The sequence below is a fragment of the Streptomyces yongxingensis genome, from assembly GCF_055597465.1.
Genome location: NZ_CM145717.1, coordinates 4,087,894 through 4,145,564, shown reverse-complemented (window position 1 = coordinate 4,145,564; position 57,671 = coordinate 4,087,894). Strand labels below are relative to the sequence as shown.

Genomic DNA, 57,671 nt, shown 5'->3' with positions numbered 1-57,671 from the left:
AGCCGCTGCCGAGCCGGTCGCGCCGCAAGCGGAGCCCGCGGCCCCGGCGCCCCGGGCCGCCGACACCGCGGCCGCGTCCTCGACGGCGCGGGAGTCCGGGCCCGGTCCGGTGCCCGTGCCCGGTGAGCCCGGGCCCGGCCCGGAGCCCGCGTTCGGGCCGCGGTCCGCGCTCGACCCGGACCCCGCGGCCGCCGACGCCGCCGCCGAACCGGAGCCGAGCGCCCCCTGGGCCGTTCCCGGTGAGCGGTGGGGGCGGACCACGGACACCGGCCGCGACTACCCCGTGGAGCCCACGCCGCCGCGCGGCCATCCGGCCCCGGAAAGCGCCGGTGCGCTGCCCGCCCTGCCCAAGCGCGTCCCCAAGGTGGCGCAGGCCGACGGGCGGGACGGCACACGGTCCGGCGCTGACGACCAGGCACCGGCACCCCAGCCCGAGGAGCCGGAGGTCCCGGCCGTCGAGCAGACGATGGAGCTGACGCTCCGACGCCTGCGCGAGAGCCATGGGGATCCCGAGGACCGCGGTGGCCGCTCGAACCGTACGGATCCCGCCGACCGCGAGAGCCGCGAGGACGGTGAGGGTCGCGACGTACGAGAGGACCCCGCGGACCGCCCGGACGCGGACGGCCGCGACGACCGCGCGGACCCCGACGACCACGCGGACCGCGAGTGGTACATCGGCGGCCACGGCATACGCCCGGTCGGCGCGGACGCCTGGGGCCCGGCCAACGGCGGCCCGGCGTGGCCCGGCGGCCCGGCGGCCGGCGGCGGCCCGGAAGGCAACGCCCCGGCGTCGTACGACGGCCCGGAAGGCAGCGTCCCGCCGTCGCTCGGCGGCGGGACGGCGGAGGGTGGTGAGCGGGCAGGCGGCGGTGAGCCGTCCGCCGATCCGTACGCCATCGGCCCCGACCAGCACGCCCGCCCGGACGACGAGGTGGCGCGCACCGACAAGGGGCTTCCCAAGCGCCGACCGCGGAACGTGGCGCTCCGGGAGCCCGACGCACGGGAGCGGACCGGCTCGGTGAACGCGGAGGAACTGCGGCGCCGGCTCGGTGGCTTCCAGCGCGGGGCCCGCGAGGGCCACCGGGACGCCGCCGCCGAGATCGCCGCCCACGGCGAGCCCGCGCGGCGGCACGGGGGACCAGCAGGGCAAACGGGGGCGCAGAACGAGGGTGGCACGGTTGAGGAGGCACGCGGGTGAATGCGCCCAGTAGTACCTACGGGTTGAGTCGCGAGGCCCGTAATCTGCACTGGTTGCTGGCGAACCTGGTCGAGGAGGTGCCGGGCGTCCGCTCGGTCGTGGTCGTCTCGACCGACGGGCTGATGCTGCTCTCCTCCGACACACGGCACCACGCCGCGGCCGCGTCGGCCGATCCGTCGGCGCAGGACGGCCCCAAGGGCTCCAGCGCGGATCTCGCGACGATCGTCTCGGGGCTCGGCAGCCTCACGCTCGGCGCGGCGAAGCTGATGGAAGCCGGCGGCGTCAAGCAGACGATGGTGGCGATGGACGAGGGCAGTCTGTTCGTCATGTCCATCAGCGACGGTTCGCTGCTGGGGGTGCACGCCACCCCCGACTGTGACATGACCGTCGTCGCCTACCACATGGCGCTGTTCGTGGGCCGGGCCGGGCATGTGCTCACCCCCGAACTCCGCAATGAACTACGCAGGTCGCTGGAGCACGCGCAGTGACGGCCGCCGGGTCCGGCCGACCCGCCCGTAAACCCGCTCGCGTACGTCCGTACTCACTCACCGGTGGCCGCACCCGCTCCGGCCATGTGCTGCTGGTGGAGACCTTCGTTGCGGCGCTGGAGTCTCCGGACGGACGGCTCGACCCGGCCCCCAGCGGGTTGAACGCCCGGATGCTGCCGGAGATCCGGGCGATCATCGAACTGTGCGGCAGGATGCGCTCCGTCGCGGAGGTCTCCGCGATGCTCAAGATCCCACTCGGTGTGGTGCGCGTCCTGCTCAGTGACCTGGCCGACCAGGGAAAGATCCGCGTCTACGGCACCGGGCGGGGCCCCGGCCAGCCGGACCGCGCGTTGCTCGAAAGGGTGCTCAGTGGACTTCGCAGGCTCTGAGACGATCACGGCGACCCCGCCGGCGACGTCGGAGATACCCGGGGCCGGGATACCCGGGGCCGAGGAGGTGCTCCAGAGGTGGCAGACGGACCGCTCCCGCGCGCCGATCGCCACCAAGATCGTGATAGCGGGAGGCTTCGGCGTCGGCAAGACGACCTTCGTCGGCGCGGTTTCGGAGATCACTCCGCTGCAGACCGAAGCGCTGATGACACAGGCCAGCGAGAGTGTGGACGACCTCGAGGCGACGCCCGAGAAGCTGACCACCACCGTCGCGATGGACTTCGGCCGGATCACGCTGGAGAACGATCTGGTCCTGTACCTCTTCGGCACCCCCGGCCAGCAGCGCTTCTGGTTCATGTGGGACGACCTGATGCGCGGGGCCATCGGCGCGGTGGTGATGGTCGACACCCGGCGCCTGGACGAGAGCTTCCCGGCGCTGGACTACTTCGAGAGCCTCGGACTGCCGTATGTGGTGGCGGTCAACCACTTCGAGGGGACTCCGCTCTACCAGGCCGAGGACGTACGGGACGCGCTCTCCGTGGCGTCCTCCGTCCCCGTGGTGATGATGGACGCCCGGCGCCGGATCGCGGTCGTGGACGCGCTGCTGGCGCTGGTGAGGCACGCCGTTGACGTGTCACCCGAGTGACGTAACCTCTGCTCCGCCCGTGGGATGGAATGCTCCGTTCCTCTTTTCGGCCCGAGCCTGAGGGAGAGTCGACAGCCATGCGGAAGATACTCATCGTGGGTGCCGGTCAGTCCGGCCTCCAACTCGCTCTCGGCCTCCAGTCCCAGGGCTACGAGCTCACGCTGATGTCCAACCGGACGGCCGATGAGATCCGCGGCGGGCGGGTGATGTCCACCCAGTGCATGTTCCGCACCGCGCTGGGCCACGAGCGCGATCTGGCGCTCAACTTCTGGGAGGAGCGGGCGCCGCGGGTCGAGGGCCTCGGGATCTCGGTCGCCGGGCCGCCGACGCCCGGGGGCCATCCACGGGTCATCGACTGGATCGGCCGGCTCGACGGCCACGCCCAGTCCGTCGACCAGCGGATCAAGATGGCCGGCTGGATGGAGACGTTCGAGCAGCGCGGCGGCCAGGTGGTCATCCACGGCGCCGCCGTCTCCGACCTGGACGTCCTCGTCAGGAAGTACGACCTGGTGCTGGTGGCCGCGGGCAAGGGCGAACTGGTCTCGCTCTTCGGCCGGGACGCCGCCCGCTCCCCGTACGACACCCCGCGGCGCGCCCTCGCGGTCGCCTATGTGCACGGCCTCGGCCCGCGCCCCGAGCACCCCGACGTCGAGGCGGTGCGCTGCAATCTCGTGCCCGGCGTCGGCGAACTCTTCGTGATGCCCGCGCTCACCACCACCGGCCGCGCCGACATCCTCTTCTGGGAGGCCGTCCCGGGCGGTCCGGCCGACGCGTTCCAGGGCATCACCGATCCCTCGGAGCACCTGGAGCGCGTCCTGGAGCTGATGGAACACTTCACGCCCTGGGAGTACGCGCGCGCCACCAAGGTCGAGCTGACGGACGCGGGCTCCACGCTGTCCGGGCGGTACGCGCCGACCGTACGCCACCCGGTCGGGCGGCTGCCGGGCGGCGGGCTGGTCCTGGGCGTCGCCGATGTCGTGGTGGCCAACGACCCGATCACCGGCCAGGGCTCCAACTCCGCGGCCAAGTGCGCGGCGGCCTATCTGGAGAGCATCCTCGAGCGCGGCGACCGGCCGTTCGACGAGGAGTGGATGCGGGCGACCTTCGACCGCTACTGGGAGAGCGCGCGGCACGTCACCAAGTGGACCAACGCGATGCTCGCCCCGCCGCCGGAGCACATCGTGGACCTCCTCGGCGCGGGGTCCGCCTTCCCCGCGGTCGCCCACCGCATCGCCAACGGCTTCGACGACCCCTCCGACTTCGAGAACTTCTTCTACGAGCCGGAGAAGGCGGCCGCCTATCTGGAGGAGGTCAGGGAAGAGGCCGAGGCCGCTGAAGCTGAGGCCGAGACCTCCGGAGCCGACGCCGAAGTCGACGATGTGGCCGGGGCCGGCGAAGAGGTCGAGGCGGTCGACGAGGCCGAGGCCGTCCGGTCCTTCCGCTGACACCGGCCGTCGCCGGAGCCGTCACCGCTTCCTGGCCACCGTGACCGGACCCGGGCGCACCACGCCGTGCAGCGGATTGGAGGCGAGCGGGGAGAGCTTCACCCGCTGGCCGGGGCGCGGCGCCTGGACCACCTGGCCGTTGCCCGCGTACATCGCCACATGGCTCGCCCCCTTGTAGTAGATCACCAGATCGCCGGGGCGCAACTGGCTGAGCGGCACCCGTGGCAGTTGGCGCCACTGCTCCTGGCTGGTGCGCGGGATGGTCCGCCCGGCATACGCCCAGGCGGAGGAGGTCAGCCCCGAGCAGTCGAAGGAGTTCGGCCCCTCGGCGCCCCAGACGTACGGCTTGCCGATCTGGCTCAGGGCGTAGGCGAGCGCCCGCCGTCCGGCCTCCGCGGACGCCATTCCGGGGCGGCGGCCGGGGGACTGGTCCGGGCGGGGCGCGGTGACGGTGGCCATGGGGGAGGGGGCGCCCGCCGCCGGGGTGTCCCGGCCGCTTCCGGGGGCCGGGGCGGCGCCGGTGCCCGTGCCGCCGTTCGTGGTGGCGGGTGGACCCGCGGCGCCGTTCGCGGAGCCGAGCGCCCCGGAGGCGAGCAGTTTGCGCTGGGCCTTCGCGGTCTCCTGGCGTTCGCGCTGGGCCACCTGGGCGATCTGGCGGGTGCTGAGCGCGGCCAGCAGCTTCTCGATGGAGCGGAGCTTCTTCTTCACCTTGTCCCGCTGTTTCTTCCGCTTCGCCGCCAGGGAGAGCTGTTTGTCCAGCGCGGTCCGCGCCCGGGTGGCGATGGTGTCGGCGCGCCGCTCGCCCTTGGTCAGCCGCTGGATCAGGGCGGCCTCGCGGCCGGCCGCCCGGTCCAGCTCCCTCGCCTCGTCGGCGGCGTTCTCCGGATGCGGGGTGAGCAGGGTCAGCAGAAAACTGTAGGAGGAGAGCGCGCTGTGCCCCTGGTACTGGCGGCGGGCCAGCCGTCCCGCGTCGTCGTGGCTGTCGGCGAGCTCCGTACGGGCGTGGACGAGCCGGGCCGTGAGCTCCCTGGCCCTGGTGCGCTGCTTGTGCAGCTTCTCCTCGGTCGCGTTGTACGCCTCCGTCGCCTCCTCGGCCTTCCGGTACAGCGTCTTGAGCTGCGTCAGCAGCTCGGACACGGACCGGTCGGCGGGGCGGGCGGGGGCGGCCGACGCCTTGGCCGCCGGAACGGCGGGCACCAGCGCGGCGGCCGCGGTGATCGCCGCCGCGCAGACCGAGCCCACGATCCGTCCTGACACGTGATCACCTCCGGCTCCGAGACGCCTCTGTTCGGCGTCCAGCTCAGCAGGGATCGTGGCATGACGTTCGTATCTTCAGGAGAATTGTGGGCGAGTCGGGCGAATACGGTCACCCGTCCGGCGGGCCGTCCGCTCGGCCCGTCGGTCAGTTCGGCTTGGACCACGGCCACTTCGGCCCGCCACCCGGTTTCCCCTCCGGGTCGTACTCATAGGCCCAGCCCCGGACCAGGCCCAGCCGCTTGGAGGTGGCGGCGGGAACCCTGCGGTAGACATACACCGTCGGCGGTCCGCCCGCCTCGTCCTCGACCGGCACCTCGTAGGTCTTCGGCGGCTGGCCCGTGAGGCCGACCAGCACCGGCAGCACCCGGCCGTCCAGCGGCCCGCCCACGAAGGGCGTCTCCTCGCTTCTCACGGCACGACCGTACGTCTCACGACGACCGTGCGTCTCACCGCGGCCGTTGGTCTCGCCACGACCGTACGTCTCACCGGCCGCGCTCGTCACAGCAGATGCGAGGCATCGCCCATGGCGGGTACCACGCGGCGCGCCAGCCGCCCGACCGGTCCCTCGGCGGGCTCCATCCTGACCGCTGCCTTCATCACCCGGGCCGTCTGCGGATCGGTGGCCGCGGTGGCGGTCAGCATCGCCACGAACTGGTCCACCAGCCAGTCGCGCAGCTCCTCCAGCGACGGCCGCTTCTCCTCGTCCAGCCAGATCAACGAGGCCGCCTCGACGGCCGTGATCCAGGTGCGCACCATCATCCGCAGCCGCGCACCGGGCTCTTTGACCGCCAGATGGAGCAGGATCTCCTCGGCCGCCGCCCGCCGCACCTCGTCCACGATCGCGTTCGTCCGCGAGGTCTCGGCCACGCTGCCGCTCTGCAACAGTGCGCTGAACCCCGCGTCGTGCTCGTCCACGAAGGCCAGATAGCGGTCCAGTACCCGGCCCAGCCGGGCGCTGAGCGGACCGCTCCTGGGCTCCTCGAAGCACCGTTCCAGCTCATCGGCGGCGCTGCGCAGCGCCGCCTCGTACAACTGCTGCTTACCGCCCGGGAAGTAGCGGTAGACCAGCGGACGGGAGGCCCCGGCGGCCGAGGCCACATCGTCCAGCGACACGTCCTCGGGCGCGCGGTGGGCGAAGAGGCCGAGCGCGGCGGTGAGGAGTTCGGCGCGCCGCGCCTCGACGCTCAGCCTGCGGTAGCTGCCCCGGCGCGCGGCCGGCGGGCTCGCGGCGGCACTCGCCTCCGCCGGGGGTGTCGCCTCCGGGGGTGCCGGAGCGGTGCCGCTGCCTGTCGTCATGCCTGGCAGCGTAACCGTCCATCGTTACGAAGCGGATGCCCCCTTCGGCCCGACCCGAAGGGGCCCCCGGGCCCGGCCCGAACGCGCCCTTGGGTCCGGCGGCCCAATGCCCCTTGGCCCGGCGGCCGATGCCACGCAGCGTCGATATGCGGCTCCGCCGCGTGGCAGGGCTTCGGCCCCTGGGTCCGGGGTCTGGGGCGGAGCCCCAGTTTCGGGAAGGGGCGGGGAGGGGAACAGCCCGCCGCAGGCGCCACACCCCGCCCGACACCCCCTACGCCAGCAGCCCCGAGCTCTTCCACAGTCGGCGCCCAACGCCCCGCATCACCCCGACGTCGTCGAGGAATTCGGTGAGCTTGCGGGCGCCGTTGCGCATCACCTCGCGCCGATGGGCGCTGGCCCGCACTTGAGCGACGGCCGCGCGGCGGTCGAGTCCCACGTCGGTGTAGACCTTGGGGTTGATGAACGCCTGCGAGAAGATCCGGGAGAACTCCCCCGAACCGATCCGGGTCAGCTCCGCCTCCCAGCGCGGCGCCCGCAGCATCTGGCGGCGCAGCTCCTCGCGCGCGTACCGCACATGGCGGGCCTCCTCGACCACATGGATCCGGGTCACCCCGCGAATCAGCGGCTGAACGCGCTCGTCGGGGAAGGTCAGCCGCTGCATCCAGTCCAGGATCTCCTCGCCGAGGAGGGTCGCGGTGAACGAACCGGGCGTGGTGGAGAACGTCTTGAAGAACCGGCCCAGGTTGTGGTGGAGCGGGGCGACCGGATACGCCGGGGTGCCGCCCTTGGTGATCAGCCGCGCGAACATCTTGGAGTGGCGGCACTCATCGGCGATCTCGGTGAGCGCGTACCGCACATGGGCGCTGGTCGCGGGCTTGTCGTAGATGTGCCGAGTGAGCAGCTGGATCAGGATGATCTCGAACCATATGCCCAGGGAGGCGAGGGCCGCCGCCTCGTGCTGGGACAGCAGCAGCCGCTGCTCCTCCGACATCCGGTGCCACATGGGCGTGTCGTAGAGCGACACCAGCTCCGGCGGCCAGAACCATTTGCCGGACTCGAACGGCGCGTCCCAGTCCAGTTCGGTGTCGGGGTCGAAGGAGTGCTTGGCGGAGGACTGGAGCAGCCGCTCCGCGACCCGTTCGCGGTCCTTGATCAGCCCGAGCGCGTCCCGGAGCGCGGGTGGTTCGGTCGTGGTGGACATCGTCGAGGGCACCTCACTGATGGCTCGGACAGACGCCGGTGGGAACGGTTACCGGCGGATACCTCTTATGAGACTCCGTGTCAGCAAGCCCGTCAATCCCTTGAGGAGGTCTTATTGACCGCTCTGTAACGCGCGTGTGAGCCTGCCGAGTACGCATCCGTTCACGGGGGAGCGAGGCGAAGGAGGCGTCGGTGGCGACGCAAGAGCTCTACGCGATGGATCCCGGAGACCCCCTGTGGCAGGTGCCCGCCGGCGGCGCCGCCCGCTTCAGCTGGGAGTACGACGACCACCGGGCCCGGCTGCTCGCCCTCTACCAGAAGGGCAAGGACAAGCAGTGGGACGCGGTCAAGCGGATCGACTGGGGCCTGGACGTGGACCCGTACGATCCGCTGGGCACCCCCGATGAGTCGCTCGCCCTCTACGGCACCCGCCACTGGGACCGGATGACCGACCGGGACAAGGGCGAGCTGCGCCATCACGTCGCCGCCTGGCAGTTCAGCCAGTTCCTCCACGGCGAACAGGGCGCGATGGTGTGCGCGGCCCGGATCGTGGAGTCCGCGCCCGACCTCGACGCCAAGTTCTACTCCGCCACGCAGACCATGGACGAGGCGCGCCACGCCGAGCTCTACGGCCGCTTCCTGCACGACAAGCTCGGCACGGTTTACCCCATCAACACCGATCTGCGGACCCTCCTCGGCGACACCCTCCGCGACTCCCGCTGGGACATGGCCTACCTGGGCATGCAGGTGCTCATCGAGGGCCTGGCGCTCGCCGCGTTCGGCCTCATCCGCGACACCACCGACAAGCCGCTGCCCCGGCAGATCCTCGCCTACGTCATGCAGGACGAGGCCCGCCACGTGGCCTTCGGCCGGATGGCGCTGCGCGACTACTACCGTCAGTTGAGCGACGCGGAGCTGCGCGAGCGCGAGGAATTCGTCATCGAGGGCTGCTACTTGATGCGCGACCGGCTGCGCGGGGTGGAGGCCCTGGAGAACTTCGGCATCCCGAAGGCCGAGGCCGAGGAGTACTGCGAGCAGTCGCAGTTCCTGCACATGTTCCGCAAGCTGCTCTTCAGCCGGATCGTGCCGTGTGTGAAGGACATCGGGCTGTGGGGCGAGCGGCTCCAGCGGGCGTATGTCGACATGGGCGTGCTGGAGCTGGGTGACAGCAACCTCGACCTGCTGATGAACCAGGACGAGGAGCTGGCCGAGCGGCTGGACCAGCAGCGCTTCGCGGCGGAGGAGGCGGCACGCACGGGCGAGGTCGAGGAGGCGATCGCGGAGGGGGCGGCGGCCGAGGCGTGAGGACGCGGGGGCACGGAGGACACAGGGGACGCAGGGGTCATGGAGGGTATAGAGGGCGCAGGGGGCACAGAGAACACAGAGGGCACAGGCAAATCACAGGTGACACCCCCTCAACCTCGCCTCCACGCACCGATCTTGGTAGATTCATGATCACCACCAGCGGAGAAGGCCGAGGTCATTGGGGTGACCTCGGTCCGGTGGCGTTCATATGCGTTCATATGAAGGAACGGCCGAAGGGTGCTCTCCACGGCGGTGGGGGGCACGCCTTTGTTCCGGCGTTCCGGAGGATGATGGTGGGGTGCGGATTCGAACGAGCACCAGTGAAGAACTCCCCGTCCTCCAGGACATAGAGCGCGCCGCCGGACTCTGCTTCCGGGACATCGGGATGGACGAAGTCGCCGATGACGAGCCCCTGAGTCTGGAAGAGCTGAGCCGCTACCAGCGGGCCGGACGGGCCTGGGTCGCGGTGGACGACGCCGACCGGGCGATGGCGTACCTGATCACCGACCCCGTCGACGGAAACATCCACATCGAGCAGATCTCGGTCCACCCCGACAGCGCCCGCCGTGGCGTGGGACGGGCCCTGATCGACCACATCGCGGCGCGCGCCGCGGGCGACGGCGTCCCGGCGCTCACCCTGACCACCTTCGTCGACGTGGCCTGGAACGCCCCGTACTACGCCGCGCGGTGCGGCTTCCGGACCCTGACCGAGGCCGAGCTGACCCCCGGCCTGCGCGAGATCCGGCTCAGCGAGGCCGGTCATGGGCTGGACCGCTGGCCACGGGTGTGCATGCGCAGGGATGTGGGCTAGCAGGTGTCCGACGGACCGTGACGCCTGCGGCGGGTTGCTCCCCTCCCCGCCCCCTTCCCGCGGCATCGCCATGCGGCTCCGCCGCGTGGCGGGGCTCCGCCCCGGACCCCGGGGTCCAGGGCGGAGCCCCTGGTAACGGGAAGGGGCGGGGAGGGGAAAGCATCGGCATGCGGCGGCGCCGCACGGTCCGCCGGGCACCCCGTAGCCGAGGCTCGCCGACATGGCGCGGGCCGGGGCGCCCGGCACGGGGAGGACTCCGGCGCCCGGCACGGGGAGGGCCCCGGCGCCCGGCCGGGGGGGGCGGACACCAGCGCCCGGCGCGGGGCGGACACCAGCGCCCGGCCGGGGGCGGACATCGAGGCGGCGCGGGCCGCCGTCTACGTGCACAGCTCCTCCACCGCCCGCCCGAACGCCCGTATCCGCGCGGTCTCGTCCGCCCGCCGCCACACCAGGCCCAGCACCGAGTCCGGCACCCCCTCAACCGGTACGAAGGTGATGTCCCGGCGGCGGTGGTACTCCGCGGTCGGGGCGCACAGCAGCATCCCGCCCCGGCCCGCCGCGACCGCCGCCAGCCCCTCCTGGAGCGTGTGCACCAGCGGCCCGCGCGGAATGGGCCGCCCGTCGGGGGTGGCGGCGGGCGCCATCGCGTCGTGCCAGTAGCGCGGCGCGGGGGCGGACGGGCCGATCAGCGGGCAGTCGGCCAGCGCCTCGGCGTCCACCCGGCCGCGGCCCGCGAACGGATGGCGGGCGGAGACCACCACGGTCTGCGGCTGCTTGGAGAAGACCGGGCCGAGGACGAGGTCGGGCTCGGCCACCGGCAGGCAGACGATCGCGGCGTCCACCTCACCGGCCCGCACCGCGCCGAACGGATCGGCCAGCGGGATCTCCACGGTCGTCGGTTCACAGCCGGGGTGGCGGTCCCGGAAGGCCGCGATGGCCGCCGTCACCCGTTCATCGGCGGCCCCCTGGAACCCGATCCGCAGCACGCCCTCCACCCCGCGCGCCGCCCCGCGGGCGCTCTCGAAGGCCCCGTACAGCGCCTCGTAGGCGGGCCGGAGCTCCGCCAGGAACCGCTCGCCGAGCGGGGTCAGCCGCGCCCGGCGGCTGGTGCGCTCCAGCAGCCGGGCGCCGATCCGGCGCTCCAGGTTCCGCAGCAGCTGGCTCACCCGGCTCTGCGAGACGTACAACCGCTCCGCCGCGCGGCCGAAGTGGAGCTCCTCGCTCAGCACGAGGAAGCACTCCAGCTCGCGGATCTCCAACCCGGCCATGGCCTCCCACCGACACCGATTGATGAGCCTCGCTCATGGAAGGCTGAAAACTTCGGCGTTGTTCCCGCAGGGGTACGGCTGTTCGCTAAAGGCATGTCCAATAGCACGGAACTCACCGCTCCGGCAGGCACATCCGGGTCACCTCCGGTGGTGCGCTCGCCGCTCAGAGCCTGGCTCAGGGCCTGGCTCGCCGTCGTCGCCGTCGCGGTCGGCACCTTCGCGGTGGTCACCACCGAGATGCTGCCGGTCGGCCTGCTCACCTCGATCGGCTCCGCGCTCCGGGTCTCGGACGGTACGGCGGGGCTGGCCATGACCGTGCCCGGTCTGGTCGCCGCGCTCGCCGCCCCGCTGCTCACCGTCACCGTCGGCCGCTACGACCGGCGGCTGGTGCTGTGCGGACTGATGGTGCTGCTGGCCGCCGCCAATCTGCTGTCCGCGCTCGCGCCCGGCTTCGCCGTCCTGCTGTTCGCCCGGGTGCTGGTCGGGGTGAGCATCGGCGGGGTGTGGTCGATCGCGGGCGGGCTCGCGGTGCGGCTGGTGCCCGAGCGCTCCGCGGGCCACGCCACCACGCTGATCTTCAGCGGTATCGCGGTGGCCTCGGTGCTCGGGGTGCCGATCGGAACGCTCATCGGGGATCTGGTCCACTGGCGGGTCGCGTTCGCCGTGTTCGCCGCCCTGTCGCTGGCCGTGGCCGCCGCCATGGCCGTCACCCTGCCGCCGCTGCCCGCCACCGGTACCGTCCGGCTGCGCGAGGTGCCGGGGCTGTTCCGCAACGTCCGGCTGCGGACCGGCCTCATCACCACCCTGCTGCTGGTCACCGGCCACTTCGGCGCGTACACGTACGTCCGCCCGGTGCTCGAGGAGGTCGCCGGGGTCGGGACGGGCCTGATCAGCACCCTGCTGCTGGCGTACGGCGTGGCGGGCATCGCCGGGAACTTCCTGGCCGGCGCCACCGCCCATCGCGATCCGCACCGCACCCTCGTGGTCATCTTCACCCTGCTGGCGGCGGCCGAGCTGCTGGTCCCGGTCGCCGGTGCCACGACGGCGGGGGCGGCCGTACTGCTGCTGGTGTGGGGGCTGGCGTACGGCGGGGTGTCGGTGACCTGCCAGACCTGGGTGCTGCACGCGGCGCCGGACGCACGGGAGGCGGCGTCGGCACTGTACGTCGGGGTCTTCAACGTGGCGATATCGCTGGGCGCGCTGCTCGGCGGCCGGACGGCGGACGGGATCGCGGTCCCCAGCGTGATGTGGTTCGGGGGCGCGCTGGTGGTCCTCGCCTTGGCGAACGTGGTGCTGTTCGGCAGACGGAGGTGAGAGGGGCCGCGGGGAGTACGGAGGTCACGAGGGCCACGTCAGGCCATGTGGACCCGGCGATCAGGTGAGACCCTGAAACCAGGGGACTCGTCTGCGGGAGTGGGTCCGATGGCAGTGAGCATGCACGTGGTCTGGAGCAAGTGCGAGCCGGGACGCGTCATCTACGAGACGCATTCGATCGAGACGGTCACCGACGGCTCGGGCGTCCACGCGACCGTCGACAGCCACACGTACGAGATCTCCCTCCGCAGCCGTGCCCAGGCGGAGTCCATCGCGGACGAGGAGGGCTACGAGCTGTACCGGAAGGGCGAGGCGTGGGAGAGCCTCCCCGAGGAAGAGGGTCTCTCCGAGGAGGGCCTCCCCGGGAAGGACGAATGAGTAAGGAGCAGCGCCCAGGGCGCTGCTCCTTACGTCATGCTCTGCCGGGGCCCTCGCTCAGGGCCCGGACTCACTCCTCGCCGTCGCCGTGCCCCAGCAGGAAGTCCACATCCCGCCGCTCGGTGCCCGCCGCGCCGCCGACCGTGATCTGTCGGGTCGCCGGGGCGTAGCCGCTGGCCACCACCGTGTAGTGGTCGCCGGTGAGGGCCTCGAAGCCGAAGGACCCGTCCACACCGGTGATGACCTGGCCGACCACGTCCCCGGAGGCGTCCAGCAGCGAGACCCGCGCGTCCCCGAGCGGCCGGCCGCCCCGGTTCCGTACGGTGCCCCGGACCCGGGCCGCGGGCGGCAGCTCGGCCTCCACGCGCACCGGCTCACCGGCGGTGAGCTCCACCTGGGTGGCGTACGGCCGGTGCCCGGCGGCGGCCACGGTCAGCGTGTACGCCCCCGGGGCCAGCTCCGGCAGCGCGAACTCGCCCTTCTCGTCGGCGGTCACCGACCCCGCGACCTCGCCCTCGGGCCCGGTGGCCGTGGCGGTCGCACCGGCCAGCGGCTCCCCGCCGACGGCCCGTACGGACCCGGTCAGCCCGCCCCCGCCGGACAGCCGCAGATCGCAGACGACCGGCAGATCCGAGACCAGCAGCGTGGCGGCCTGCGGCTGATGCCCGGCGGCCGAGCCGATGAGGACGACGCTCGCCGTGTCGGGGGCGGGCAGGTGGTACCGGCCGTCGCGGCCGGTGACCGTACGGCCGAGCTGGCGGCCGCCCGTGTCGATGAGGGTGATGGCGGCGTCGGCGAGCGGGGTGTCGCCGGGGCCGAGAACACGGCCGTGGATCACGCTGCCGGTGAGGGCGGGGAGGTCGTCGACGACCTCGGCGTCTTCGGCGCGTGCGGCGACCGGCTCCGCGACAGCGACGGCAACCGGAACACCGATCGGGGCGGAGTCAGCCACACGACCGGAACCACCAACCGGCGCGGAGTCGGCCACAGGGGCGGAATCAGCCCCCGGAGCCGAAGTGGCAGCGGGAGCCGAAGTGGCCATGGGACCCGAGCCCGCCACCCGCCCGGCCCGCCGCCGCGCGGGCAGGAAGAGGGCGATCAGCAGACCGACGACCGAGGCGGCGCACGCCACCATGAACGAGATCTTGAACCCGTCCTTGCTCGGCAGCGCCACCCCACCGAAGTCGATGGTCTGGTGCGCCAGGATCACGCCCACCACCGCGCTGGAGGTGGACATGCCGATCGACCGCATGAGGGTGTTGAGCCCGTTCGCCGCACCCGTCTCGGCGGCGGGGACGGCGCTGACGATCAGGGTGGGCATCGCCGAGTACGCGATGCCGATACCGACGCCGAGCGCGGTGGACAGCACCACGATCTGCCAGATGTGGTCGATCATGACGAGCCCCGCACCGTACGTCGCGCCGATGACGAGCAGCCCGAGGACCAGCGAGACCTTCGGCCCCCTGGCGGCGTTGATCCGCGCGGACAGCGGGGAGACCAGCATCATCGCGACGCCCATGGGGGCGAAGTAGAGCCCCGCCATGACCATCGACTGACCCAGGCCGTACCCGGTGGCCTTGGGGAGCTGCAGCAACTGCGGAAGGATCAGCGACATCGCGTAGAACGAGAAGCCGACCATGATCGAAGTGAGGTTGGTCAGCAGCACCTGGCGCCGCGCCGTGGTCCGCAGATCGACCAGCGGCTCGGCGGTACGCAGCTCGAAGACGCCCCACAGCAGCAGGATCACGACGGACGCGCCGAACAGCCCGAGCGTGGTGCCGCTCGTCCAGCCCCAGTCACCGCCCTTGGTGATGGGCAGCAACAGACAGACGAGACCGGCCGTCAGCCCGAGCGCGCCGATGGCGTCGAAGCGGCTGGGGGTGCGAACGGAGGACTCCGGGACGACGGCGAGCACCAGGGCGATGGATATCGCGCCCAGGCCCGCGGCCCCGAAGAAGAGCACATGCCAGTTGGTGTGCTGCGCCACGAACGCGGCGGCGGGCAGCCCCAGCGCGCCGCCGATGCCGAGCGACGAGCTCATCAGGGCCATCGCCGAGCCGAGCTTGTGCGGCGGAAGCTCGTCCCGCATGACGCTGATGCCGAGCGGAATGGCCCCCATGGCCCCGCCCTGGATGGCCCGGCCGATCACCATCACCACCAGGTCGGAGGTGACGGCGCAGGTCAGCGAGCCGATGACCATCAGCGCCAGTGCGACCATCAGCATCCGGCGCTTGCCGAACATGTCCCCGAGCCGCCCCATGACGGGCGTGGAGACGGCACCGGCGAGCAGGGTGGCGGTGACCACCCAGGACGCGTTGGAGCTGGTGGTGTGCAGCAGCTGGGGCAGCTCGGTGACCAGCGGAACGACCAGTGTCTGCATCACGGACACGGCGATACCGCAGAACGCGAGCACCGCCACGAAGCCGCCGCCGACCTCCCGCGGGAGCGGCGTGCCGGACGGCGCGGCGCTCAGGGGTTCCGCGACGCGAGGTGGGGCTGACTGGGGCATGCGAATGCCGCCTCCAAAGAAAGTTCAGGAGATTGATGGAAGCATGAGAGATGTGCATCCTACACAGGGTGTGTATCGTGCACACTTCCAATGAGGGGCGCGGGGGAGGCGAGGAGGAATCGTGCTGGATCGTCGGCTGGAGCGACTGGAACGCGAGCTGATGCTGGTGGCCAGGTGCTCGGTCCTGACCCCCCGCGAGCGCAAGGGCCAGGCGACGGACCCCCAGGATCCCACGGCGCAGCCGGACACCGGCACACCTCCCCGCACCGAACCGTGCACTCCCACCCGCCTGGACCGCTCCGGCTACCTGCTCCTCTCCCGCCTGGACGCCGAGGGCGCGATGTCCATCGGCCAGCTTGCCGACGCGTTCCAGCTCGACGTCTCGACCGTCAACCGCCAGACCGGCGCCCTGCTCCGGGCCGGCCTCGTCGAACGCATCCCGGACCCGGAGGGCGGCCTGGCCCGCAAGCTCCGCGTCACCGCGCAGGGGGCCGACCGCATGGCGGCGGAACGGACGTGCAGGCAGACCGACCTGTCCCGGCTCCTGGAGTCGTGGCCTCCCGAGGACGTGGCCCGCTTCGAGGACGTCCTGACCCGCTTCAACCGCGAGGTGGAACGCCAGGAGGGCCGGGCCTGGCCACGGGAGAGGGGCGAGGCGGCAAGCGCTCCGGAATGAGGGCGCCGGGAAGAGCGTTGCCACAAACAGGAACATGATGCCTGTCACACCCACCGAGGAGGCCAGGAAGAGATGTCCACCCACGCTTCCCATCCCAAGACCACCGGCACCAGCGGCGGACACCGCGTGGACGTGGAGCGCGGCGCGCAGCACGTCACGGTCACGATCGACGGCCGCGTCGTCGCCGAGTCGACCCGCCCCCTGCTCGTTCACGAGACCGGTCTTCCGGTCCGCTACTACCTCCCCCCGGAGGACGTGGACCTGACCCTCTTCGAGCCCACCGACACCCACACCACCTGCCCCTTCAAGGGCGAGGCCGCGTACTGGACCTACCGCGGCCCGGCAGGCGAGGGCGCGGAGCCGCGGCCGGACGTGGTGTGGGCGTACCCGCAGCCGATCGAGAAGGTGGCGGAGATCAAGGACCACCTGTCGTTCTACGACGAGGTGGCGAAGATCGACGTGTCAAAGTAAGAGAACACCAGCAGACCGGCAGGCCAACAGACCGGCAGACCGGCAGACCGACCGGCAGGCCGGCAGGCCAACAGACCGACCGGCAGGCCGGCAGGGCGCCCCGCGCACCCTGACATCACCCAGTCAGGGGCCTTCCGAGAACCCCCCGGGGGGAACCCCTGACGCGTGCACATCCACGCGTACTCGTGGCTGGGCGAGAAGGAGCTGTTCGACCGGGAGGCCCTCCGCCGCCCACCCGACCGCCCCCGCCCGCCCGTCACGACGGAGGACGAGGAGCACTACCGCACGCTGCTGGAAATGTTCCGCCACTCGGAGCTGCCCCCACTGGAAACATCCCTCTGGCTCCTGAAGTCCCCCACCCTCATCCGCGCCACCTTCGAAGAACCGAAGGAGGCGGCCGCCTGGCTGGGCCGCGAACTCACCGAACACGCCCCCGGCTTCCTCTCCCATCAGGAAGCCGACACCGCCCGCCTGGCCCGCCTGGTCACCACGGCCACCGCCCGCCTCACCCACGGCACGGACGTCTCCTTCGGCTTCTACCTGGGCCGCACGTCGTTCCTCTCCCTGTCCCTGGTCACATGCACCCCCAACCACTGGACCCGGGACCTCCCCTGCCCCCTCACCTGACCCGCAGAAGCGGACGACCCTCATCCGTCCATATCGACGGTGCGGAGTGCGCCGAGAACGCCGTCCTCCGCTGAATGGAACTCGGGGTAGACCTTTTCAGGATCGGTATGCATGCGGTAGTCCCATACGATCCAGAAAATCCCGAGCGTGATAATGGTGAGAAAGAGATGGATCCCAAAGCTGCGATGCAGGTTCTCGTTCACCTCAAGGGTCACGGGATACTTGATCAACCCCAACTTGGCCCAGATCGTGCCTAGTTGGTCATAGAAATCCTGCTCGGTCAGCTGTACTTCCCACCAAAATCGCATTGTGCGGTAGGTGGCATAGAACCCGTAAATCCCGAGCGTGAGGAATGAAAGCGCGAGGGATGTTCCTGCCTTGATCGGCTTGTGTTCGTCCTCGAAGCGCTCCTTCATGAATCGCCACAGGTCGTTGAGGTCATCGCGGGCCGCTCCGTAGTGTTCGTGCTGCTCGGCGAACTGACGGGTGGCGGTGATGACCGCCGCGGTGTAATGGGCCTGACGGTCCCTGAAGAGATCAGCGCGTTTCAAGCGACGATAGAAGATCACTATCGAGTAGATGCCAAGAGTGACCCACCTGAGCAGAAAGTAGTAGAGAGGCCAGCTGACGAACCTCTGGTCGGTGGCGCGCCGCTGGTGTACATAGCGATCGACCTGACGAACGGCGTGGATCTGTTCCATGCTGGATCCAGTCCTCTCATGCTGGAACAGACGCGGTGTTTGCTTCTCCTTCCATCATCGCTCCGGTCCCGTTCATCCGTAAGCGGTTCTGGGGCCGGGGACGCGGAAGCGCGGCGGGCTCTCGGGCCCCGCTCGAGTCACGCCGACGGCCCCGCCGGACGGGGCGTGTCCGGCGGGGCCGTGGTGCCGGTGCGTGCATCTTCGAGGGGCGGCTCAGCTGAAGTTCACGTCACTGCACAGGAAGTACGTCTGGTCCATGTGTGACGCCTGCCAGATCGTGTAGACGACGTGGCGGCCGGTGTAGCCGGAGGTGCTGACGTCGATCGAGTAGTTCTGGCTGGGGGCGTACTTGCCGGTCGTGGCGACCAGTTGCAGATCGCTCCACTTGAGCGGCTGGGTGGTGGGGTCGTAGCCCTGGCGGGACACGTACACCTTGAAGTAGTCCGCACCGTGGCTGGCCTGGTCGTACAGCTTGACGGTGAACTTGCCGCCGATCTTCGTCGTCTGCCAGGCGCCCGGCTTGTCCAGCGAGTTGTAGCGGCCACCCTCGGTGTGGCCACCGCTGCACAGCTGCCCGTCCGGGATCACCGCCGGGAAGTTGCCGGCGGAGCCGTTGCGGTACAGCCCGTTCCAGTTCCACATGGCGTTCGGGTTGTCCTGCCATGCCTGCCAGCACATGGGGTCCAACTGCGCCATCTCGGGGTTCTGGAAGTCGTCTCCCCAGCGCTGCCAGCAGCCGTAGTTGCGGGACGCGGGGTCGACGACGGACCCATGGGCGCTCGCGGTGGTGGACCACGGGATCAGGCACAGCAGCGCCGTGGCCAGCAGGCCGAGGGTGCGAGATGCCCAACGCAAGGAATTGCCGCGTTCATGACAAATCATTCCGCGATCTTCCTCCATCGTCCTAGGGGGAGTGGGAGAGCGGGTGGGAGCGCTCCCAAAATGGGAGTTTCCCCGAGGGGGGAACCCTCGAAACGTAGAGCCGAGGCGCCCACACACCCGAAAGGGAGTCTCAGACAAGACGCACCAAGCACCGACCCCCAGCAGAGACGACAACTCCGCAAAGCTCAGAAGCGGTTGACCGACCAACCCGCCCATCCACCCACCCGACAGCCCGTCAGTGGCACCCGCCCCCACCCGGGGTAGTCGGCACGGCATGGGCAAGATTCTGGTCGGCACGTGTTCATGGACGGACCGCGCTCTGGTGTCCAGCGGCTGGTACCCACCGGGGCTGCGCGACGCGGAGGGGAGACTGCGGCACTACGCCGCCCAGTTCCCGGTGGTGGAGGTCGACGCCACGTACTACTCCCTGCCCAGCGCCCGCAACAGCACCCTGTGGGCCGAGCGCACCCCGGACGGATTCCGCTTCGACGTCAAGGCGTTCTCCCTCCTCACCGGCCACCCGACGACCCCGAACGCCCTGCCTGTCGATCTGCGCGACGCACTGCCCGGACGAAGGGGCGGACGCCCGAGGCCCCCAGACATCGATCCGGGGTTGCTCGACGAAGTGTGGCGGCGTTTCAGCGGAGCGCTCGAGCCACTGAAGAAGGCAGGACGCCTAGGCACCCTGCTCTTCCAATTCCCGCCCTGGTTCGCCCCGGGCGACCCACAGGCAAAGGCGTTCCTCGCCCAATGCGCCCAGCGCACGCAGGGCTGGCCCGTCGCCGTAGAGTTCCGGCACCCCGCCTGGTGGCAGGACGATGAGCGGGCCAAGACCGAGGCGGCGCTGAGGGACTGGGGCATGTCCGCCGTGGCCGTAGACATGACCCAGAAACTGCCCACCTCCATACCCCCGGTCACCCCGGTCACCTCACCCCGTCTCGCGGTGGCCCGCTTCCACGGCCGCAGCGACGCCTGGGGCACGGGCACCAAGGAGGAGCGCTTTCGCCACACCTACGCCACGGAGGAACTGACGGAGTGGATCCCCCGCCTCCACGAAATGGCCGAACAGGCCGACGAGGTCCACGCCCTGTTCAACAACTGCTGCGCCGACGCGGCAGTCCGCGCCGCGGAGTCAATGCGGCATCTGCTCGGGGCACCCGCGTGGAAGGGGTGACCACGTGGCCGCCATCAGGGTTTGGCCTGACACCCTCTTACGGACAAACCCACCGCTGGCGGCTGCGGTGCGGGCCAGGAGCTGGCCGTATTCCCGGGCCTGCACGCCCCGGTACCAGCATTCGGAAGAGCGGCCCCTGTCGGTGAGATCCATGGAACCGGCGCGATTGCCGTCGAGTGCCTCGCGGAATTTCAGGCTCAGCCAGTGTTCCGCTAGCCCGCGCCCCATCCCCTGGCCGACCAGCGCGTAGCCGCGCGCCACGGCATGCAGTACATGCCACGGCGTCAGAGCGATGGACCGGCCGTGGTCGATGGTCGCCGCCACGGAGTCCATGTGCGCGGTCAGTTCTGTCGTCGACCGGACGTGAACGTTCGTCGAGCGGCTGAATGGTTCAGGCGCCCGGCAGAGTTGGTCGACGACGTTCCACTTGATGGTGCCCCCCCACGGCTCGGCCAGTGCAGCCACAAGACAGTTGCATGGCGGTCGCGAGCCGTGTTGGCCTCATGTGCGTTGGTCGTGTTCAGCCACGCCGTCTGCCGAACGCCCCGCGTGGGCCTCCGACGTAGCCAGAGTTGTAACGTTCCGTGGAGCCGTTCGGCTCTCGTTGCCCGTCGTAGCCACCACGGGCAGCAAAGGGGGGACACCGCACGTGTAAGGAGCAGAAAGTCATGGCACGACCAGAGTCCGGTAAGAGGGTCATGGGCTGGGCCGCCGCAGCCACGTTGCTGGCGGCGGGGCCGCTCATGGCGGCGTGCTCGGGCGGCTCGCACTCCTCTTCCGCCTCGCACAGCAGCAGCCCTTCCCCCTCGGCCGACACATCGAACGACTCCAGCGCCCCGTCGGACGACGGCTCCAGCGCACAGGCAGGCGGACAGTCCACCGTGTCCTCGGCGGTCGGCTCCTGGGTCAGCGCGGTCATCGAGAAGGACGCGAAGCAGGCGTGCCTGCTCTCCACGGCGCCGGGCAGCGGCTCGTCCCCGAAGGCCGCCACCCCCCAGATGTGCGACGCGTCGGCGACGCAGAAGATGGCCCCCGGTTTGAAGTCCATGAGCGAGGCGTTCTCGCCGCAGAACGCCTCTGGCAAGCCGACGGTGAAGGTCGACGCGCCCACTCCCAAGGGCGACGAGGCAGTCGTCCCGACGGCCAAGATCACCGTCGATGGAAAGCCCCTGCGGTCGATCATGCTGTCCCGCTCGCACGGTGTGGACCCGAAGTCCTTCAAGGCCAAGGTGGAAGCCAGCAAGGTCAACGGGAAGTGGTACGTCGGCGACTTCGACATGGACAGCGGTAATCAGACACTCCGGCCTCAAGGGCAGTAGCCGAGGCGCGGCGTGATCTCTCGGCCGTCCGGGAGTGCGTTGGCAAGGCGGCGGCGTCAGCGTCGGCGTCGGCGTCGCGGCGCGCGGCGGGAGTGGATGGGTGGGACGCCGCCGACCACCGGCCGCAGACCGAGGCTGTCGGGGGTGTTCCCGGCGGAGACGTCCAGCGGGAGCGGGAATCCGCTGCGGTCGCGGTTTCAGATCATGTTCTCCCTGGTGAGGCGGCAGGAGCGTCTGTCGCAGCACAGGGCAGCGGCGAGACTGAGGAAGCCCAGGTAGTCGCAGGCGTGGAGCCCGGCCAGTAGAGGCTTCGGCCCCCACTGTCGTGGGTGTTGCCACGTGAGACAGCGACCGCGAGAGGCAGTCCGTTCCGATCGGACGGGACATGCACTCCGGAACCAGGCTTGGCCCGGCAAAGCCCGGCAAACGGGGCTCGGACCTGTGTGTTCGCCCACTCCTTCGCCCGCTGCTTCGCCCACTCCCTCGCCCGCACATGGGCCGAATCGAGGACAGCAACAGCCGCGCGAACTCCCACGACCCGCCCGGAACGATCCATCCCCACCGGCTACTCCCCATGCCCACCCTCACCAGCGACCAACCCGCCATGCAGGACATGGCCTTAGGAGGACAAGTGCAACGACCACCGGAACCGGACGACCTTCGCTCGTACACCCGACGGCGCGTCCTGACCGCTACGGTCGGGGTCGGGGCCGCGGCTGCCCTCGGCGGTTGTCGCGCGTCCGCGTCCTCGCCGTCCTCGTCGGACGGCCTCCAGGTCGACTTCGGCAGGACGGCGTTCTTCCCCCTGGTCAAGTCGAAGATCGGGGTGGGCCGTGCCCTCGACTCCGACAAGATCCTGGACAGCCTGCGGTACCTGGACGAGATCCGTCCGGCGCTCTACGACGGAGAACTCCGCTTTCCGGAAACGGACTGGGACTCGATGGAGCCGTACCCCATCGAGGTCGAGGACGGCCAGGTCGAGGTGCGGCGCAACTCCTTTCTCGACAAGGTGCAGAGCGAGCTGCGGCGGCGCCGCATCGAGGCCATGTATCAACTGGAGGGCGCGCCCAAGCAGTGGGAGGACGCCGCGAAGGCCAAGGCGCCGCGGAAGTTCCCGCGCCCGACCGACCTGAAGGCCGCCGCGGACGCGATGGGCCAGTGGACGAAGCTCTATGACGATCATCCGGTCAGCTGGTGCATGTGGAACGAGCCGAGCCACAACCTCACCGGATCTCCCGATCTCGCGTCGATCCGGCAGATGGTCGACATCTATGACGCCTACGCCGGCGCGATCGGGCCCAAGGGGCTGTTCGGGATGGCGAGCTTCGTTCCGGTCGACGCGCACCCCCGCCGGCAGTTGGGCGGCCGGAGCTACCTGGAGACCGCCATCGACGAGCTGCGGAAACGGCGCAAGACCGACCCCGACCTGCCGTTCGACTACCTCACCATGAACAACTACGGCGAGGATCTCTCCGACTTCGTCGACGGCGCACGCAACGCGCTGCGCGGCGACTTCAACACCGTTCCGCTCATTCAGGCCCAGTTCGGGGTGTTCCGCCCCGGTGAGTGGGAGAAGAAGGGTGGGACCGCGCTGGAGGCGGCCCGCTCGATGGCGGCGTTGGAGAAGGCGCTGCGGATACCCGACCTGCAGACGTTCACCTTCAGCGGCTGGCTGCCGCACGTGATCGCCTTCAAGGGCGGCAAGGCGCTCCGCACGCCGTTGTTCAACGCGCTGAAGCTCTACGCGCGCATGCCGGACCGCCGTACCCCGGTGCGCGGTGGGCTGCCCGACGGCGTCGGTGCCATGGCGTCCGGTGACGAGCATCGCGGCTCGGTCCTGGTGTGGAACGAGTCCGGCGAGTCGCGGACCATCCAGCTCGAGCTGGCCGACGTTCCGTCGGCCGACGGCGGGCAGACCGAGCTGAACGTGTATCACATCGATCAGAAGCACGGCAGCCCGCTGGAGCACAGCGGAAGCGACTTCGGCGCCAGCGAGACCGTTCACCTCCGCGGGCGTTCCCGTAAGGTGTCCAAGACCGTGACGGTGGCGGGCCCGGGTCTGGTGTACGTGGAGGTCGGCGCCGCTTCGCAGCATCCCGTCCTGGACCGGGACGGCCTGTCCGCCACCCTGGTCCGGAAGCACACGTACGCCGACCGCGTCACGGGGCCGAAGGGTACGACCGCGGTGCGCGGCAATGCCTACGGCTGCTACGACGCCGTGCGTGCCGTCGCCTATCTGGGCGTCGAGGGGGATGAGGGCACCGCGTTGTGCGGAGCGGAGTACCGCGATCTGCCGCGGACCCTGGACACGGACGTCCGCGCCGAGCTCCCGGACCACCAACCGACCTCGTCGGAGGCGTTGTTCGGCATCCGGGTCGACTACGTACTCGACCACGGCGTCGCGAAGAGCGTGCTCTGGCACGGCGACATCCTCGACAAGCGCCGCACCAAGCCCCTGCCGTGGGGACGGCGCGGTGCGACCGCGGACGAACTGGTCCATGCCCCCGAGCTCGATCGCGCGAGGGTGGGCCACGCCAGGCTTGCCCTCGCTCTGGGCGCCCATGCGCCCTCTGGCTGGGCGCGCTCCGGCGCTCGGGCGATCATCTCGTTCTGGATGGACTCCACCGGTCCCGGCTCCCAGGCGAGGTTCCTGCTCGGCTAGACGCCGTTCTCGCACACAGATCGATTTCGGCGTAGGCCGTGGAAAGGGAAAGCACGTGAAGCAGAACGATCTCGCAGTGTCGCGGCGGTGGCTGGTCGGGGCCTCGGGGGCGGCCCTCCTCGCCGCCGGGTGCTCGAAGAACGAGGGCGGAGGGGATGACAGCGGTGCCTCCAGCGGCGGCTCCAGTGGTGACTCCGGCGGCGGCTCCGGCGGCGGGTCGGCTCCGGACGGGGCGCTCGGCGGCAACTTCAACGAGGACCCCACCGGCTGTGGTTTCACCGAGCTCGAGGGTGTGGAGGCCAGTTGGCTGCGCGGCTTCGTCGCCATCCGTGCCGAGGAGGAGACCGGTGCCATGCAGGACCGGGCCGTCTCCACTCTGCTGAACGCCTCCAAGCACGGTTACGGCACCATTCTGAGCCTCAAGCTCCCGCACAACGGCAAGCCCTTCCCGGACCCGGACAGCTCCGAAATGGCCGACGTGCTGGCCAAGGTCGACAAGGTGCTGGACACCGTCTTGGACAAGGTGAACATCCTCGTCGTCGGCAACGAGCCGTTCATCGAGAGCCGCAAGGAGGACTGGAACGGTCCGCTGGGTGACTTCTACGAGAAGGTCGCCGAGCATGTGCTCGCCTACCGGGCCGAGCACAGCGGTAAGAGCAGCCGTACCCGCATCTACATGGGCGCTCTCAACCACCTCGACGAGCCCGAGTGGCGCGGCAAGGGCGCGGAGCGGTGGATGGAGTTCGCGCGGAAGACCGCCGGGATCGAGGGGGTGGACATCCATCCCCATGTGTCGTCGATGGCGAACGCCAAGAAGTACCTCGACTTCGTGGTGCCGCGGCTGGGGCACGGGCAGAAGTTCCTGGTCACCGAGTTCTCCCTGGTGCAGCTGTGGCGGCAGCACCTGAGTGACCCGATTCCGCGTCAGTTCGCCGAGCGTTACAGGATGAGCCCCGACACCAAGGTGTGGCAGGCGATCAAGCAGGCGATCGACCACCCGTGGCCGCAGCGCCAGTGGCAGGACCTGCTCGCCATGAGCCCGTGGTACGCGAGCCACAAGCACTGGCTGAGGAACCAGGTCAAGCAGTTCCGCGACACCGGCAAGCTCGCCGTGGCCACCTACGGCGTGGTCCAGGGAGCCGCCATGACCAAGGGCTTCGGCCCGAAGAAGAGCCCCTGGCTGCTGAACAGCCTGTACGCGAGCCGCACCGCACGACCCGAGGGCGAGTCGTCGACGCCCGCCCAGAGCCTCGGCTGGTACGACGACTTCCGGGCCCTCCAGCGCAAGCAGGACAAACTGCCGGTGAACACCGGCAGCGTCCCCACCTGACCGAGGCGACGGCCCCTGCGGCCGGAGGCCAGCCCTTCCGCCCGGCCTGCTGGGATGGGGCGTGCCGTTCCGTTTCCGACTCCCTGCGGGTCGTGGCACGCGCCCGGTTGCGCATACGCGAGGACCCCGCATCCAGCATCGTGGCTGGTAGCGGGGTCTTTCGGCACCTTCGCCGAGGTGCTCTCGGCGAAGCGCCCAGCACAGGGGACGAACCGAACCATCGATGCGCGGTGGGCTGGTAATCCAGACGACCGTGCCGGTGCCGGTGACGCGAACGCGCGCGTAACCGATCGGCGCTCCGACCGCATGGGGAGCCGCCCCTGACGGCTTCCGTGCCGCCACCCGGCGGCTCGGCCGTGGGGGCAACCCCCTCACCTATTGGTGTGGTCCTGGATACAGTGGGTAGTCACAGCGTGCTCGACCACCTCGACCGGAGGCAGACATGGCCCGTGCCTGGGAGGCTGACCCGTCCGCGTTATTCGAGCGTCGGCTGGGGAAGTCGGCCGAAGAGCTCGGGAACTCCGATGGCAATGACGAGTGTCCGGACATCTGGCAGCTCGACAACGGTGATGTGGCTGTGATCGGCCGGGATCTGACAGCCGTCTACGGCCCCCGCCTGCCGCAGGGCGTGAACATTGCTTCGGATGAGCGGCTGGTCGTCATCCCAGGGAACATGCTCAGCGCGGCAAAGAAGGACATCCCCGATGCTTGACCTCCTCGCCCCCGTTCTCGATCCCGAGCAGGGCGATCGGCTCACCCGCACCGCCTACAAGCAGGACTTCCGGCAACGGGAGGACGCGGTCCGTGACGGGAGTTCCTGGAAGCTGGAGCGCCGACAGCACTTCGAGGAGCAGGGCAGTCCGAGCCGGGACGCCCTGCGTCGGGGTGACTGGGAGGAGGCGCTTCGGCTCCTCGCCGACCGGCGCGACAGCTTGGCCGCGACCGCTCAGGAGGACGAGCGCAGAGGGTATGCCTTTCACCGTGTGCGGGTGGTCGAGAGGCCACTGACGCCGTATGTGCAGTGGGAACTCCACTCCCAGCGGCAGCGTGCGGAGTACGGGCAGCGGATCAGGGTCGTCCCCGCCGCGCAGGTGGCAGCCTCGGAGGACACCGGCCCGCTTCCGGAAGTGGTTGTGCTGGGCGGCCGCACCCTCTTCCAAGTCCTGTACACCGAAGCAGGAGTTGCGAACGGCGCGATCCGCTACACCGACCGTGACCTCGTCGAGCGCTGGGAGAACTACATCAAGGCGCTCTACGCGGTAGGTGAAGAGGTGATCTCTTACTTCGACCGCGAGGTGGCGCACCTTGATCCGCCGACGCTGAGCGCGGGAAGGGAGTAGGCCGATCACATCGCCAGGCGGACAGGACGAGCGCTTCGGCAGCACCCACTCCGAGCTGTCGGGATCCTCACGTGACGTCGTCCAGGCGAGGAGTGTGCACGGAGGCATCCACTTCCACGCGCAGGGCACACCGGACCCGGGGAGCTCTTCCAGCCCTGTCCCACGCCAGTTACCGGCCGACGTGGGCGGATTCGTCAACCGAACCGATGAGCTTGGCCAGTTGAATGCCGTCCTCACCAGCGAGGACGGCGATCCGCTCGTCGTCTCGGTATACGTGATCGCCGGCACCGCCGGCGCCGGAAAGACATCGCTGGCACTGCGCTGGGCACACCAGGTCCGGGAGCGTTTCCCGGATGGTCAGCTGTACGCCAACCTGCGCGGCTACGACCCCGGAGAGCCGGTCGCGGCACGCGAGGCCCTGCACCGCCTGCTGACCTCGCTCGGTGTCCTGGCCGAAGCCGTACCGCAGGATCTCGACGCGGCCGCCGCGCTATACCGCTCGCTGCTGGCCGACCGCCGGGTACTGGTTGTCCTGGACAACGCGGCCACCGTCGGCCAGGTCAGGCCGTTGCTGCCGGGGAGCGCGCACAGCCTGGTGCTGGTCACCAGCCGTAGCCGTCTGTCCGGCCTCGCCGTCCGGGATGGGGCCCGCCGGCTCACGCTTGGCGTGCTGCCAGAGCCGGAGGCGGTTGCCCTGCTGCGCGTCGTCACCGCGGGATACCGGCCGGTCGATGACGAACGGCAGCTCGCCGAATTGGCCCGGCTGTGCGCACGGCTTCCGCTCGCTCTGCGTATAGCCGCGGAACGCGCCGCCAGCCACCCCCACCTACGGCTGGACGACCTGATCGCCGAACTACGCGACGAATCGGCCCTCTGGGACGCCCTGAGCACTGGCGACGACGAGGAAGCCGAAGCCGTCCGCACCGTCTTCGCCTGGTCCTATCGCGCCCTGTCCGAACAGGCCGCCCGCCTGTTCCGCCTGCTGGGTCTACACCCCGGACCCGAGTTCGGGCTGCGGGCCGCGGCGGCCCTTGCAGGGTCGACCAGCATCAGTCGGTCCCGGCAACTGCTGGACTCTCTGGTCGGCGCACACCTCCTGGAACAGACCGCCCCGGACCGCTACCAGTTCCATGACCTTCTGCGTGCCTACGCTATCGACCAGGCCCAGCACGAGGAGCCGCCGGTCGAGCGGGAGGCAGCGCTGCGACGCGTGCTGGAGTGGTACCTGCACACCGCCGATGCCGCGCAGGGCTGGATCAACCCCGCCGAGGACCGTGTGCCCCTCACGCCTGCCCCGGATGACGTCAGACCACTGACGTTCTCCGATTACGACGCTGCCGTGGACTGGGCCGAGCGGGAGCACGCCAACCTCCTCCAGTCCGTCCGTACGGCGGCCGACGCCGGACAGGACCGACTGGCGTGGCAGCTGTCCACAGTCTTGTGGAACGCCCAGTTCCCCTCCGCCTCGGGCACAAGCTGGCCGGCCGTGGGCCGCATCGGCCTGGAGGCGGCCGAACGGCTGGGGGAACGCGCCGCGCAAGGCGCACTCCACACCTACCTCGGAATGGCCTACACCCGCCTCAACCGCCAGACCGAAAGCCTCGAATCCCACGAGAACGCGCTGACGATCCGGCGTGACCTGGGAGACCGCCTGGGCGAAGCACGCTCACTCAACCTGATCGGGCTGAACCACCTCCGCGGCAGACGGCTCGACACCGCTGCCCGCTACTTCGAGCAAGCCATCTCCGCCTTCCAAGAGCAGGACGCCGCCCACTGGGCCGCCACTGCGCTGTCCAACCTCGCGACCACCCACTACCGCGCCGGGCGGCTTCCGGAGGCGGCGACCGTCATCGACCAAGCCCTGGCAGCGCACCGGACCCTCGGCGATCAGCGCGGCGAGGGCAACATCCTGCGCGTGCTGAGCGACGTCCAGCGTGAGCGGGGCGATGTCGAGGCATCCCTGGCCTCGGCCCAGGCCGCCCTCGACATCGCCTTCAGCCTCCGTAACCTGCGCCTGGAGGGCTTCTGGCTGCTGACCCTCGGTGATGCTCAGCAGGCGAAGGGCCAGTACGCCGAGGCCCTGGCCTCCTACCAGCGGTCCGCCACACTCCACCGACGCCTCGCCGACCGCAGCCGAGAGGCGCTGGCCTGGCAGGGGGTTGGTGAGGTGTACCGCCGACTCGGGCGTCATGCCGAGGCGGCCGACTTCCACCGCCAGGCTGCCTCGACGCACCGCGATCTCGGTGATGAGTGGCACCAGGCCCTGGCCCTCGATGGCCTGGCCTTGGCCGTACTCGGCGAAAGCCCGGAGGAGGCCCGTCAGCACTGGGCGGAGGCGCTGAGGCTCCTCGCCGCTTTCGATGACCCTCGCGCGGTAGCAGTGCGCGAGGGCATCGAACGTCGGCTAGCAGAAACAAGCTGAAGCAGGGGCTGAACTGTTTGGGCCGGTGTCCGGTGGCGCTGATCAGCCGAACACACCGCATGGCGGTGTGTTCCACAGCCAGGTCAGCTGTGGGTGCTGGCCACACTCGCAGCAGGGGACAGCTGGACGACGGCGGGGTGGTCGCTCCCGTAGAGCTGGACGCACACCACATGCTCGAGCCTGCCATGTGAATCGCTGCCGATGCCTGCCCGTCCAAGGCGAGGTCGGTCATGGCTCGGGGCGGCTCCCAGCCGCGTAAAGGCGCTACGTACATCAGCAGAGGAGCACGGGCCCGGCTCCTTGGCCCTCGCCCTTGACGCATACAAGCCGTCGAGGCTGATTAGCGCCCTTTCCAGACTCTGCCCCCCAATTCACCCTGAAGGCAGGGAGACGACACGGACTGTGCCGAGGGGGCCGCCATGTCCGGACCGCTGTACGTTTCCGTCCTGCCAACCCGCCCACATGCGGTGGAAGCGTACCGTGGACTGCGGCCGGACATACAGGCCAGGGTCGTCCCGCTGTGGACCCTGCCGCCCCGTCCCGGAATGCTGCCAGACCTGCTGTCCGGAGAGCTTCGCAAGGACGCACGCCGGGTCGCCGCCGCGCACCGCCATCGGCCTGCGTGGCTGGACGCGCCGTTCGCTGACGAGAGCGAGGCCGCTGTCCTAGCCGAAACCCTGCCGCCCGAGTGGTGGGCCCTGCGAAACCTGCGCCCGGTGACCGGCCCGTGTCGGCCCGTTGCTCAGCAGTCTCTGGCCCTTGCGGCGGCCGAGCAGCATGGCGGCGGTCTGGGTATACGCATGCAGGTTCCGGGTGAGTGGCACGACCGGGATGTCCCACGGCTCGGCGAACTGCTCGACCGGGCCTGTCCCATTGGACCAGTCGACCTGTTCCTCGATCTGGGCGCCGTACTACCCTCCCGCCGGGACGCCGCCAAAGAGGCTCTGCGCGCCCTCGACGCGCTGGTCCCGCTCGCCACCTGGCGGACGGTGGCCGTCGCGGCAGGCGGCTTCCCAGGCCGGCCTGAGGGCTTCCTGGAGAGCGGCTGGTACGAGGCCCCGCGACCGGACTGGGATACGTGGCACGAGATCCACCAAAGCGGGCGCTCCTACCTTTCCCAATTGCACTACGGCGACTACGGCATACTCCCCACCGGATACGCCGCCCAGACCCCGGTCTCGGGCAACGGCGGACCGGAGTGGGGCGTCCTCCGTTACACCACCACCCGTTCTTACTTTCTGGCCAAGGTGCTGCAGCGTGGCGAGCACCGTGACGCGATCAACCGCGACGCCGCCCGGCGCCTCACCCGCCTCTCGGACTTCCGCGGCCCGTCGGCCGGAACAGGGGAGGGCTGGCTGCGCGACTGTGCCCAGGGATCCGTCACCACCGGCAACCACTCTGTTTGGAACCGGATGGGGAACATTCAGCACATGACGTTTGTCGTCAGTTGTCTCGCAGGGCACCATCGTTGACTTGCGTCTTCGATGGAAGGCATCCCGCACTCAGCGTGACAGAAGGTACAGAGTTTGCTGTGGCAAGCCTTGTCTGCGGTGAAACTGCTTGCTAGGCCAGGCGTCGTCATGGTGGTGGTTCCAGCCTGGTGGGTGGCCCTCCTGCTCACCTGGAGATCACCTGCATCACGGCTAGGATCTATCTGGTGTCGATGAGGGAACGCAATGTGGCGGGGTGCATAGAACGCCCCGAGTTGTTGCCGGACTGCGACGTACCGGCCTCTCGCAGAAAACCCGACGAGGTGATCGAGACTTCCCTGGTTCGCCTTGCCGACGAGACGCAGGCCGACGATTGGCGGACCGGCGGCCTGCGGGCCTGTCAGATTCGCGGCGGGGCAGCGCTGGCAGCAGCCTCGTTCATGGTCCAGACACCGGGCCCATTCCACGAGGGCCTGCAGCGCATCGCCCCAGAGTTGAGGGCTGACGCTTACCGCCCCTCGTATACCTATGCCGAGTACACCGTCGGGCTCTGCTACGTAGCAGGCACCAAGGGGCTGCCTCCGGAACTGCGCCTCCGTGCCGCCGACACACTCGTGGCCCGCGCCAATGAAGCGGGCTACGCGGAAGCACGGAACCTGCTGCCCAGAAGCGGCTGGGGCTTGCTGACACATGCGGTGCGCGAAGGCTGGGCTGTCTGGACTGCGCAGCTCTTTGCCGAAGACGAGACAGTCCCGCTCAGGACACGGCTGAAAGTCGGCCTCGCCCTCGTTGGGCACGACCGTCCGGCCGGGTACGCACCCGAAGCTGTGGAGAAGCTTGTGGCTCACCCGGACGCCGCGAGCGCGGACCGTCTTGCTCTGGCGATGGCCGTGGCCCAGCGTGCCCCCAAGGGCAGTGTGGGTCTGCTTTGCCGTCTCGCGTCAGATCCGCTGGTCCAGCCCAGCCACCGGATGCAGGCGATCGAATTGCTGGACGAGGTCGACGCGGCCAAGTCTCAGGAGATGCGTGCCTTGCAGACACGTCTTCCGACTGTGCGGGTGGCCCGTGACCGGCACCGAGAGGCGGCCGAGCGGGTGGAACACGAGGTAGCGGCCCAGCGGGCGCGAGAGACCCCCGAGGCCGTTCTGGAGCGGCTTGACTCCGAGATCCAGGGAATCCTGGATGGCCTTGGTGGTCGCGGTTCGGCGGACTGGATGGCCACTGATCTGGACAACCACCTTGCAGAGACCGACTGGGCCGCTGTGGCAGAAGACGTGGCTGAGATCTGCGGCCTGGTACGGGACGAGGACGTTGAGTCTGCCCTCCGGTCTCTGGAGGTTCTGACCCGGATCAGGTACGGAGACGATTCGACCCTGCCGCCGGATGGATCCGACCCCGTCACACCGGACGACGACGACTTCCCTCGGCTGACTCGGCAGGAGCTTGCCGAGCACGCGCGTGACCAGGCCCATCGTTCCTGGACGTTCTGGGGAGGACTTGTCGAGAGACACGGCTGGGACAACGATCGGATTCATGAAGTCGACGACCAGTGGCACGAGGTCAACCGGCACGTGAGCGGTGTGATCCTTCAGAAGGCGGCCGATCATCTCCGAAACCTTAAAAAGTGCCTGGTTTGGGAGATCTGGCCCGCTTTGGTGAAGGCTGCGAGGGAGAGGAATTACGGCTCTGCCTGGGTTCATCTGGCGACCGCGCGCCTTCTCGCAGACGAGGCCGAGCATGCTGAGGCCCTGTGGAAGGAGACCACCGCGGAGGATTACTCCTTCGACCCGCTGACTATGTCCTGGCCTCGCGACGTCTGGTTGGTGCTGGAGGAGTGGAGACGAGGGTGAATCCCCAGCACATGGGGGCGAGTGGCAACATGAGGCAGTGTTCGGCCAGGTGACGATCCATACAGCTATTCGGCTGGACCGTGGAAAAGTCAGAAAGCGGGGGCGTCATGGAACTGCGGAGGCATGACGAGATCATCGCGATGATCAACCATGTCACCCAGCACGGGTACAGCAGCGCCGGGTATGCCCGGGGCTTGCTAGCGGCGCTCCACTGGGTTGCCGGTCTGACCGCTGCACCGCCGGTCAGCGACGTTCCGCTTGGCCGCCCTGTGACTTCCTCAGATGCGTACCAGGAGCAAGATCGAGCCTACGAGGCGATGAGCGTGCTCGCCGAACCCAGCCTCCTGGCAGTTGCCGAAGAGCAGGGGCTCGACTATGTCACTGCCGTGGAGAACACGCTGGCCTGGGCCGTTGGAGAGCATGGCTTGACCGCCCCGTGGGATTGACGAGTGCCGCCGAGCCATCGTGATCGAGTGCATCTGGGTTGGCTTGCTCATGACCTCCATGCCACCGCTCACGCTCTGAGGAGCATTTTGTGCATGGGCACGCCGACCTTGGCGAGATCCCCTGTGGTTATCGCTCGACTTCGCTGGTACCACAGGGGACAAGAACTCGGCAGCGCCGTTGTAGCGGGGGAATGTGGGCTGGCAGGAAGAAGTCGTCTCGGCGTTGGACGCCTGGGTCGCGCACGAAGGCGTGCCGGCGCGTGAGCCGCGGTGGCGTCCGCTGGGGCGGGCGGCGAAGAGCGGGAAGCCGGGGGAGTACGTCGTCGACGTACGTGGCACCGACATCACGACAGACCAGCTTCAAGGCGACAGCCTGAGGCTGGCCGGGTCGGACGAAAGCGGTGTGGACGCAGGCCACTCCGTGCTCGACGTGTTCAAGGACGGCACCGCACTGCGGGTGCGTGTCGCCGAGTTCGCCGACCCCGCTGACCCTTATCTGTGGATGAAGCCGCAGCCCGCCGGCTTCCTCGTGAAGGCATTGCGTGAAGGCTTGGCTGCGCTCACCGGTGCCCCCCTCGCTCACCTCATGGCGCGGGGCGAAGCCGGGACGGGACGGCTCGCGGCGACCGGGCTGCCGCCGGGAGTGCTGCTGCCCGCTCAGGACCTCGCGTATCGCGCATGCACGGGCGAAGGGCTGTGGCTGGTGTGGGGACCTCCCGGCACCGGCAAGACCACCGTCCTCAAGCGGGCCATCGTGGACCTGATGGCGCGCGGCGAACGCGTCCTGCTGGTGTCCGCGACCAACGTCGCAGTGGACAACGCCCTGTGGGGCGTGATCAAGGAGCGGCGGCACGCGGACGGTCACATCGTCCGTGTCGGACCGCCCCATCTGCGTGAAGTGGCTGAGGACGCAAGCGTCTGTCTGACACTGATGGTGCGCGAGCGGCTCGCCGATGTCGACGAACGACGCCGGGCGGTTGCCGCGCAGCTGGTTGAAGTGCGGGCGCGGGCGCGCGAGCTGGAGGAGCTGGAGCGGAGCCTCGCGAACTTCGACGCCATCGGGTACGCCGCGGACCGCACCCGCTTGGACGATCCCACCCGCACCTCTGCAGCTCTGACACGCGCGCGTCGTCAGGCGAATCGCGAAGCAGAGGAAGCCGGGAAGCGGGTCGAGCGGCTGGAGGAGGAGTACAAGGCGGCTGTCGCGGCTGTACGCGCCACGGAGCAGGCCCAGGCCGAGTGGAAGACATACGACGAGGCGCAGGCAGACCTCGCCGAGCTCCGAGTCGCCGTGACAGCGGTGGAGGCGAAAGCACTGCTGGCCGAGAACGAGCGCGAGGCGGCCTACAGCGCCCTGATGGACCTTGAACGGTTGACCGGCTTGGCGAAGCGCCGGGCCAAGCGGGACAGGGAGAAGGCGCGTCTTCGGCTGGAGACGGCCCGCACCGAGACCGATAAGGCCCAGACGAAAGCAGCGGAGGCCCGGTCGGTACTCACCCGAACCGAGCAGGAATATGCAGCACGGCTTGAAGCTCACCGCGCCAAGATCTCCTTCAGCAAGGAGGAGATCACGCTCCGCAACACGACCCTGCGCACTGTGGAGACCAACCTGGAGGACGCGTGGCGCGTGGAGAGGGCGGCGGCTGCCCGGCTTTCTCCACTCGCCGAGCAACTCGGCCTGTCAAAGGCGGCCGAAGCACGTGTCATGGAGGCCGATCGCCTCGGACACCCCCAACGCCATGCTGCGGCAGCAACACTGAAGCCTCAGGTCACTGCGGACAAGGAGAATCGCCCGGCCCTGGAACGCCGACATCGAGAGTTGCAGGAGGAGTACGACAAGCTCGCACGCGACGCACAAGGCGAGATCATTCGTGGTGCGAAAGTCGTTGCCACTACCCTCGCGCGTTTCCGCACTGTCAAGGCGGTGTTCGAAGGCGATTACGACGTCGTCCTGGTCGATGAGGCCGGTGCGGCAACCCTGCCCGAAGTGCTCCTCGCGGTTGGCAAGGCCAAGACGACGGCTGTACTGCTCGGCGACTTCATGCAGCTTGGCCCCGTCCTGCCGAAACTGGATGGCAGCAAGCGGCCTGATGTCGCGAAGTGGATTCTGCGTGAGGTCTTCGAACACTTCGGCATCGAGTCGCCAACGGCAGCGGTGAACCACAACGGGTGTGTCGTGCTGGATGTCCAGCACCGCTTCGGGCTTGACGTCATGGATCTGGCGAACACTCTTGCGTACGACGGCGTACTGAAGCCCGGCCCCGACGTCGTGCGGCGTGCTGAAAGACGCGAGTCGGGCGATCCCGAAGTCGTGATCATCGATACGGACGGCCTCCAGAGCCTGGCCCAGGCTCACCGCACCGGTCGCCGCAAAGGGTGGTGGCCGGCGGGATCCTTGCTCGCACGCGCACTCATCGACCTGCACGGCGAGGACAGCGAATCGGCTGGTGTGGTCACGCCGTATTCAGTGCAGGCCGAGGCCACCCTGGAGGCTCTCCGAGATACCGAGACGGGTGGGCAGCTTACTGAGGTGGGCACCGCCCACCGTTTCCAGGGTCGCGAGTTTCCGGTCGTCATCTTCGACACGGTCGAGGACGACTACGGTGACGGCCTCTGGATGGCTCACGCTTCTCGGGCCTCCGAGGCAACCGCCTGGGCCCGCGATGGCGTACGCCTGTGCAACGTCGCCGTCACCCGCGTCCAGACCAGGCTCTACGTCATCGGCAGCCGCAGCCGAATCCTCGCCTCGGGAGAGGAGACGGGCCTCGGCAAACTGGGTGCGCTCATCCGCGCCGGCCGCACCCGCTCTATCCCCGCAACCCGGCTCATCGCCCCTGCCGCGCGGCCTGTCACCGGCCTCGGCGAATTCGGCTCCCGTCTCGCCGATGTCCTTTCGCGTCATGTCGAGGTCTCCGAGGTCGACGACGAGATCTCCTTCTACGAGACCTTCGCCGCCCGCCTCGCCGAAGCCAATACCTCCCTATGGATCTGGTCTCCGTGGACGGCGAAACGACTGATTGGTCTACTTCCGGTACTTGAGGAAGCCGTACGCCGCGGAGTCCGTGTCACCATTTTCGTACGGGACCCCTACGACACAGGTCAGAAGAAACAGACCGCGCTGGTCCAGCGCCTTCGAGATGTGGTGCAGACCGTCGTCCGCGTCAATGTGATGCACCAGAAGATCGTCGTTATCGACGAATACACAACCCTGCTGGGAAGCCTCAACTCCCTTTCCCAGAGCCACTCGCGCGAAGTCATGCTGACGATCAAGGGGCACCATTTCGCCCGCAAGATCCTCGCCCACGAGCACGCCGAGGACTTCGCGAGGCCACCGCGATGCGGTGCGTGCAAGGGTGACGAGGTGGATCTGCGCCGCCGGGTGAACGGATCCTGGTACTGGCGGTGCTTCAACCGGACGTGCCCGGGGCGACGGGGCAACCGGGCGTGGGAGATGGCCGTGCGGTTCAGGACGGGGAGCCGGGGCTGAGCTGGATCTCGGCCCACACGGTCTTGCCGACCGGGTGCCTGGGCTGGAAGCCCCATCGCGTCGCGATGGACTCGACGATGACCAAACCTCGTCCGTGCTCTTCCCAGGTTTCCGGTGGCGTGGCGGAGGCCGGATGGGGAAGCCGCTCGCCCTGGCAGTCGGCGACCTCGATCCGCAAGGTGGCGGGCCCGGCTTCCGGCCTCGTCAGAAGGAGAGCCAGCAGGAAGTCCCGCCCGGGTACGCGACCGTGCTTCACGGCGTTGGCAGCGAGTTCGGCGACGAGCAGGGCGGCGGCATGCACTGATTCGTCGTCGTGGCTCCAGCCCCAGTCGGCGAGTTGTTGCACGGCGAGGCGGCGGGCGAGGCGTGCGCCGCGCCGGGTGGAGCTGAGGCGCTGACTGAACCGACGTCGCTCATGGGCAAGCTGGGGAGGGTGAATTTCTTGCGTCATGTCACAGAGCGTGGCCGGACGCTCCTACGCTGACCAGGAAGACGGCCAGTACACAGCGTGCTGGTACCGGTACGGCTGGCTGATCGTCAGGGGTGGCGGGCGTGACCGTACCGGCGTACGACATGGGGGCGGTGACTCTGGTGACGGATACGCGTATCGGCCCAGGCGGGGAACGGCGGCCCGAACCCCACGAGGGCACGGACAGCGCGGCGGAACTCAACCGGGCTGTGGGCAAACAGGTCAAACTGCTCCGGGAGCGGGCGGGCTGGACTCAGAAGGAACTCGGCAGCCAGCTTGGCTACAGCGAGGATCTGATCGCGTCGCTGGAGCGCGGGCGCCGGACGCCGCAGCCGGAGTTCCTGGACGCGGCGGACGACCTTCTCGACGCGGGTGGTTTGTTGAGCGTCACGAAGGAGGACATCGCGCAGGCCAAGGCCAAGGCGCGGGTTCGGCACCCGGCATGGTTCAGGGACTATGCGCGCTTGGAGGGGGAGGCTGCTGAGATCAACTTCTACAACAACCATGACATCCCCGGCCTGTTCCAGACCGAACGACGTGCACGGGCCCTCTATGAGATGCGCAAACCGCTGCTGGACGAGGAGACGATCGAGCAGCGTGTAGCCTCCCGTATCGACCGCCAAAAGATCCTGACTCCCTGGCCGCCGCCCATGGTGACCGCGGTGGTGGAGGAGGCCGTGTTGCGGAGGCCCCTCGGCGGTTGGGAGGTACACAAAGAGCAGTTGGAACAGTTGCTCAGGCTGGGGCGGCTGCGCAACGTCGAGCTTCAGGTGATGCCGATGGAGCGAACCGAGCACGCCGGTATGGGAGGGCCCTTCACTCTGCTGATCCCCAAGGGGAAACCGCAGGTCGGGTACACCGAGGTCCAGAATCATGCGCGACTGGCGACGGATGCCGAAGAGGTCCGTATCCTGGCCGCACGTTACGGCACCATCAGGGCCCAGGCGCTCACGCCATGTGAGTCCCTGGAACTGATCGAGAGGATGCAGACATCACGATGAGCACTGAGGATTCCGCACGACGCGCTTGGTTCAAGAGCAGCTACAGCGGCAACGAGGGCGGCGAATGCGTGGAGGTCGCCACGACTCCCGGCGCCGTTCACGTGCGGGACTCCAAGGAGCCGACGGGGGCACAACTCCTTTTCGCGCAGGAGAGCTGGGCGGCGTTCGTGGACTTCGCGGCGCGGTCCTGACGTACGAAGTGGGGATACGGCCACGTGGCCGTATCCCCGCATACACCCCGGTGCTCAGCCCAGAACCGTCGCGATAGCGAGAGCGATCCGCTCGACCCAGTCGATCGCGTCCGTGACATCCGCGTCAGAGATCTCGCGTCGGCGCTTGAGGTCACCGTCCAGCAGGTCCGCATCGTGCGCGATCCGGTTGCGGCGGTCGGTGATGGAGATGTACTGCTGCTTGAGGGACTGCGCGTTGTACGCCGTCCTTTCATGGTTCCACTGGTTGAGCTGAACGGCGGCCTTGCCCCAGATGTCCTCTTCGGTGACCAGCTTCAAAGCCTCGCTGATCTTGCGCGGGTTCTGGAGTGCCGCGTTGCCCCACTTGGCCTTGACGTGCTCCGAGACGGCGTCAGCGAGGGTGGTCGCACCGCGCCGCACCTCTTCGACCTTGACCAACGGCAGCTCAAACCTGGTCAGTTGGTGTGGCATTCCGGGGCTGTCCTCGGCGGCCAGTTCGGCCACCCGCCGATACAGCTCCTCATGGAACCAGTGGTCGATGGCGCTGACAGCCTGTACCCAGGCAGCACGGTAGAAGTCGCCGATGTCGATCACAGGGGACTGGAAGGCGGCCAGGCTCCGACCCGCGACTACCATCTTTCGGGCATATTCGAGGTTGGTCAGAAACGCCCGGAACTCGCGGGTCTGCGGATGTGCTGCCGCTGGCATGGAGCTCGTCTCCCGTCTCGCCGAATCGTGAGGTCAAGGATTCCGGCGAGAGCGGGGGACAAGCAAGTCACTTACAGATCAGTCGGTTTCCGTTGGCTGGATCTCATCGGCATCGGCCGGGACCTCGCCGCCGAGGGCCTCCGCGATGGCGGCGAACTCGCTGAGGGCGGCTTGCAGGTCCTCGACGATCTCCTGAGCGATCACCTCGGGCGGGAGCAGAGTGTCAGCGTCGTCGAGCGCCGGGTCCTTCATCCATGTGATGTCGAGGTTGACCTTGTCGCGGGCGATCAGCTCGTCGTAGTCGAACGCCTTGAAACGCTCGGTCTCGACACGCTCGGATCGTGGCTTGTCCGGAAGGTATGCCTCCACAAACTCGTCCAGGTCCGCGCGCCGCAAGGGGTGCTGCTTCAGCGTGAAGTGTTTGCCGGTGCGGAAGTCGTACACCCAGAGCTTGGAGGTGTTGGCGCCTTCGCTGCGGGGCGGCTTCTTCTCGAAGAAGAGGACGTTGGCCTTGACGCCGCCCGCGTAGAAGATGCCGGTCGGCAGGCGCAGGATGGTGTGCAGATCGAAGTCGTCGAGCAGCCGCCGCCGTACCTTCTCGCCGGCGCCGCCCTCGAAGAGGACGTTGTCGGGGAGGACGACGGCCGCGCGGCCGTTCATCTCCATCAGCGACATGATGTGCTGGAGGAAGTTGAGCTGCTTGTTGGTGGTGGTGGCGCGGAAGTCGTCTCGCTCGTAGGAGATGTCCTCCTTCTCCGCCTTGCCGTCCGTGCCGATGACGGTGATGGCCGACTTCTTGCCGAAGGGGGGATTGGCGAGGACGAGGGAGGCGTGCCGACTGGGCTGCTCGGCGAGGGCATCGCCCACAGTGATCAGGGACGGACCGTCGGCGTCACCGATGCCGTGGAGCAGCATGTTCATGGCGGCGAGCCGGGCGGTGCCGGTGACCAGCTCGTTGCCCCAGATCTTCCCGCTGCCCAGGGCGAGGCGCTGCTCGCGGGAGAGGTTCTGCATGTGGTGCTTGCGGATGTAGCTGTGGGCGGCGATGAGGAAGCCGCCCGTCCCGCAGGCGGGGTCGGTGATGGTGTCCTCGGGACGGGGCTGCATCACGTCGACCATGGCGTCGATAAGCGCGCGCGGCGTGAAGTACTGACCGGCGCCGGTCTTGGTGTCCTCAGCCCCCTTGGCGAGCAGCCCTTCGTAGGCGTCGCCCTTCAGATCGGTCCCCTGGATCGTCCAGTCCTCCTTGCCGATCAGGTCGACGACCAGCTTCTCGAGGAGGGCGGGCTCGGTGATCCGGTTCTGGGACTTGGCGAAGATCGTGCCGAGGGTGGTGCCGGGGTTCTTGGCGAGGGCGGTGAGGATCTCCCGGTAGTGCCCCTCCAGCGCCAACCCCTTGAGCTGGACGAGCGACTGCCAGTCGTAAGCCAAGGGTACGACGGGCCGGGCCTCGTGCTCGGTGAAGGGATCGGAGGCGATCTCGTCGGCCATCTTGAGGAAGAGCAGGTACGAAAGCTGCTCGACGTACTCGATGGTGGACAGGCCGTTGTCCCGCAGGACGTTGCAGTAGTTCCAGAGCTTGGCGACCAGGGTGCTGGTCTGCGCGTGCGCCTGGGCGGTGGTGGCGGGGGTCACAGGGGGAGCTCCTGCTGAACGGCGTTGGTGGGGGCCGGGATTGGGGTGGCCGGAGGAGGCGGGGGCGGCGCGTCTGCGGTGGCCGCCTTACGAGGGCGGCGGGTTGCGCGCTTGGCTTTGCCCTTGCCGCTGCCGGTTTGCGCCTTACGCTCGGCCTGGATGCGGTCGAGGAGGACGGAGGCGGGTTCGTCTGTGGGGTCTTGGGGGACGAGGTGGCCAGTGAAGGCGCGAGCGAGCAGAGCTTGCCTCAACCGGCCAGCCATTTTCAGGGTCTTTTCGAGCTCGGCACGGAATTTAACGGATCTCCGGGTGAACTCTTCAGCCAGGGTGACAATCTGCCGCTGAATGGCCAGAGGAGGCAGAGGGACGGGGATTGCCTCAACCTTGGCTTTGTTAAGCGCAGGCTGATTGCCGCCCGAACTTGCCTTGCGTGATTGCTGGTACCTCTCTTCGAGTACAAGATAGATGTACTCGGGCAGTATCCGTGTTTCAGATACCCGGATTGAGGCGCAATTCTGGTTATGAGCTGCCTCGATGTCGAGAATCGCTGCTTGACCTCGTGTCTTTCCCTCGCCGATCATTGCGATCATGACCGTTCCAGGCGGATGGAGACGCGTCATCCGATTGCCCACAGCTACATCGCTGATATGTTCTCGTGTATCAGTGACCCGATTGAAACTTACTTCGCCGCTCGATACCCAAGGGACTTGGCCAGACCAGAGGTCTGGGTTCTTACGGCTCGGAGTGGCTCCGACATAAACCCTGAAGAGTGCGCCAATAGTTGTCCAAGCCCATCCATCTGGTGTTGGCCAAGGCTGTTCATCTGGCGGGAGCTGCGTGCGGACATTGAATTCCTCGACGGCACTTGCGCCAGCAAGTGTAGGGAGAGCTTCCCCGCGGAGTGCACGTCGGATTGTTGACTGACGAAGATGGAGAGTTCGGGACAAGGATCGGCGCAGTGCTGCGGAGGCCGCGTCGATTCGGGAGAGGTGGTTTTCGAGGGCCTCGACGATGCGGTGCTGCTCAGAGGAAGGAGGCAAGGCGATTTCTATCTCGGCGAAGGCTTTGCCGGAGATCTCCTTGAATGTGGTGCCGCTCGCGCGGGCCGAGATGCTAGGCGTAGCGTACTGCAAGTACCAATAGAGATACTCTGAGGAAATTCCGGACGCGGGCACGATCGTCTTGAATCCCTGATTCGTGCAAAGAGCTTCTCCTGCAATTGTTGCGTACCCGATTGGGGCGCGCGAGCTGAACAACACCGACCCTGGCGGAACTTGGCGGGTAGAGCATGCGTCGTAGCCGCTCTGGGTGAGGAACCTACGGCCTGTTCGAGTTTTCTTGGCAGGGTTCCTCGAGAGATCGTCGGGGGTGATCCACGGAATATCCCCGCCCCAGTAGTCCGCAACGTTGGTCTTCGGAGTGGCTCCCGAGACCACGTCGCCGATTTGCGAGAGTGTCGTGCTGACCCACCCTGGTGGAAGTCCGACATCGCTCAACTCACTCAAGCCAGCTCCCGATTCAACTCACCCAACAGATCCCGAACATTCCGCCCCGGAAACGCGTGCTGGAATCCGCGTCCCCCGCCCCGCCCCTTAAAGGGCTCGGCGTTGAACTCAGCCGGACCGATCCCGACATCGCTCGCCACGACGTCCCGTATGGCCCGGAGCCACCACATCTGCTCTTCCGAGAAGTCCGCCCCGGCCTGCCGCTGCTTCAGCAGCCATGCTTCGAAGCGTTCCTCCACCGTATCCCGATACGGACGAAGCTCCTCATCCACGCCCAACTCATACCGGATGAGCGAGATCAGATCCGGCACGCCAGCCTCCGGTCCTGCCCTGTGTGCCGCCGCACCCAAATCCTCGTAGTACGTCCACAGCACCTGCGGCGTCCACGCGTACTGCGGGCGGTGGATCTCCACGGCCAGCTCTCGCAGCGCCGCGTATGCCTCTGCCGGAGACACCGTCCGGGGGCTGCTCAGCGCCAGTGACACCGCCGCGATGCGGTCCCGTTCCTCCTTCAGCAACCGGCTCCAGCGGCCGATCTCCTCCTGCGCGCGCTCCTCGCGCGGGACCTCCTCCAGGTCCACCTTCACCGCCGTGGTCTCGTCGAAGACATAGTCCTTGTCTCGACGGATCTCGATGATCTGCCGACGCAGCTCGGGGCTTGCCGTCAGCGGAGCAAGAGCGTCCTCCACCAGCTTCCGCGCGGCCTTCGCCCCTTGCTCGTCGCGTACCCGCTCCTGCCGGTCCGGGTCGACGGCCGCGACGATGGCACCCGCGATCTGGGACAGGGTGCGGCCACCGGCCGCCCGCTCCAGCTGCTCGCGCTCCTCGCTCGTCAGCTGCTGGTTCAGCCGGGCCAGCCGTCCCGCGAGGATCTCCGCCTCGCTCGTACTGATCGACTTCGTACCGGCCTTGTCGAGCAGCTTCGCCAGCGAGACCTGTCGCTCGGTCGCGGGTACGAGCGGACGTGCGTCCACCAGCGGGGAGTCCGTGACGCCCACCGCGTCCACGAGCACGAAGCGGTCCTTCCGCACCGACGCGTCCGCGTCCGGCGTGACCTCCTGGAGCTCAGTCGCGTCGATCGTCCGCGCCCCGCGTCCCTTCATCTGCTCGAAGAGCACCGCGCTCCGCACCTCGCGGAGGAATATCACGCACTCCAGCGCCTTCACATCCGTACCGGTCGCGATCATGTCGACCGTGACCGCCACGCGCAGCCGGGGTGAGGTCCGCAGTGCGCGGATCAGCTCGTCCGGGTCCTCTCCGGCCTGGCGGCTCTTGTACGTGATCTTCTTCGCGAAGTCGTCCCCGCGCCCGAAGACCTCCTTCACCTGGGCGAGGACATCCTCGGCATGGTCCTCGCCAACCGCGAAAATCAGGGTCTTCGGCAGGTCGCTGCGGCCCGGGAACCAGCGCCGCCAGTTGTCCCGGTAGGCGGTGAGCACGCCCCGGATTTCGTCGACCGTCACCACTGACCGGCCGATCTGCCCTGTCGTGTAGGTGAAGTCGTCGTCCAGCTCCTGGTAGCGCTGCCGTCGTGTCTTGCGGTCCTTGACCCGGACCGTCGTCCCGGACTCGATCGTCGCGACGCCGTTTTCGCGCAGGTCGGAACGGATGCGGACAACGTCGAAGTCGACGTTCACGCCGTCCGCGACCGCCTGCGGATACGTGTACTCGGAGACCAGGTTGCGATGGAAGAAGCCCAGGGTCTGGGGCTTCGGAGTGGCGGTGAGGCCGACCAGGTGGGCGTCGAAGTACTCCAGTACGCCCCGCCACAGCCCGTAGATCGACCGGTGGCACTCGTCCACGATGATCAGGTCGAACGACTCGATCGGCACGTCCGGGTTGTATGACACCTCAATGGGCGCGGCGGTCTCGTACGTGTCCTCGTACGCCACGCTGTCCGCCGCTGCGTCGGCCGGGTCGTCGTCCGTCAGTGTCTCGCCGCGCAGCAGCGAATACATCTTCTGGATTGTGCAGATCACGACGGAGGAAGTGTCCTGTAACCCCGAGGCACCGAGACGGTCGACGTTGTAGATGTCAGAGAGCTTGCGGCCGTCATCGGGGGTGGTGAACTTCCGGAACTCGTCAAGCGCCTGCTTGCCCAGGTTGTTGCGGTCGACGAGGAACAGGATGCGTCGGGCCCTCGCGTGCTTGAGGAGCCTGTACGTCTGCGCCACCGCTGTGTACGTCTTGCCGGCTCCGGTCGCCATCTGGATGAGGGCCCGCGAGCGGTCCGCGCTCAGGGATTCCTCCAGGCCGGAGATCGCGTCGATCTGGGCGAGGCGTAGCCCGTTCGATTCCAGGACGGGCAACTGTCGCAGGGCCGCCCGGAAGGTGGGAGCGCCCGGAGACTGGTCCGCGCGTCGCATCCAATCCAATACCGTCTCGGGGCGGTGGAAGCTGAAGACCTCGCGGGAGCGGGCGTCAGGGTCGAGCCGGTTGACGAAGTACGTTTCCGCGCCGGTGGTCGCGTAACGGAACGCGAAGGGCTCGGTCTCGCGCCACACCGCGAGCCGGTGTTCCTTCAGTACACCGGCCGCGTATCGGTCGTTCTGCTCGACAGCGCTGGAGAGGTGGTCGCCCTCGCGTTTGGCCTCCACCACGCCGACGATGCGGCCGTCGACGTACAGCACGTAATCGGCCCGGCCAGTGGCCAGGGAAAACTCGCGGACCGCTACTCCCTGCCCCGCTTGAGGGTTGAGCTGATCCCTGTTTTGGACCACCCAGCCAGAAGCGTGGAGCATCGCGTCGATGGCGTCGCGGGCCTGTACCTCGTTGAGCGGGGCTGGCCGCTGCGCGCGGTGGATGATGGCGTCCCGGCGGCCTGCGTCCACCTGCCGCGGCTGCTTGCGAGCAGCGTCGTACTTCGCCTGATGCGCGCTGCGCATCTCCTCGATCTGTGCGGTCAACTGCACTATCTGCGTGCGCAGGTCATGCTGATTGGCATCGGCGCTGGCGATCAGGTGCTCGGCCTCGGCGCGCGCTCTGCGCTCTGCCTCAAGCGCATCGCTGGACTCCGCGAGGCGGGTGCGGGCCTGAGTGAGTGCATCGCGGTGTCCGTTCAGAGCCTCACGGAGCTCGGCAAGCTCGGCCGGGTCCGTTAGCCCGGCCGTTGTGCCGGGATCGGTGGGTGGCACGAACTCGGCGACGGTCCGGCGTCCGTCGATGGCGTCGTGGAACCATAGACCGAGCTTGTAGCAGGTGCGGACGGCGGCGAGAGCGCGTGAGGTGTCAAAAAGGTGACTATGTGCCGCCTTGTTCCGGTCGCGGCGCAACTGATCGAAGTCGTCACGGATCTCGGGGACGAGGACTCCGGCCCGGGTGAGGGCGGTCAGTCGGTCGATCTGACGGTCCCCCTCGATGCGCATCCCGATGCGGGTGATCAGTTCCTCGGCGAGGACCTCTCCGAACTGGCCGGCCTGAACAAGGGACGAGTTGGGGTTGGTGAAGACCGTGGCTTCGGCCGACGCCCCGTACAACGCCAACAGGGGTTGGTGCCGGTACAGCAGTCCGAAGTTGGGTGAACCCTTCGCGAAGTCGCGAAGCCGGTCGTCCATGTTGGCCTTCCCCCTAGACGCGGCTGTCCATGTGGATGGCAGCCCAGCTTATGCCGCGCGCGCCTTGGACGACGTTCGTCGCGGCAAAGTGATGTGCGGCGCGTGTGTGTAGGCGCTGACGCGAGTGAGGGGTCTTTACCGAGTTCTCGGAGCGGGTGCCGGTCAGGTCTTGATGACGGTGACGTGCCCCCCGCAAAGTGCGGTGAGGTCCTCGGGATCTGACGTGAGGATCGTAACGGGCCCGGGGGCGGCGAGGGCGGTCGCGCTGAGCATGGCGTCGATGGCGTACTTGTGGCCGTGCAAGCCAGCGTCGGCGAGGAGAGCGGCGGCATGCCGGGCGATCGACTCGGTGACCGGCTCCACGACGAGGCGCGAGAGCGTCCACTCCAGGGCCGGGCGGTTGATCCGGGGGTGGACTACTTCCACCAGGGTGGCCGCGGACGTGATCACACGTAGGTCGTCGGCGCGGGAGAGAGCGAGCCACGCGGTGACGGTGCGGTCGCGCAGGACGGCCTTGGCCAGTCCCTCGCTGTCGAGGACGAGAGTGCCACCGGGAGCTGCGGGGGAGCGGTTCACGCAGCGTCTGCCTCACCGTTCGTCTGCTTCTGGCGGGCTCGGTGAAGCTGGTCGCGCACGGCCTGGATTTCTTCCTCGGTGATCGCTCCGTGTTCGGCTTCGGCGACTTGGATGAGTTCGTTGAGGTTGTCGCGCTCGATCTGGCGGGCGACGGCGGCGGCCACGTATGCGGACAGGCCCGAGGGGCCGCTGCGTGCACGGGCCGCTTCGGCGATGTCGCGCGGCATGGTGATCGAGTATTTGCCGGTAGGCTCACTCATGCTACCTATCCTACCAAGGATGCTCCCGCTTGCTGTTGATCCATGCATCTCGGGGAGGATGCTGCAACAAGGGCAGGGTCTGCGGGATTTGGGGTCTCGGGGCGCTCGGGCTCTGTTAGTGCCCGTGCGCAAGTCGACTTGCGCACGAAAAAGGACCCCGGTCTCAGCGCTTCCGCTGGTGACGGGGTCCATCAGGCACTCGCGTGAGTGCCCCCGGCAGGATTCGAACCTGCGCACACGGCTCCGGAGGCCGTTGCTCTATCCCCTGAGCTACGGGGGCTTGCCTGTCGCTGCTGTCTCGCTGCGACGAGTAGAACACTACCAGCTCGCCGAGGGTGGTCATGAACGCTTATCGGGAGCCGGCGGTCGGGGAGGGGATGTGGGAGCGGAGGGGCCTATACCGCATGTGGAGGGTGGGGCGCAGGGGTCTTGGGGAAAGGTCCCTCGCACGGGGCGGAAGTGGGGAAAACCCGGACGCAGCCGCGGCTGCGCGCCTACTCTTCAGGATGTGCCTGGCTTGTCCGGCCGGGTCCTTGTCGTCGACGACAACAAGGTCATCCGGCAGCTGATCAGGGTCAACCTCGAGCTGGAGGGCTTCGAGGTCGTGACCGCGGCCGATGGTGCCGAGTGCCTGGAGATCGTTCACCAGGTGCGGCCCGATGTGATCACTCTCGATGTCGTGATGCCCAGACTCGATGGGCTGCATACGGCATCGAGGCTGCGCGCTGATGCTCGTACGTGTCATGTGCCCGTCGCGATCATCAGTGCGTGTACGCAGTACGAGATGGACAGCGGGAAGGCGCTGGGCGTCGATGCCTTCCTCGCGAAACCCTTCGAGCCCGTCGATCTTGTCGAGCTCGTGCGGCGGCTGATGCGGCAGGGGGCGGCCGGTGCGGCCGCGCCTGGTGATGCCGAGCCGGTTGTGGGGCCCACCGGGTAGTGGTGGGCCCCAGGGCCGACCTGTTGGCCGACCTGTTGGCCGACCTGTCGCTTCCGGGTCGGGGGCTCCGCTGTGGGCTCGTGTCCGGCCGGGGGCTCGGCTGTGGCTCGTGTTGGTGCGCCCCGTGTCGGTTCACTCCCTGTGCCGTCCGAAGGGCGAAACCGGTTCGCTTTCGTACCCCCCTCCTCCCATACGCTTGTGCCGTGACTCCCGCCCAGCTCTCCCGCACTGTGCTGCACACCGTGCGTCGTGCCGTCGAGGACGACGAGCTGTGCGTTGCCGTGCCGGAGCGGGTGAAGGTGCGGACGCCCCCTCGGCCTGGGTGTGGGGATTACGCCACCAATGTCGCCCTGCTGCTGGCCAGAGATGGTGGGGATGCGCTGGGTATCGCCCAGGTTTTGCGGCGGCGGCTTCTCCGTACGCCCGGGATCGTCCGCGTTGACATCGCCGACCCCGGGTTTCTCAACATCACCCTTGATGCCACCTCCCATGCTCAGCTCGTGCGGGACGTCCTCGCCCAGGGGTCTCGCTACGGGCACGGTGATGCGCTCGCTGGGGTTTCGGTTCCGCTTGGGCCCGCCAACGAGGTGCGGGCCGCGCTCGTCGCTCATGTGGTGCGGGGGCTTGTCGGTGCTGCCGGGGGAGTCGTTGTTCCTGGTCAGGGGCCTGTTGTTCGGCCCGTTCCGGTCTCCGGGGCTGATCTGCTCCGCTCCCTCGGGGCCGACGCCGCCCGCTGGGCGTTGCTTCGGCCCGCCGGGCACGATCTGCCCGACCTCGAGCCCTCCCGTCTCCTCTCCCAGCGCGAGGACAACCCCCTCTTCCGGGTTCAGTACGCCCACGCCCGCACCCGCGCCCTGATGCGGAATGCCGGCCAGCTCGGTCTCGCAGCCGAGCCCGAGCCCGAGGCCGGAACCTATGGGACCTACGACCACCCCGCCGAGGTCGGCCTTCTCGGCCTCCTCGCCGATCATCCCCGCGCCATCGAGGCCGCCGCCCGGCACCGTGCGCCCGATCGGCTCGCTCGGCATCTCGTCGGCGTCGCCGATGCCTTCTTCCGGTTCCATGACCGGTTCCATGACGACTGCCCGGCCCTGCCCTCCGGCCCGCACAAACCCTCGGCCGTCCACCGTTCCCGGCTGGCCCTTGCCGACGCCACCGGAGCGGTGCTCGCCGGCGGCCTGCGTCTGCTCGGCATCAGCGCACCCGAACATCTGTAAGACCTTGAGAGAGACAGCAGAGACAGCATGAGCCGTTCCGCCCACCCCGCCGGGCCCCGCCACGCCGATGTCCTTCCCGAGGGGCACTACGCCGCGCCGCCCGCCGATCTCAATCAGCTCGATCCGCGCGTGTGGTCCCGTACGGTCGGCCGGAGCGCCGATGGCGTCGTGACCGTCGGCGGGATCGACGTCAAGACGCTCGCGGAGGAGTTCGGGACGCCCGCGTACTTCCTCGACGAGGCCGACTTCCGGGCCCGCTGCCGGGCCTGGCGGGAGGCGTTCAAGGGGGAGAAGAAGGGGGAGAAGGGCGAGGGGGAGGACGCGGACGTGTTCTACGCCGGGAAGGCGTTCCTCTCCCGCGCCGTCGTGCGCTGGCTGGACGAGGAGGGGCTCAACCTCGACGTGTGCTCCGCCGGGGAGCTGGCCACCGCGCTCGCCGCCGGGATGCCCGCCGAGCGGATCGCGCTGCACGGGAACAACAAGTCCACCGCCGAGATCGAGCGGGCGGTCGAGGAGGGCGTCGGGCGGATCGTGCTCGACTCGTTCCAGGAGATCGTGCGGGTCGCGCACATCGCCCAGCGGCTCGGCAAGCGACAGCGGGTGCAGATCCGGGTGACCGTGGGTGTGGAGGCGCACACCCACGAGTTCATCGCGACCGCCCACGAGGACCAGAAGTTCGGCATTCCGCTCGCGGGCGGGCAGGCCGCCGAGGCCGTGCGGCGGGCGCTCAAGCTCGACGGACTCGAGCTCATCGGCATTCACTCGCACATCGGGTCGCAGATCTTCGACACGTCCGGGTTCGAGGTCGCGGCGCACCGGGTCGTGGGGCTGCTCAAGGAGATCCGGGACGAGCACGGCGTCGAGCTGCCCGAGATCGACCTCGGCGGCGGCCTCGGCATCGCGTACACCTCGGAGGACGACCCGCGCGAGCCGCACGAGATCGCCAAGGCGCTGCGCGACATCGTGCACCGGGAGTGCGACTCGGCCGGGCTCGCGGTGCCGCGGCTGTCGGTCGAGCCGGGGCGGGCGATCGTCGGGCCGACCGCCTTCACGCTGTACGAGGTGGGCACGGTCAAGGAGCTGCCGGGGCTGCGGACGTACGTCAGCGTCGACGGCGGGATGTCCGACAACATCCGTACCGCGCTCTACGACGCCGAGTACTCGGTCGCGCTGGTCTCCCGCGCCTCCACCGCCGAGCCGATGCTCTCCCGCGTCGTCGGCAAGCACTGCGAATCCGGCGACATCGTCGTACGGGACGCCTTCCTGCCCGCCGACCTGGCGCCCGGCGATCTGATCGCCGTCCCCGCCACCGGCGCGTACTGCCGCTCGATGGCGAGCAACTACAACCACGCGCTCCGGCCGCCCGTCGTCGCCGTACGGGACGGGCAGGCGCGCGAGATCGTCCGGCGTGAGACGGAGGAAGATCTTCTGCGACTCGACGTCGGCTAGCGAGACTCCGCCGGTGGGAATCGGCTAGCGAGAAATGGATCTCGGATACTGGACCCGGGACAGGAAATCCCGTCCAGTGCATGAGACTGGTGCACTAACGCGCTGATGCATTAACGCGATGGATGAGAAACGAGGTCGGATGATGCGTACGCGTCCGCTGAAAGTGGCGCTGCTGGGCTGTGGAGTGGTCGGCTCAGAGGTGGCGCGCATCATGACGACGCATGCGGACGACCTCGCGGCGCGCATCGGGGCCCCGGTCGAGCTGGCCGGGATCGCCGTGCGCCGCCCCGGCCGGGTCCGGGAGGGGGTGCCGGCGGAGCTGGTGACCACCGACGCCACGGCCCTGGTCAAACGCGGGGACATCGATGTGGTGGTCGAGGTCATCGGCGGGATCGAGCCCGCCCGCACCCTCATCACCACCGCCTTCGACCACGGCGCGAGCGTGGTGTCCGCGAACAAGGCGCTGGTCGCCCAGGGCGGCGCGGCGCTGCACGCCGCGGCCGAGCAGCGCGGTGCGGATCTCTACTACGAGGCCGCGGTCGCGGGGGCGATCCCGCTGGTGCGGCCGCTGCGCGAGTCGCTCGCGGGCGACAAGGTCGACCGTGTCCTCGGCATCGTCAACGGCACCACCAACTTCATCCTCGACCGGATGGACTCCAGCGGCGCCGGCTACAGCGAGGCGCTGGACGAGGCCACGGCCCTGGGCTACGCCGAGGCCGACCCGACCGCCGACGTCGAGGGCTTCGACGCCGCCGCGAAGGCCGCGATCCTCGCCGGGATCGCCTTCCACACCCGGGTCACCCTCGACGATGTGCACCGCGAGGGCATCACCGAGGTGACCGCCGCCGACATCGCCTCCGCCAAGCGCATGGGCTGCACCGTCAAGCTGCTCGCGATCTGTGAGCGGGCCGCCGACGGCCGGTCGGTCACCGCGCGGGTGCACCCGGCGATGATTCCGCTGAGCCACCCCCTCGCCTCCGTCCGCGAGGCGTACAACGCGGTGTTCGTCGAGGCCGACGCCGCGGGGCAGCTGATGTTCTACGGACCGGGCGCGGGCGGTTCGCCGACCGCCTCGGCCGTCCTCGGCGACCTCGTCGCCGCCTGCCGCAACAAGCTGGCGGGCGCCACCGGACCCGGGGAGTCCGCCTACAGCCGGCTCCCGGTGAGCCCGATGGGCGATGTGGTCACTCGCTACCACATCAGCCTGGACGTCGCCGACAAACCGGGAGTTCTGGCGCAGGTCGCCACAGTCTTCGCCGAGCACGGCGTGTCCATCGATACGGTCCGCCAGCAGGGGAAGGACGGCGAGGCGTCCCTCGTCGTCGTGACCCACCGCGCGAGCGACGCCGCGCTGTCGTCGACCGTGGAGGCGCTCCGCCGGCTCGACACCGTCCGCGATGTCGCGAGCATCATGCGGGTCGAGGGCGAGTAGAGAGCGCACCAGAGGACGAGTCGTGGGCGAGCAGAGGCCGGGTAGCGGCCGCGCTGAGGCCGAACAGAGGGTGAGCGGAGAGTAAGGGAAATCATGAACGCAATCGCCGACGCCGGGCCTCGAATGTCCGGCACCCGCCAGTGGCACGGCTGGCGGGGCATCATCGAGGAGTACCGCGACCGCCTCCCGGTCAGCGGGACGACCCCCGTCGTCACCCTGCGCGAGGGCGGTACGCCGCTGGTCCCCGCGCAGGTGCTCTCCGAGCGCACCGGCTGCGAGGTCCACCTCAAGGTCGAGGGCGCCAACCCCACCGGGTCGTTCAAGGACCGCGGGATGACGATGGCCATCAGCGCGGCCAAGGAGGCCGGCGCCAAGGCCGTCATCTGCGCCTCCACCGGCAACACCTCGGCCTCGGCGGCGGCGTACGCCGTACGGGCCGGGATGGTCTGCGCGGTGCTGGTCCCGCAGGGGAAGATCGCGCTGGGCAAGATGGGCCAGGCCCTCGTCCACGGCGCGAAGATCCTCCAGGTCGACGGCAACTTCGACGACTGCCTGACGCTGGCGCGCGGGCTGTCGGAGAAGTACCCGGTGGCGCTGGTCAATTCGGTCAACCCGGCCCGGATCGAGGGCCAGAAGACCGCCGCCTTCGAGATCGTGGACATGCTCGGGGACGCGCCCGACATCCATGTGCTGCCGGTCGGCAACGCGGGCAACATCACCGCCTACTGGAAGGGCTACACGGAGTACGCGGCACCGTTCGCCGACAGCGAGCCGCGCGCCTCCCGTACGCCCCGGATGTGGGGCTTCCAGGCGTCCGGCGCGGCACCGATCGTGCGCGGTGAGCCGGTCAAGGAGCCGAGCACCATCGCCACCGCCATCCGCATCGGCAACCCGGCTTCGTGGACCTTCGCCGAGCAGGCGCGCGACGAGTCCGGCGGCCTCATCGACGAGGTGACCGACCGTCAGATCCTCGCCGCCTACCGGCTGCTCGCGGCGCAGGAGGGCGTTTTCGTCGAGCCCGCCTCCGCGGCGAGCGTGGCGGGTCTGCTGAAGGCGGCCGAGCAGGGGCTGGTCGACCCGGGCCAGCGCATCGTCTGCACGGTCACCGGGAACGGGCTCAAGGACCCGGACTGGGCGGTGGCGGGTGCGCCGCAGCCGGTCGTGGTCCCGGTGGACGCGGACGCCGCGGCCGTACGGCTCGGGCTGGCCTGACCCGGCGCGACGCGACCCGGAGCGGGCCGGTCCGGTAAGGCGCGGTGCGCCGTGGGCCCGGCCGGTCCGATACGGCGCGACCCGGCCTTGACCAGGGCCGGGACCTGCTGCGGTGGGGGGTTCAGCGGGCCGCCTGGCCCGGCCCGCTGGGCCCCTCCGCGCCACGTCGGCCCCGGCGTGCTGGGCCCCTCCGCGCCACGTCGATCCCGGCGCGCTGGGCCCCTCCGTCCTCATGCCGGCCCGGCCCGCTGAGCCCCTTCCGTGGCTTTTCTAAAGATCCACTCAAGTGGTGGCAGAGAAGCGCGAGGGCGTGCGAGCGCTCCAGTAGAGTGGTCGCGGACGATGGCAGGGAGCGCGACACGCATCGTGCGCCTCCCGTGCGCCCTATGTCGCCACAGAACCTTCCTTCGATAGGCTGTACTGAATCCGCCCCGACGCAGAGCGCTCGCCTCTGCGCGGCGTCGCCGTACTTGTCACGGCCCTCGCGGTGTTCCGTACCTCTTCGAGCAATCGCACGTAACCACAAGGAGAGTCATCGAGCGATGGCCGGTCCAGCGTTCCGCGCCGCCGCCGTCCGAGTGCGCGTCCCCGCCTCGAGCGCCAATCTCGGTCCTGGCTTCGACGCCCTCGGCCTGGCCCTGGGCCTCTACGACGACGTGGTGGTCCGGGTGGCCGACTCCGGTCTCCACGTCGACATCGCCGGTGAAGGCGCGGAGTCGCTCCCGCGCGACGAGAACCATCTGCTCGTACGCTCCCTGCGCACCGCCTTCGATCTGCTGGGCGGGCAGCCCCGCGGCCTCGAGCTGGTCTGCGCCAACCGCATTCCGCATGGGCGGGGCCTGGGCTCCTCCTCCGCCGCCATCTGCGCCGGGATCGTCGCCGCGCGCGCGGTGACCATAGGCGGCGCCGAGCGGCTCGACGACGCGGCGATGCTGGAGCTGGCCACCGAGATCGAGGGCCACCCCGACAATGTCGCCGCCTGTCTGCTCGGCGGCTTCACCCTGGCCTGGACGGACGCGGGGTCCGCCCGGGCGATCAGGATGGACCCCGCGGATTCCATCGTTCCGGTGGTCTTCGTTCCTGGCCGGCCGGTGCTCACCGAGACCGCCCGCGGCCTGCTGCCGCGCACCGTCCCGCATGTGGACGCCGCGGTCAACGCGGGCCGGGCCGCACTGCTCGTCGAGGCCCTGACCAGGCGTCCCGAGCTGCTGCTCGCCGCGACGGAGGACCGGCTGCACCAGGAATACCGTGCTCCGGCGATGCCCGAGAGCGTGAGCCTGGTGAACCGACTGCGGGCGGACGGCGTCCCCGCGGTCATCTCCGGCGCGGGCCCCACGGTGCTCGCGCTGGTCGAGGACGGTGCGGCCGACAAGGTCGCACGACTGGCGGGCGAGGGGTGGGCGGCCAACCGGCTGGCTCTCGACGCCGGGGGGGCGAGCGTCCTGCCGCTCACCTGACACCGCGATCCGGGGTGCCCCGGAGCCGGGAAAACTCGATAGCCGGTCTTGGAGAGGGGGAATGTTTGTTGGATCCGGTAGTGTTAACCTCAAGTCTGCACTCGATGCCTCTTGGATGTACTCGGAGGCGAGGTGCTCAGTGTCCCCATCAGGGACCACCCTTCTTCCGGGAGCCTCCCACACTGCCTGAGCAGCCTGCCTGAGCAGTATCGAGCACGCTCCGGAATCGGCGTGGCGGATTCTCGTGAATCCTCCGCCGCGTCGGAACCATGAACTGATCTCTCCGCCGTACCCCGGCGGACCACCGCCCCGGCCCGGTCCGTAACGGAAGGACCACAGCCGGACAGCACAACCGGTCGCCGAGCCAGACAGGCCGACGCCCGCTCCAGGGAAGGACCCTTCGTGAGCGACACCACCGATCTGATGGGCGTGAACGCCTCCGGCACCTCCGACAGCGGTGTCGGCAACAACGCGCCCGCCACGGACGCTTCCGCGCCCGCCAACGGTGCTGCCACTGGCGCTGCCCCGCGGCGACGCCGCTCGGGCACCGGCCTCGACGCCATGGTCCTGGCCGAGCTTCAGCAGCTCGCCTCGAGCCTTGGCATCAAGGGCACCGCGCGGATGCGCAAAGGCCAGCTGATCGAGGTCATCAAGGAGAAGCAGGCCGCGGGCTCCGGCTCCGCCCAGGGCTCCGAGAGCACTCCGTCCGACGCGGAGGGGGTGACCAAGCCGAAGCGCCGCACCACCTCCCGGGCCCGTACGGGCGACGACGCGGAGGAGAAGACCGGCGGCGCCAAGTCCTCGAAGTCCGCCGGGAAGGCGGAGAAGGCCGAGAAGGCCGACGCCGAGGAGAAGGCCGCGGCGCAAGCGCAGATCGAGATCCCCGGCCAGCCCGGTGAGCCCGCCGGCGATGAGCAGCCGGCCGGTGAGCGCCGCCGCCGCCGGGCCACCGCGCCCGCCACCACCCCCGACTCCGGGGGCACGGCCACCGCTGTCGAGACCAAGACGGAGGCGCGCAGCGACGTCTCCGCCAAGACCGAGGCCAGGACCGAGCCCAAGGGCGACGGGAAGGCCGAGGCCGCCGCCGACACCGCCGAGGGCAAGGGCGCCAGGGGCGGTGACCGCCAGGAGCGCGGCCAGAAGGGCGACCGCCGGGACCGGCAGCGCGACCGCGGCGACCGCCGCGGCAAGGGCGAGGACGGTCAGCAGGGCGGCGGCCGTCAGCAGCGCGACGGGCGCGGCCAGGGCCAGCAGCGCGCCGACGAGGGCGACGACGACTTCGAGGGCGGGCGCCGCGGGCGCCGCGGCCGCTACCGCGACCGCCGTGGCCGTCGTGGCCGCGACGACTTCGGCAACGAGCCGCAGGTGTCCGAGGACGATGTGCTGATCCCCGTCGCGGGCATCCTCGACATCCTCGACAACTACGCGTTCATCCGGACCTCCGGCTACCTCCCGGGCCCGAACGATGTGTACGTCTCGCTCGCCCAGGTGCGCAAGAACGGTCTGCGCAAGGGCGACCACGTCACCGGCGCGGTCCGTCAGCCGCGCGAGGGCGAGCGCCGCGAGAAGTTCAACGCGCTGGTCCGGCTGGACTCGGTGAACGGCATGGCGCCCGAAACCGGGCGCGGACGGCCGGAGTTCGGCAAGCTGACGCCGCTTTACCCGCAGGACCGGCTGCGTCTGGAGACCGAGGCCGGTGGGCTGACGACCCGGATCATCGACCTGGTCGCGCCGATCGGCAAGGGCCAGCGCGGTCTGATCGTGGCCCCGCCGAAGACCGGTAAGACCATGATCATGCAGGCGATCGCCAACGCGATCACCCGCAACAGCCCCGAGTGCCATCTGATGGTCGTCCTCGTCGACGAGCGGCCGGAAGAGGTCACCGACATGCAGCGGTCGGTCAAGGGCGAGGTCATCTCCTCGACCTTCGACCGCCCGGCCGAGGACCACACCACCGTCGCGGAGCTGGCGATCGAGCGGGCCAAGCGCCTGGTCGAGCTGGGCCATGACGTGGTCGTCCTGCTGGACTCGATCACCCGCCTGGGCCGTGCGTACAACCTGGCGGCGCCCGCCTCCGGCCGCATCCTGTCCGGTGGTGTCGACTCGACCGCGCTCTACCCGCCGAAGAAGTTCTTCGGTGCCGCGCGCAACATCGAGGACGGCGGCTCGCTGACCATCCTGGCCACCGCGCTGGTCGAGACCGGCTCGCGCATGGACGAGGTGATCTTCGAGGAGTTCAAGGGCACCGGCAACATGGAGCTCAAGCTCGACCGGAAGCTCGCCGACAAGCGCATCTTCCCTGCGGTGGACGTCGATCCGTCCAGCACCCGCAAGGAGGAGATCCTGCTGGCGCCGGAGGAGCTGAACATCGTCTGGAAGCTGCGCCGGGTGCTGCACGCGCTCGACTCCCAGCAGGCCATCGAACTGCTGCTGGACAAGATGAAGCAGACGAAGTCGAACGCCGAGTTCCTGATGCAGATCGCCAAGACCACGCCCACCCCGGGCAACAACGGCGACTGACCGGACACCCGCCGGAACGCTCCGTAGCCGAGGCCCCCCGCACCGCGGGGGGCCTCGTCGCGTTCCATGAGAGGTGAGCCACATTTTCCGGCCAGACCGCGGACCGGTGCTGATCATGTTATCGCCCGCGAAAGTGCAGGTCAGAGTGGTAAGGCGGATGAAGGGGACGAACGGTGCGTCCGGCGGCCCGCGCGAAATCCGGCCATCGCACATATGCAACCCTGGCGGCCGGCCTTCCATCTGTCAGGTCGGAATACGGGCCGGAACACAGGCTGACTCCACCGCGCGACGCGACGCCACGCCTGACCGTGACGGCAGGGGGTACTCGGGCAGCTAAAGAGAACTGAGGAGCACATGGCCGAGGACAGCAGCAACGCACCGGTGAGCCCGGGCCGCCACCGCGCCCGCGGGGCGACGGCCGGGCGCCGTCGCAAGCGGCCCAGCACGCGCCGTAGGGCCGTGCTCTACACGGTGTGGACGCTGGCCGCCGTGTTGGTGCTCGGCGGTGCCGGACTCGGCTACCTCTACTACAAGCTGAACGGCAACCTCACCGGCGTCGACGTCAACGCCGCCCTCGGCGCCAACCGCCCCGAGAACGTCGACAACGGCTCGATGGACATCCTCGTGCTCGGCTCCGACTCCCGGGCCGGCAAGAACGCCAAGTACGGCACGGACGAGGGCACCTCCCGCTCCGACACGGCGATGATCGTCCACGTCTACAAGGGCCACAAGAAGGCCAGTGTCATCAGCATCCCGCGCGACACCCTCATAGAGCGGCCCTCCTGCACCACCAAGGGCGGGCAGCAGACGCCCGCCGTGCGGGCGGCCATGTTCAACAGCGCCTACGAGGCCGGCGGCCCGGCCTGCACCATCAAGACCGTCGAGGCCATGACGGGCATACGCATGGACCACTTCCTCGAGGTCGACTTCTCCGGCTTCAAGCAGCTGATAGACGACCTCGGCGGCGTCAACATCACCACCACCGCCCCGATCCACGACCCCAAGAGCCACCTCGACCTGGAGGCGGGCCCGCACACCCTGAACGGGGAGCAGTCGCTGGGCCTGGTGCGCACCCGGCACGGCGTGGGCGACGGCAGCGACCTCGGCCGGATCAAGCTCCAGCAGGCGTTCGTCAAGGCGCTGCTGGACCAGGTCAAGCACGTGGACGTGTTCGGCAACCCGAAGAAGCTCTACGACCTCGCGGACACCTCCACCAAGGCTCTC

The 57,671-nt window shown here is 69.1% G+C and carries 49 protein-coding genes, 1 tRNA gene and 1 pseudogene (2 of these 51 only partly in view); 33 read left to right on the top strand and 18 right to left on the bottom strand.

Features of this window, described 5'->3' with window-relative positions; genetic code table 11:
- The 5 genes from ACZ6TD_RS17300 to ACZ6TD_RS17280 all read left to right on the top strand — a co-directional run.
- A protein-coding gene (locus tag ACZ6TD_RS17300) for a sensor histidine kinase (protein ID WP_471354949.1) crosses the window boundary here: on the top strand, positions 1–1,198 show its end. 2,222 nt of this gene lie to the left of the window's left edge; 1,198 of the gene's 3,420 nt are visible here — the last part of the coding sequence; its start codon lies off the left edge, out of view; its stop codon occupies positions 1,196–1,198.
- Positions 1,195–1,686 carry a roadblock/LC7 domain-containing protein gene (locus tag ACZ6TD_RS17295; protein WP_471354947.1) on the top strand — a complete coding sequence of 164 codons (492 nt, stop codon included), beginning with the start codon at positions 1,195–1,197 and terminating at the stop codon, positions 1,684–1,686. Before ACZ6TD_RS17300 ends, ACZ6TD_RS17295 begins: the two co-directional genes overlap by 4 nt.
- Complete coding sequence (locus ACZ6TD_RS17290) at positions 1,683–2,075, top strand: DUF742 domain-containing protein (protein ID WP_191067938.1); 393 nt, start codon at positions 1,683–1,685, stop codon at positions 2,073–2,075. Before ACZ6TD_RS17295 ends, ACZ6TD_RS17290 begins: the two co-directional genes overlap by 4 nt.
- Before the next feature lie 34 nt (positions 2,076–2,109).
- Positions 2,110–2,721 carry a GTP-binding protein gene (locus ACZ6TD_RS17285; protein ID WP_106969044.1) on the top strand — a complete coding sequence of 204 codons (612 nt, stop codon included), beginning with the start codon at positions 2,110–2,112 and terminating at the stop codon, positions 2,719–2,721.
- Positions 2,722–2,798: 77 nt separating this feature from the next.
- On the top strand, positions 2,799–4,166 hold the full coding sequence (locus ACZ6TD_RS17280; protein WP_471354945.1) for a styrene monooxygenase/indole monooxygenase family protein: 1,368 nt from the start codon (positions 2,799–2,801) through the stop codon (positions 4,164–4,166).
- Positions 4,167–4,187: 21 nt separating this feature from the next.
- Here ACZ6TD_RS17280 and ACZ6TD_RS17275 read toward each other — a convergent pair whose 3' ends face one another.
- From ACZ6TD_RS17275 to ACZ6TD_RS17260, 4 genes are all read right to left on the bottom strand, one after another.
- Positions 4,188–5,423 carry a C40 family peptidase gene (locus tag ACZ6TD_RS17275; RefSeq protein WP_471354943.1) on the bottom strand — a complete coding sequence of 412 codons (1,236 nt, stop codon included), beginning with the start codon at positions 5,421–5,423 and terminating at the stop codon, positions 4,188–4,190.
- A gap of 145 nt (positions 5,424–5,568) precedes the next feature.
- A complete protein-coding gene (locus ACZ6TD_RS17270) occupies positions 5,569–5,835 on the bottom strand; it encodes a hypothetical protein (RefSeq protein ID WP_210951532.1) in 267 nt (88 codons plus the stop codon).
- Positions 5,836–5,921: 86 nt separating this feature from the next.
- Positions 5,922–6,719, bottom strand: coding sequence for a TetR/AcrR family transcriptional regulator (locus ACZ6TD_RS17265; protein WP_471354941.1), 798 nt, complete (start codon positions 6,717–6,719; stop codon positions 5,922–5,924).
- Positions 6,720–6,990: 271 nt separating this feature from the next.
- Entirely contained in the window at positions 6,991–7,920 is a 930-nt protein-coding gene (locus ACZ6TD_RS17260) for an AurF N-oxygenase family protein (protein ID WP_471354939.1), read from the bottom strand.
- Positions 7,921–8,135: 215 nt separating this feature from the next.
- On the opposite strand from ACZ6TD_RS17260, the gene ACZ6TD_RS17255 reads away from it, so the two are divergent.
- A complete protein-coding gene (locus tag ACZ6TD_RS17255; protein WP_471357811.1) occupies positions 8,136–9,224 on the top strand; it encodes a ferritin-like domain-containing protein in 1,089 nt (362 codons plus the stop codon).
- 298 nt (positions 9,225–9,522) lie between these two features.
- Positions 9,523–10,035 carry a GNAT family N-acetyltransferase gene (locus tag ACZ6TD_RS17250; protein ID WP_470004722.1) on the top strand — a complete coding sequence of 171 codons (513 nt, stop codon included), beginning with the start codon at positions 9,523–9,525 and terminating at the stop codon, positions 10,033–10,035.
- Positions 10,036–10,412: 377 nt separating this feature from the next.
- Here ACZ6TD_RS17250 and ACZ6TD_RS17245 read toward each other — a convergent pair whose 3' ends face one another.
- On the bottom strand, positions 10,413–11,303 hold the full coding sequence (locus ACZ6TD_RS17245; RefSeq protein WP_471354937.1) for a LysR family transcriptional regulator: 891 nt from the start codon (positions 11,301–11,303) through the stop codon (positions 10,413–10,415).
- Positions 11,304–11,396: 93 nt separating this feature from the next.
- Here ACZ6TD_RS17245 and ACZ6TD_RS17240 point away from each other — a divergent pair, with 93 nt between their 5' ends.
- Both ACZ6TD_RS17240 and ACZ6TD_RS17235 read left to right on the top strand, forming a co-directional pair.
- On the top strand, positions 11,397–12,617 hold the full coding sequence (locus ACZ6TD_RS17240) for an MFS transporter (protein WP_471354935.1): 1,221 nt from the start codon (positions 11,397–11,399) through the stop codon (positions 12,615–12,617).
- Positions 12,618–12,725: 108 nt separating this feature from the next.
- Complete coding sequence (locus ACZ6TD_RS17235; RefSeq protein WP_471354933.1) at positions 12,726–12,995, top strand: hypothetical protein; 270 nt, start codon at positions 12,726–12,728, stop codon at positions 12,993–12,995.
- Positions 12,996–13,065: 70 nt separating this feature from the next.
- Here the strand turns inward: ACZ6TD_RS17235 and ACZ6TD_RS17230 are convergent, their stop codons facing one another.
- Positions 13,066–15,504: an MFS transporter gene (locus ACZ6TD_RS17230; protein WP_471354931.1), complete on the bottom strand. Its 2,439-nt coding sequence runs from the start codon at positions 15,502–15,504 to the stop codon at positions 13,066–13,068.
- A 121-nt stretch (positions 15,505–15,625) separates the two neighbouring features.
- Here ACZ6TD_RS17230 and ACZ6TD_RS17225 point away from each other — a divergent pair, with 121 nt between their 5' ends.
- The 3 genes from ACZ6TD_RS17225 (at position 15,626) to ACZ6TD_RS17215 (ending at position 17,278) form a co-directional block, all read left to right on the top strand.
- On the top strand, positions 15,626–16,180 hold the full coding sequence (locus tag ACZ6TD_RS17225; protein WP_471354930.1) for a MarR family winged helix-turn-helix transcriptional regulator: 555 nt from the start codon (positions 15,626–15,628) through the stop codon (positions 16,178–16,180).
- Positions 16,181–16,252: 72 nt separating this feature from the next.
- The gene (locus ACZ6TD_RS17220; RefSeq protein ID WP_471354928.1) at positions 16,253–16,651 is read left to right on the top strand and encodes a DUF427 domain-containing protein; all 399 of its coding nucleotides are present in this window, start codon (positions 16,253–16,255) and stop codon (positions 16,649–16,651) included.
- 165 nt (positions 16,652–16,816) lie between these two features.
- Complete coding sequence (locus ACZ6TD_RS17215) at positions 16,817–17,278, top strand: hypothetical protein (RefSeq protein WP_471354926.1); 462 nt, start codon at positions 16,817–16,819, stop codon at positions 17,276–17,278.
- A gap of 20 nt (positions 17,279–17,298) precedes the next feature.
- Here ACZ6TD_RS17215 and ACZ6TD_RS17210 read toward each other — a convergent pair whose 3' ends face one another.
- Together ACZ6TD_RS17210 and ACZ6TD_RS17205 are read right to left on the bottom strand one after the other, a co-directional pair.
- Positions 17,299–17,979, bottom strand: a complete 681-nt coding sequence (locus ACZ6TD_RS17210; RefSeq protein ID WP_471354925.1) for a hypothetical protein — start codon at positions 17,977–17,979, stop codon at positions 17,299–17,301.
- A 213-nt stretch (positions 17,980–18,192) separates the two neighbouring features.
- Entirely contained in the window at positions 18,193–18,861 is a 669-nt protein-coding gene (locus tag ACZ6TD_RS17205; RefSeq protein ID WP_471354923.1) for a lytic polysaccharide monooxygenase auxiliary activity family 9 protein, read from the bottom strand.
- A 274-nt stretch (positions 18,862–19,135) separates the two neighbouring features.
- Between ACZ6TD_RS17205 and ACZ6TD_RS17200 the strand changes: the two genes are divergently transcribed.
- Positions 19,136–20,035: a DUF72 domain-containing protein gene (locus ACZ6TD_RS17200; protein ID WP_471354921.1), complete on the top strand. Its 900-nt coding sequence runs from the start codon at positions 19,136–19,138 to the stop codon at positions 20,033–20,035.
- On the opposite strand, the gene ACZ6TD_RS17195 is transcribed toward ACZ6TD_RS17200, so the two are convergent.
- The gene (locus ACZ6TD_RS17195; RefSeq protein WP_471354919.1) at positions 19,994–20,500 is read right to left on the bottom strand and encodes a hypothetical protein; all 507 of its coding nucleotides are present in this window, start codon (positions 20,498–20,500) and stop codon (positions 19,994–19,996) included. The genes ACZ6TD_RS17200 and ACZ6TD_RS17195 overlap by 42 nt on opposite strands.
- A 203-nt stretch (positions 20,501–20,703) precedes the next feature.
- On the opposite strand from ACZ6TD_RS17195, the gene ACZ6TD_RS17190 reads away from it, so the two are divergent.
- The gene (locus tag ACZ6TD_RS17190) at positions 20,704–21,354 is read left to right on the top strand and encodes a hypothetical protein (RefSeq protein WP_471354917.1); all 651 of its coding nucleotides are present in this window, start codon (positions 20,704–20,706) and stop codon (positions 21,352–21,354) included.
- A gap of 319 nt (positions 21,355–21,673) precedes the next feature.
- Here ACZ6TD_RS17190 and ACZ6TD_RS17185 read toward each other — a convergent pair.
- Positions 21,674–21,806: pseudogene (locus ACZ6TD_RS17185) on the bottom strand (IS5/IS1182 family transposase); the annotation flags it as partial.
- Positions 21,807–21,985: 179 nt separating this feature from the next.
- Between ACZ6TD_RS17185 and ACZ6TD_RS17180 the strand changes: the two are divergent.
- From ACZ6TD_RS17180 to ACZ6TD_RS17140, 9 genes are all read left to right on the top strand, one after another.
- Positions 21,986–24,016, top strand: a complete 2,031-nt coding sequence (locus ACZ6TD_RS17180; protein WP_471354916.1) for a hypothetical protein — start codon at positions 21,986–21,988, stop codon at positions 24,014–24,016.
- 55 nt (positions 24,017–24,071) lie between these two features.
- On the top strand, positions 24,072–25,346 hold the full coding sequence (locus ACZ6TD_RS17175; RefSeq protein WP_471354914.1) for a hypothetical protein: 1,275 nt from the start codon (positions 24,072–24,074) through the stop codon (positions 25,344–25,346).
- A gap of 442 nt (positions 25,347–25,788) precedes the next feature.
- Positions 25,789–26,058, top strand: a complete 270-nt coding sequence (locus tag ACZ6TD_RS17170; RefSeq protein WP_413807170.1) for a hypothetical protein — start codon at positions 25,789–25,791, stop codon at positions 26,056–26,058.
- A complete protein-coding gene (locus tag ACZ6TD_RS17165; RefSeq protein WP_471354911.1) occupies positions 26,051–26,686 on the top strand; it encodes a DUF6879 family protein in 636 nt (211 codons plus the stop codon). Before ACZ6TD_RS17170 ends, ACZ6TD_RS17165 begins: the two co-directional genes overlap by 8 nt.
- A 94-nt stretch (positions 26,687–26,780) precedes the next feature.
- Complete coding sequence (locus tag ACZ6TD_RS17160; protein ID WP_471354909.1) at positions 26,781–29,108, top strand: ATP-binding protein; 2,328 nt, start codon at positions 26,781–26,783, stop codon at positions 29,106–29,108.
- Between the two features lie 419 nt (positions 29,109–29,527).
- Positions 29,528–30,580 carry a beta family protein gene (locus ACZ6TD_RS17155; RefSeq protein WP_471354907.1) on the top strand — a complete coding sequence of 351 codons (1,053 nt, stop codon included), beginning with the start codon at positions 29,528–29,530 and terminating at the stop codon, positions 30,578–30,580.
- Positions 30,581–30,765: 185 nt separating this feature from the next.
- Positions 30,766–32,388, top strand: a complete 1,623-nt coding sequence (locus ACZ6TD_RS17150; protein WP_471354905.1) for a hypothetical protein — start codon at positions 30,766–30,768, stop codon at positions 32,386–32,388.
- A 107-nt stretch (positions 32,389–32,495) separates the two neighbouring features.
- Positions 32,496–32,834, top strand: coding sequence for a hypothetical protein (locus tag ACZ6TD_RS17145; protein WP_471354903.1), 339 nt, complete (start codon positions 32,496–32,498; stop codon positions 32,832–32,834).
- 193 nt (positions 32,835–33,027) lie between these two features.
- Positions 33,028–36,321 (top strand): AAA domain-containing protein, encoded by a 3,294-nt coding sequence (locus ACZ6TD_RS17140; RefSeq protein WP_471354901.1) that lies wholly within the window; start codon positions 33,028–33,030, stop codon positions 36,319–36,321.
- On the opposite strand, the gene ACZ6TD_RS17135 is transcribed toward ACZ6TD_RS17140, so the two are convergent.
- The gene (locus tag ACZ6TD_RS17135; RefSeq protein ID WP_471354899.1) at positions 36,299–36,772 is read right to left on the bottom strand and encodes an ATP-binding protein; all 474 of its coding nucleotides are present in this window, start codon (positions 36,770–36,772) and stop codon (positions 36,299–36,301) included. The genes ACZ6TD_RS17140 and ACZ6TD_RS17135 overlap by 23 nt on opposite strands.
- A 122-nt stretch (positions 36,773–36,894) precedes the next feature.
- Here ACZ6TD_RS17135 and ACZ6TD_RS17130 point away from each other — a divergent pair, with 122 nt between their 5' ends.
- Positions 36,895–37,791 carry a helix-turn-helix domain-containing protein gene (locus tag ACZ6TD_RS17130; protein ID WP_471357809.1) on the top strand — a complete coding sequence of 299 codons (897 nt, stop codon included), beginning with the start codon at positions 36,895–36,897 and terminating at the stop codon, positions 37,789–37,791.
- Positions 37,788–37,982 carry a DUF397 domain-containing protein gene (locus ACZ6TD_RS17125; protein WP_471354898.1) on the top strand — a complete coding sequence of 65 codons (195 nt, stop codon included), beginning with the start codon at positions 37,788–37,790 and terminating at the stop codon, positions 37,980–37,982. Before ACZ6TD_RS17130 ends, ACZ6TD_RS17125 begins: the two co-directional genes overlap by 4 nt.
- Before the next feature lie 54 nt (positions 37,983–38,036).
- Here ACZ6TD_RS17125 and ACZ6TD_RS17120 read toward each other — a convergent pair whose 3' ends face one another.
- From ACZ6TD_RS17120 to ACZ6TD_RS17090, 7 genes are all read right to left on the bottom strand, one after another.
- Positions 38,037–38,690 carry a hypothetical protein gene (locus tag ACZ6TD_RS17120; RefSeq protein ID WP_471354896.1) on the bottom strand — a complete coding sequence of 218 codons (654 nt, stop codon included), beginning with the start codon at positions 38,688–38,690 and terminating at the stop codon, positions 38,037–38,039.
- A gap of 78 nt (positions 38,691–38,768) precedes the next feature.
- On the bottom strand, positions 38,769–40,325 hold the full coding sequence (locus ACZ6TD_RS17115) for a class I SAM-dependent DNA methyltransferase (RefSeq protein WP_471354894.1): 1,557 nt from the start codon (positions 40,323–40,325) through the stop codon (positions 38,769–38,771).
- Positions 40,322–41,761, bottom strand: coding sequence for a restriction endonuclease subunit S (locus ACZ6TD_RS17110; RefSeq protein WP_471357806.1), 1,440 nt, complete (start codon positions 41,759–41,761; stop codon positions 40,322–40,324). Before ACZ6TD_RS17110 ends, ACZ6TD_RS17115 begins: the two co-directional genes overlap by 4 nt.
- 65 nt (positions 41,762–41,826) lie before the next feature.
- Entirely contained in the window at positions 41,827–45,384 is a 3,558-nt protein-coding gene (locus ACZ6TD_RS17105; RefSeq protein ID WP_471354892.1) for a type I restriction endonuclease subunit R, read from the bottom strand.
- A gap of 162 nt (positions 45,385–45,546) precedes the next feature.
- A complete protein-coding gene (locus tag ACZ6TD_RS17100; protein WP_471354891.1) occupies positions 45,547–45,960 on the bottom strand; it encodes a DNA-binding protein in 414 nt (137 codons plus the stop codon).
- The gene (locus tag ACZ6TD_RS17095) at positions 45,957–46,220 is read right to left on the bottom strand and encodes a CopG family transcriptional regulator (protein ID WP_471354889.1); all 264 of its coding nucleotides are present in this window, start codon (positions 46,218–46,220) and stop codon (positions 45,957–45,959) included. The genes ACZ6TD_RS17100 and ACZ6TD_RS17095 overlap by 4 nt, the downstream gene beginning before the upstream one ends.
- Before the next feature lie 208 nt (positions 46,221–46,428).
- Positions 46,429–46,500: transfer RNA gene (locus ACZ6TD_RS17090), tRNA-Arg, on the bottom strand.
- A 228-nt stretch (positions 46,501–46,728) separates the two neighbouring features.
- Here ACZ6TD_RS17090 and ACZ6TD_RS17085 point away from each other — a divergent pair.
- The 8 genes from ACZ6TD_RS17085 to ACZ6TD_RS17050 all read left to right on the top strand — a co-directional run.
- Positions 46,729–47,160, top strand: coding sequence for a response regulator (locus ACZ6TD_RS17085; protein ID WP_232546197.1), 432 nt, complete (start codon positions 46,729–46,731; stop codon positions 47,158–47,160).
- Between the two features lie 203 nt (positions 47,161–47,363).
- Entirely contained in the window at positions 47,364–48,377 is a 1,014-nt protein-coding gene (nrtL, locus tag ACZ6TD_RS17080) for an ArgS-related anticodon-binding protein NrtL (protein WP_471354888.1), read from the top strand.
- 27 nt (positions 48,378–48,404) lie between these two features.
- Entirely contained in the window at positions 48,405–49,826 is a 1,422-nt protein-coding gene (gene lysA, locus ACZ6TD_RS17075; protein WP_471354886.1) for a diaminopimelate decarboxylase, read from the top strand.
- A 139-nt stretch (positions 49,827–49,965) separates the two neighbouring features.
- A complete protein-coding gene (locus ACZ6TD_RS17070) occupies positions 49,966–51,258 on the top strand; it encodes a homoserine dehydrogenase (protein ID WP_471354884.1) in 1,293 nt (430 codons plus the stop codon).
- Positions 51,259–51,351: 93 nt separating this feature from the next.
- Positions 51,352–52,470 carry a threonine synthase gene (thrC, locus tag ACZ6TD_RS17065; protein ID WP_471354883.1) on the top strand — a complete coding sequence of 373 codons (1,119 nt, stop codon included), beginning with the start codon at positions 51,352–51,354 and terminating at the stop codon, positions 52,468–52,470.
- A gap of 542 nt (positions 52,471–53,012) precedes the next feature.
- Positions 53,013–53,927: a homoserine kinase gene (gene thrB, locus ACZ6TD_RS17060; RefSeq protein WP_020868419.1), complete on the top strand. Its 915-nt coding sequence runs from the start codon at positions 53,013–53,015 to the stop codon at positions 53,925–53,927.
- Between the two features lie 402 nt (positions 53,928–54,329).
- Positions 54,330–56,447 (top strand): transcription termination factor Rho, encoded by a 2,118-nt coding sequence (gene rho / locus ACZ6TD_RS17055; RefSeq protein ID WP_471354880.1) that lies wholly within the window; start codon positions 54,330–54,332, stop codon positions 56,445–56,447.
- 354 nt (positions 56,448–56,801) lie between these two features.
- Positions 56,802–57,671, top strand: the 5' portion of a protein-coding gene (locus tag ACZ6TD_RS17050) for an LCP family protein (protein WP_471354878.1). Its footprint extends 255 nt past the window's final position; the window shows 870 of its 1,125 coding nt (coding positions 1–870); it begins with the start codon at positions 56,802–56,804; its stop codon lies beyond the right edge, outside the window.

Coding starts and splice junctions, on each gene's coding strand:
- ACZ6TD_RS17280 (WP_471354945.1), top strand. CDS start 2,799: ATGCGGAAGATACTCATCGTGGGTGCCGGTCAGTCCGGCCTCCAACTC.
- ACZ6TD_RS17265 (WP_471354941.1), bottom strand. CDS start 6,719: ATGACGACAGGCAGCGGCACCGCTCCGGCACCCCCGGAGGCGACACCC.
- ACZ6TD_RS17260 (WP_471354939.1), bottom strand. CDS start 7,920: ATGTCCACCACGACCGAACCACCCGCGCTCCGGGACGCGCTCGGGCTG.
- ACZ6TD_RS17255 (WP_471357811.1), top strand. CDS start 8,136: ATGGATCCCGGAGACCCCCTGTGGCAGGTGCCCGCCGGCGGCGCCGCC.
- ACZ6TD_RS17245 (WP_471354937.1), bottom strand. CDS start 11,303: ATGGCCGGGTTGGAGATCCGCGAGCTGGAGTGCTTCCTCGTGCTGAGC.
- ACZ6TD_RS17240 (WP_471354935.1), top strand. CDS start 11,397: ATGTCCAATAGCACGGAACTCACCGCTCCGGCAGGCACATCCGGGTCA.
- ACZ6TD_RS17235 (WP_471354933.1), top strand. CDS start 12,726: ATGGCAGTGAGCATGCACGTGGTCTGGAGCAAGTGCGAGCCGGGACGC.
- ACZ6TD_RS17230 (WP_471354931.1), bottom strand. CDS start 15,504: ATGCCCCAGTCAGCCCCACCTCGCGTCGCGGAACCCCTGAGCGCCGCG.
- ACZ6TD_RS17220 (WP_471354928.1), top strand. CDS start 16,253: ATGTCCACCCACGCTTCCCATCCCAAGACCACCGGCACCAGCGGCGGA.
- ACZ6TD_RS17210 (WP_471354925.1), bottom strand. CDS start 17,979: ATGGAACAGATCCACGCCGTTCGTCAGGTCGATCGCTATGTACACCAG.
- ACZ6TD_RS17205 (WP_471354923.1), bottom strand. CDS start 18,861: ATGATTTGTCATGAACGCGGCAATTCCTTGCGTTGGGCATCTCGCACC.
- ACZ6TD_RS17200 (WP_471354921.1), top strand. CDS start 19,136: ATGGGCAAGATTCTGGTCGGCACGTGTTCATGGACGGACCGCGCTCTG.
- ACZ6TD_RS17190 (WP_471354917.1), top strand. CDS start 20,704: ATGGCACGACCAGAGTCCGGTAAGAGGGTCATGGGCTGGGCCGCCGCA.
- ACZ6TD_RS17170 (WP_413807170.1), top strand. CDS start 25,789: ATGGCCCGTGCCTGGGAGGCTGACCCGTCCGCGTTATTCGAGCGTCGG.
- ACZ6TD_RS17165 (WP_471354911.1), top strand. CDS start 26,051: ATGCTTGACCTCCTCGCCCCCGTTCTCGATCCCGAGCAGGGCGATCGG.
- ACZ6TD_RS17155 (WP_471354907.1), top strand. CDS start 29,528: ATGTCCGGACCGCTGTACGTTTCCGTCCTGCCAACCCGCCCACATGCG.
- ACZ6TD_RS17145 (WP_471354903.1), top strand. CDS start 32,496: ATGGAACTGCGGAGGCATGACGAGATCATCGCGATGATCAACCATGTC.
- ACZ6TD_RS17135 (WP_471354899.1), bottom strand. CDS start 36,772: ATGACGCAAGAAATTCACCCTCCCCAGCTTGCCCATGAGCGACGTCGG.
- ACZ6TD_RS17130 (WP_471357809.1), top strand. CDS start 36,895: ATGGGGGCGGTGACTCTGGTGACGGATACGCGTATCGGCCCAGGCGGG.
- ACZ6TD_RS17125 (WP_471354898.1), top strand. CDS start 37,788: ATGAGCACTGAGGATTCCGCACGACGCGCTTGGTTCAAGAGCAGCTAC.
- ACZ6TD_RS17120 (WP_471354896.1), bottom strand. CDS start 38,690: ATGCCAGCGGCAGCACATCCGCAGACCCGCGAGTTCCGGGCGTTTCTG.
- ACZ6TD_RS17105 (WP_471354892.1), bottom strand. CDS start 45,384: ATGGACGACCGGCTTCGCGACTTCGCGAAGGGTTCACCCAACTTCGGA.
- ACZ6TD_RS17095 (WP_471354889.1), bottom strand. CDS start 46,220: ATGAGTGAGCCTACCGGCAAATACTCGATCACCATGCCGCGCGACATC.
- lysA (WP_471354886.1), top strand. CDS start 48,405: ATGAGCCGTTCCGCCCACCCCGCCGGGCCCCGCCACGCCGATGTCCTT.
- ACZ6TD_RS17070 (WP_471354884.1), top strand. CDS start 49,966: ATGATGCGTACGCGTCCGCTGAAAGTGGCGCTGCTGGGCTGTGGAGTG.
- thrC (WP_471354883.1), top strand. CDS start 51,352: ATGAACGCAATCGCCGACGCCGGGCCTCGAATGTCCGGCACCCGCCAG.
- thrB (WP_020868419.1), top strand. CDS start 53,013: ATGGCCGGTCCAGCGTTCCGCGCCGCCGCCGTCCGAGTGCGCGTCCCC.